General features: G+C 43.4%; 38 protein-coding genes. 22 read left to right on the forward strand and 16 right to left on the reverse strand.

The genetic code is table 11. From position 1 onward, the window contains the following. Nucleotides 1–1690 (reverse strand): DUF6600 domain-containing protein (locus FHS10_RS23755; RefSeq protein ID WP_259095895.1); only part of this gene is annotated, 1690 nt, incomplete at its 3' end. A gap of 195 nt (nt 1691–1885) precedes the next feature. Here FHS10_RS23755 and FHS10_RS23760 point away from each other — a divergent pair. Further along, nucleotides 1886–2848 (forward strand): isopenicillin N synthase family dioxygenase, encoded by a 963-nt coding sequence (locus FHS10_RS23760; RefSeq protein WP_259095896.1) that lies wholly within the window; start codon nt 1886–1888, stop codon nt 2846–2848. Nucleotides 2849–3009: 161 nt separating this feature from the next. Here FHS10_RS23760 and FHS10_RS23765 read toward each other — a convergent pair whose 3' ends face one another. After that, on the reverse strand, nt 3010–4257 hold the full coding sequence (locus FHS10_RS23765; RefSeq protein WP_259095899.1) for an MFS transporter: 1248 nt from the start codon (nt 4255–4257) through the stop codon (nt 3010–3012). 142 nt (nt 4258–4399) lie between these two features. On the opposite strand from FHS10_RS23765, the gene FHS10_RS23770 reads away from it, so the two are divergent. Beyond that, on the forward strand, nt 4400–5278 hold the full coding sequence (locus FHS10_RS23770; protein ID WP_259095900.1) for a LysR substrate-binding domain-containing protein: 879 nt from the start codon (nt 4400–4402) through the stop codon (nt 5276–5278). 164 nt (nt 5279–5442) lie between these two features. Next, on the forward strand, nt 5443–6132 hold the full coding sequence (locus tag FHS10_RS23775; RefSeq protein WP_259095901.1) for a CPBP family intramembrane glutamic endopeptidase: 690 nt from the start codon (nt 5443–5445) through the stop codon (nt 6130–6132). Between the two features lie 61 nt (nt 6133–6193). Here FHS10_RS23775 and FHS10_RS23780 read toward each other — a convergent pair whose 3' ends face one another. Beyond that, nucleotides 6194–6676 carry a hypothetical protein gene (locus FHS10_RS23780; RefSeq protein ID WP_259095903.1) on the reverse strand — a complete coding sequence of 161 codons (483 nt, stop codon included), beginning with the start codon at nt 6674–6676 and terminating at the stop codon, nt 6194–6196. Continuing rightward, nucleotides 6673–8010, reverse strand: a complete 1338-nt coding sequence (gene tilS, locus FHS10_RS23785; RefSeq protein ID WP_259095905.1) for a tRNA lysidine(34) synthetase TilS — start codon at nt 8008–8010, stop codon at nt 6673–6675. Before tilS ends, FHS10_RS23780 begins: the two co-directional genes overlap by 4 nt. A gap of 51 nt (nt 8011–8061) precedes the next feature. Between tilS and FHS10_RS23790 the strand changes: the two genes are divergently transcribed. Next, nucleotides 8062–10623, forward strand: a complete 2562-nt coding sequence (locus FHS10_RS23790) for an OstA-like protein (protein ID WP_259095907.1) — start codon at nt 8062–8064, stop codon at nt 10621–10623. Between the two features lie 237 nt (nt 10624–10860). Here FHS10_RS23790 and FHS10_RS23795 read toward each other — a convergent pair whose 3' ends face one another. Further along, a complete protein-coding gene (locus FHS10_RS23795; RefSeq protein WP_259095909.1) occupies nt 10861–12021 on the reverse strand; it encodes a hypothetical protein in 1161 nt (386 codons plus the stop codon). Then, entirely contained in the window at nt 12022–13305 is a 1284-nt protein-coding gene (locus FHS10_RS23800) for a tetratricopeptide repeat protein (protein ID WP_259095911.1), read from the reverse strand. A gap of 135 nt (nt 13306–13440) precedes the next feature. On the opposite strand from FHS10_RS23800, the gene FHS10_RS23805 reads away from it, so the two are divergent. Continuing rightward, nucleotides 13441–13821: a hypothetical protein gene (locus FHS10_RS23805; protein WP_259095913.1), complete on the forward strand. Its 381-nt coding sequence runs from the start codon at nt 13441–13443 to the stop codon at nt 13819–13821. A 6-nt stretch (nt 13822–13827) separates the two neighbouring features. On the opposite strand, the gene FHS10_RS23810 is transcribed toward FHS10_RS23805, so the two are convergent. The 3 genes from FHS10_RS23810 to FHS10_RS23820 all read right to left on the reverse strand — a co-directional run bounded on the left by FHS10_RS23810 (nt 13828) and on the right by FHS10_RS23820 (nt 16980). After that, nucleotides 13828–14310, reverse strand: a complete 483-nt coding sequence (locus tag FHS10_RS23810) for a gliding motility lipoprotein GldH (protein WP_259095915.1) — start codon at nt 14308–14310, stop codon at nt 13828–13830. Nucleotide 14311: 1 nt separating this feature from the next. Next, the gene (locus tag FHS10_RS23815) at nt 14312–15709 is read right to left on the reverse strand and encodes a PSP1 domain-containing protein (RefSeq protein WP_374759835.1); all 1398 of its coding nucleotides are present in this window, start codon (nt 15707–15709) and stop codon (nt 14312–14314) included. Nucleotides 15710–15834: 125 nt separating this feature from the next. Continuing rightward, nucleotides 15835–16980: a DNA polymerase III subunit gene (locus FHS10_RS23820; protein ID WP_259095919.1), complete on the reverse strand. Its 1146-nt coding sequence runs from the start codon at nt 16978–16980 to the stop codon at nt 15835–15837. 122 nt (nt 16981–17102) lie between these two features. Between FHS10_RS23820 and ruvX the strand changes: the two genes are divergently transcribed. Continuing rightward, entirely contained in the window at nt 17103–17519 is a 417-nt protein-coding gene (gene ruvX, locus FHS10_RS23825; RefSeq protein WP_259095921.1) for a Holliday junction resolvase RuvX, read from the forward strand. A gap of 331 nt (nt 17520–17850) precedes the next feature. Further along, nucleotides 17851–18270 carry a response regulator gene (locus FHS10_RS23830; protein WP_259095923.1) on the forward strand — a complete coding sequence of 140 codons (420 nt, stop codon included), beginning with the start codon at nt 17851–17853 and terminating at the stop codon, nt 18268–18270. On the opposite strand, the gene FHS10_RS23835 is transcribed toward FHS10_RS23830, so the two are convergent. Then, a complete protein-coding gene (locus FHS10_RS23835) occupies nt 18267–19043 on the reverse strand; it encodes an MBL fold metallo-hydrolase (protein WP_259095925.1) in 777 nt (258 codons plus the stop codon). The genes FHS10_RS23830 and FHS10_RS23835 overlap by 4 nt on opposite strands. 85 nt (nt 19044–19128) lie before the next feature. Between FHS10_RS23835 and recJ the strand changes: the two genes are divergently transcribed. From recJ to FHS10_RS23860, 5 genes are all read left to right on the forward strand, one after another. Continuing rightward, the gene (gene recJ, locus FHS10_RS23840) at nt 19129–20856 is read left to right on the forward strand and encodes a single-stranded-DNA-specific exonuclease RecJ (protein WP_259095927.1); all 1728 of its coding nucleotides are present in this window, start codon (nt 19129–19131) and stop codon (nt 20854–20856) included. A 104-nt stretch (nt 20857–20960) separates the two neighbouring features. Further along, nucleotides 20961–21701 (forward strand): LPS export ABC transporter ATP-binding protein, encoded by a 741-nt coding sequence (gene lptB, locus FHS10_RS23845; protein ID WP_259095929.1) that lies wholly within the window; start codon nt 20961–20963, stop codon nt 21699–21701. Between the two features lie 6 nt (nt 21702–21707). After that, on the forward strand, nt 21708–23228 hold the full coding sequence (locus FHS10_RS23850) for a GH3 auxin-responsive promoter family protein (RefSeq protein ID WP_259095931.1): 1521 nt from the start codon (nt 21708–21710) through the stop codon (nt 23226–23228). Nucleotides 23229–23295: 67 nt separating this feature from the next. Then, nucleotides 23296–23730, forward strand: coding sequence for a hypothetical protein (locus FHS10_RS23855; protein WP_259095932.1), 435 nt, complete (start codon nt 23296–23298; stop codon nt 23728–23730). 128 nt (nt 23731–23858) lie between these two features. Beyond that, a complete protein-coding gene (locus FHS10_RS23860; protein ID WP_259095934.1) occupies nt 23859–24074 on the forward strand; it encodes a hypothetical protein in 216 nt (71 codons plus the stop codon). Here the strand turns inward: FHS10_RS23860 and FHS10_RS23865 are convergent. Continuing rightward, nucleotides 24054–24545 (reverse strand): GNAT family N-acetyltransferase, encoded by a 492-nt coding sequence (locus tag FHS10_RS23865; RefSeq protein WP_259095936.1) that lies wholly within the window; start codon nt 24543–24545, stop codon nt 24054–24056. The two genes, FHS10_RS23860 and FHS10_RS23865, sit on opposite strands and share 21 nt — an antisense overlap. Before the next feature lies 1 nt (nt 24546). Further along, on the reverse strand, nt 24547–25398 hold the full coding sequence (folP, locus tag FHS10_RS23870) for a dihydropteroate synthase (RefSeq protein ID WP_259095937.1): 852 nt from the start codon (nt 25396–25398) through the stop codon (nt 24547–24549). A 218-nt stretch (nt 25399–25616) separates the two neighbouring features. Between folP and FHS10_RS23875 the strand changes: the two genes are divergently transcribed. The 6 genes from FHS10_RS23875 to FHS10_RS23900 all read left to right on the forward strand — a co-directional run bounded on the left by FHS10_RS23875 (nt 25617) and on the right by FHS10_RS23900 (nt 31547). Then, nucleotides 25617–26096: a DUF1599 domain-containing protein gene (locus FHS10_RS23875; protein WP_259095939.1), complete on the forward strand. Its 480-nt coding sequence runs from the start codon at nt 25617–25619 to the stop codon at nt 26094–26096. Nucleotide 26097: 1 nt separating this feature from the next. Then, nucleotides 26098–27249: a BT_3928 family protein gene (locus FHS10_RS23880; protein ID WP_259095941.1), complete on the forward strand. Its 1152-nt coding sequence runs from the start codon at nt 26098–26100 to the stop codon at nt 27247–27249. Between the two features lie 18 nt (nt 27250–27267). After that, on the forward strand, nt 27268–28902 hold the full coding sequence (locus tag FHS10_RS23885) for an AAA family ATPase (RefSeq protein WP_259095943.1): 1635 nt from the start codon (nt 27268–27270) through the stop codon (nt 28900–28902). Next, nucleotides 28899–29957 (forward strand): ABC transporter permease, encoded by a 1059-nt coding sequence (locus FHS10_RS23890; RefSeq protein WP_259095945.1) that lies wholly within the window; start codon nt 28899–28901, stop codon nt 29955–29957. The genes FHS10_RS23885 and FHS10_RS23890 overlap by 4 nt, the downstream gene beginning before the upstream one ends. A gap of 121 nt (nt 29958–30078) precedes the next feature. Beyond that, nucleotides 30079–30585: a shikimate kinase gene (locus tag FHS10_RS23895; protein ID WP_259095947.1), complete on the forward strand. Its 507-nt coding sequence runs from the start codon at nt 30079–30081 to the stop codon at nt 30583–30585. A 131-nt stretch (nt 30586–30716) separates the two neighbouring features. Then, nucleotides 30717–31547 (forward strand): maleylpyruvate isomerase N-terminal domain-containing protein, encoded by an 831-nt coding sequence (locus FHS10_RS23900; RefSeq protein ID WP_259095948.1) that lies wholly within the window; start codon nt 30717–30719, stop codon nt 31545–31547. Here FHS10_RS23900 and FHS10_RS23905 read toward each other — a convergent pair. Beyond that, a complete protein-coding gene (locus tag FHS10_RS23905; RefSeq protein ID WP_259095950.1) occupies nt 31544–31729 on the reverse strand; it encodes a hypothetical protein in 186 nt (61 codons plus the stop codon). The two genes, FHS10_RS23900 and FHS10_RS23905, sit on opposite strands and share 4 nt — an antisense overlap. Before the next feature lie 91 nt (nt 31730–31820). Here FHS10_RS23905 and FHS10_RS23910 point away from each other — a divergent pair, with 91 nt between their 5' ends. Together FHS10_RS23910 and FHS10_RS23915 are read left to right on the forward strand one after the other, a co-directional pair. Then, nucleotides 31821–32759, forward strand: a complete 939-nt coding sequence (locus tag FHS10_RS23910) for an SPFH domain-containing protein (protein WP_259095952.1) — start codon at nt 31821–31823, stop codon at nt 32757–32759. A 19-nt stretch (nt 32760–32778) separates the two neighbouring features. Beyond that, a complete protein-coding gene (locus FHS10_RS23915; RefSeq protein ID WP_259095953.1) occupies nt 32779–33330 on the forward strand; it encodes a DUF922 domain-containing protein in 552 nt (183 codons plus the stop codon). Between the two features lie 383 nt (nt 33331–33713). Here the strand turns inward: FHS10_RS23915 and FHS10_RS23920 are convergent, their stop codons facing one another. The 3 genes from FHS10_RS23920 to FHS10_RS23930 form a co-directional block, all read right to left on the reverse strand. After that, nucleotides 33714–35753, reverse strand: a complete 2040-nt coding sequence (locus FHS10_RS23920; RefSeq protein WP_259095955.1) for a M13 family metallopeptidase — start codon at nt 35751–35753, stop codon at nt 33714–33716. A 372-nt stretch (nt 35754–36125) separates the two neighbouring features. Continuing rightward, on the reverse strand, nt 36126–38174 hold the full coding sequence (locus FHS10_RS23925; protein WP_259095957.1) for a M13 family metallopeptidase: 2049 nt from the start codon (nt 38172–38174) through the stop codon (nt 36126–36128). Between the two features lie 87 nt (nt 38175–38261). After that, a complete protein-coding gene (locus FHS10_RS23930) occupies nt 38262–38504 on the reverse strand; it encodes a helix-turn-helix domain-containing protein (RefSeq protein WP_259095959.1) in 243 nt (80 codons plus the stop codon). A 401-nt stretch (nt 38505–38905) separates the two neighbouring features. Here FHS10_RS23930 and FHS10_RS23935 point away from each other — a divergent pair, with 401 nt between their 5' ends. Together FHS10_RS23935 and FHS10_RS23940 are read left to right on the forward strand one after the other, a co-directional pair. Continuing rightward, entirely contained in the window at nt 38906–40045 is a 1140-nt protein-coding gene (locus tag FHS10_RS23935) for an acyl-CoA dehydrogenase (protein WP_259095961.1), read from the forward strand. Nucleotides 40046–40104: 59 nt separating this feature from the next. Next, entirely contained in the window at nt 40105–41358 is a 1254-nt protein-coding gene (locus tag FHS10_RS23940) for a peroxiredoxin family protein (RefSeq protein ID WP_259095963.1), read from the forward strand. The last annotated feature ends 230 nt before the right edge of the window (nt 41359–41588 follow it).

The following is a 41588-nucleotide window of genomic DNA, read 5'->3' on the forward strand; positions in this document are numbered from 1 at the left end:
GCTGAGCCTGTTGCTGCTGCTGACGTTGAGCTTGCTGGGCCTGCTGTTGCTGCTGACGTTGCGCTTGCTGCTGAGCCTGTTGCTGCTGCTGACGTTGAGCTTGCTGGGCCTGCTGTTGCTGCTGACGTTGCGCTTGCTGCTGAGCCTGTTGCTGCTGCTGACGTTGCGCCTGCTGGGCCTGCTGTTGCTGCTGACGTTGCGCTTGCTGCTGAGCCTGTTGCTGCTGCTGTCTTTGTGCCTGCTGCTGAACCTGTTGTTGCTGCTGACGTTGAGCTTGCTGGGCCTGCTGTTGTTGTTGACGTTGCGCTTGCTGCTGCTGTTGCTTTTGCGCTTCCTGCTGTTGCTGGCGTTGTTGTTGGACTTGTTGTTGCTGTTGTTGTTTAGCCTGCTCCTGTTGTTGCTGGCGTTGTGGTACAGCCTGGTTTTGCTGCTGTTTAGCTTGCTGCTGATCGCGCTGCTGTTTAGCCTGCTCCTGTTGTTGCTGGCGTTGTTGTACAGCCTGATTTTGCTGCTGCTGTTTAGCTTGCTGCTGATCGCGCTGCTGTTTAGCCTGCTCCTGTTGTTGCTGGCGTTGTGGTACAGCCTGGTTTTGCTGCTGGTGTTTAGCTTGATCTGCCTGGTTGTTTGGGCGCACGTTTGGTTGCCCGGCCCTACTATTTGGCTGTTGTTGTTGTTGTTGTTGTTGTGTTGATGCCGGACGACCGTTTGGCTGCTGGCCTGGCCTGTTATTAGGCTGCTGCTGTTGTGCAGGTGTAGTGACAGGCCTGTTATTGTTAACCCTTACAAATTTGGCATCATTACTTTTTGCCATTTGAGCCAATCGTGCAGCATTATTCTTGTTCACGGTAGCCTGTCCGCCCGCGCGGTTGGCAATACCCTGATTGGGGTTGGCTTTGCGATACTCGGCCGCGTTAACAACTCTTGCGGGTCTTGCATCGGGTGCCTTTTTAATTTGTGGGCGATAAATGTTTACGGTGTTGTTTACAACCCTGCCACCGCCATTAGGTCGGTTTACATTATTAACCTTATAAACCTGGATGTTGTTATTACGGCTAACACGCCTAACCTCGGCAATCCTTGGGCCGGTTACGTAAGTGCGGTTGTTGTAAACATAGGTATTGTTGATTATGGTTGTTTGGTGAATAATGTTCACAACCCTGGTATGCGGCACATAGTAGTTATAAATATTAGGGCTTGCTATGTAAGCCTGTGGCGCACATGTCCAATAATAATCTGGTACGCGATAACCGCTGCCAATAGAAATACTGATGCTGATACCCGGTGTTAAAGGCGCCCAGCCATAATAACCGCCACCATGGCGCCAGTTAACCCATGCCGGTGCCCATTCATGACCCGGAATCCATTCCCAGCCATAATAGTCGTCATAACGCCACCTGCCATAGTGAAAAGGCGCCCAACCCCATTCGTAATCAGATACCCAGGTGTTGCCATAATCGGTAACCACCCAGTGACCACGGGTTGCGTATGGCCTAAAGCCATCCTCGGCATCGGGTACCCAAACGTTGCCGTATTGCGAATCGCTCACCCAGGTACCATAGGGCGAAAGCTCATCATAAAATTCCTGGTCGGATACGTAGCCCCCTTCCTGGGCTTTGCTTATGTTTGGCGCGACAAGCATCATCATAAATGCTATTAAGCTTATGCCGCAAACTTTATTTATATATTTCATTTTCATTAGGTTTTAAATGGTTGCCTGTTACAACTATGACGGAACAAAGTATAAAACGTTTAAATCAAAAATTGTTTTGTTAGGTTGCTTAATGTTTAGCTGCGATTTTAAAGCAGCAATAATACCATTTATTAACACTTTGTACTGCTCTGTTAATTTTTTAATAATTTTACTTTTTATAAAGCACTTACAGCTATGAGTACAGTAAATATCCCAAGGCTTAACCTTAATGACTATATAAACGGCAGCGCTGCCGATAGAAAACAGTTTTCTGACAAAATTGGCGAAGCCTTTAACCAAACCGGTTTTGTAACCATCACCAATCATGGCCTAAGCAAACAGCTGATAGATGAGCTGTACAGCCAGGTTAAAGCCCTGTTTGCCTTGCCCGATGATATAAAACAAAAATATGAGATCCCGGGCCTGGCCGGTCAGCGTGGTTATACCGGCAAGGGGAAAGAAACCGCCAAAGGTTTTAAAACCCCTGATTTAAAGGAGTTTTGGCAGATAGGCCAAACGGTAACAGATGGTTCGGCTATTAAAGAACTATACCCGGATAATGTGGTGGTTGATGAATTACCATCATTTAATACAACCACCCTTGAAGTTTATAAAAAGTTAGAAGACGCAGGCAAACACCTGCTACAGGCTATCTCTGTATATTTAAACCTGCCGGAAAACTATTTTGACGATAAGGTACATAACGGCAATTCTATATTGCGTACGCTACATTACTTCCCGATAACCGATCCGGATTCGGTACCTGATGATGCCGTACGTGCCGGCGCACACGAGGATATTAACCTCATCACCCTGCTTATTGGCGCCAGTGCCGATGGACTTGAGCTGCTAACCCGCGAAGGTACCTGGTTCCCGGTTAAGGCCCATGGTGAAGACCTGGTAGTAAACGTAGGTGATATGTTACAGCGCCTAACCAACAATAAACTAAAATCAACAACCCATCGCGTGGTTAATCCGCCGCGCGAACTGATGAAATACTCCCGTTTTTCGGTACCGTTTTTCCTGCACCCAAAATCGGGCATGGATTTAACAAGTCTGGATTCATGTATTGATGAGGAACATCCTAAATTGTATACCGACATCACCGCAGGAGAGTACCTGGATGAGCGGTTAAGGGAAATTGGATTGAAGATGTAGGTGAGGCAGGTTGCCGCATGGTTTCGCTCCCCATAACAAGTTGTAGATCCCAGACTTACGAAGTTTTTAAAACTTCGTAAGTCTTTCGTCGCTTCGTCATTTCTCATGCAGAGTCCACGGATTTCACAACTCTTAATGACGACTTTTTTTTAACTTCCCAATTAATTCACCCTCCCTGCCAATGCCGTTTTCCGCATCATCACCGTTTCGGTATGTTGCCTTTTCTTATACAAAATGAATACCCCGGTTGCCACCAAACCTATTGCTCCTTCAATACCAACAGCCATTCTGGGACCAAGCTCATTGGCCAACCAGCCTACCATTAGGCTACCAACCGGAATCATACCCTGGTAGGCCATTACATAATAACTGATAGCCCTTGCCCGCATGGCCGGGATAGCGTGGGTTTGGATATAGGTATTAATGGCCGATGTTTGTGCCATCATGCCCAGCCCGGTAAAGCTCATAAATACCAGGGCAAACGGTAACCTGCCTGCATAAGCAACCATTAACACACTCGCACCAAAAACAATACCGGCTGCTATAATGATCTTCACCAGGTTTTTACTGGTTTTTAAATTGGCCAGGTAAACAGCGCTAATCACCGAGCCAACACCCGCGGCACTTTCAAACCAACTGAAGGTTTTGGCATCGCCATTGAAAATGTCTTTGGCAAAAATGGGCATCAGCGTATTAAAGGGAATAACAAACAAACTGCTTACGGTAAGCATTAGGATAAGGCTGCTCAGGTCGCGGTCGCCCGATACATATTTAAACCCGTCTTGTAATTCAGTCCAGATGCCTTTTTGTGGTTTGCCAATTACGGTAGTATTCAGTTTCATCATAAACAAACAGGCCAGCACGGGCACATAGCTCAAAAAGTTGCCGAAGAAACAAAAGTCTTCACCAAATGTGCTCAGGATAATACCTGCAACGGCCGGGCCCGCTATACGGGCAAAATTGGTCATGGTGGAGTTAAGGGCGATAGCATTGGGCAAATCGGCTTTATCATCAATCATTTCAACCATAATTGATTGCCTGCAGGTAACATCAAAGGCGTTGATAATGCCCTGCACCAGGCTTAAGCCTATAATTGCCGGGATGTTATAAAACTTAAATAGTATTAAAAAAGCCAGCGCGCCGGCTTGCAGCATAGATACCACCTGCGTAATCACCAAGATGCGGTAGCGGTTATGCCGGTCGACAATACTGCCCGCATACGGAGCCAGTATTAACGAAGGGATCAAGCTAACAAAGCTAACTATCCCTAATAAAACGGCCGAGCCGGTAAGCCTGTAAACCAGCCAGCTTACTGCTGTTTTCTGCATCCAGGTGCCAATGAGTGAGATGGACTGACCGTAAAAAAACAGCTTGAAATTACGGTATTTTAAAGAGCGGAAAATATTCATTTATGCATTCATATACTAAGCAAATTCAGGGGAGATCTTAATGTAAGACTATTGAAATTGTTTATGGTACAAATATCGGGAACGATGATATATTTGTAAAATAGATTGTTTTAATGATATTGATAGGTAAAAACGATTAATTATGGAGTTCAGACAACTGCAGTATTTTGTTAAAGCGGCCGAAACAATGAATTTCACCGAAGCCGCTGCCGCTGTATTTATTACCCAAAGTACGCTATCGCAGCAAATTAAACAGCTGGAAGAAGAATTGGGGATGCTATTGTTTGATAGGGTGGGCAAACACGTGCGCATCACCGAAGCCGGGCACATATTTTTAGTACATGCCCGCAAAATATTAGCGGCGGTACAAAAAAGTAAACAAGCCATTACCGAATTGAACAATGCCGCAACCGGCGAACTGAACCTGGGGGTTTCCTATGCCTTTACCTCTTTACTGCTCCCCGCGCTTGCACCGTTTTCTACTAAATATCCGGGCATCAAAATTTTTATCACCTATGGTAACCCCGAAGATCTGGAAAAAAAACTGCGGCTGTCTGAACTGGATATGATGCTGGCTTTTCACAACGAATCTGACGACGAGGACCTGGAGATGCAATGGCTTTTTAGTTCGAGCATTGTAATGGTGGTTGATAAAAACAACCCGCTTGCCAAACTTGATAAGATAAGTCTGAAGGATTTAGCCCAACAGGACCTGGTATTACCCGGTAAAGGGTTTAGCTCTCGCGAATTCATTAATGAGTTGTTTTACAAAAACAAAATTGTACCCAACATCAAAATCGAACTTAATGATGTACACTCCCTGCTCTCATTGGTACAAAGCGGGCACTGGGCAACCATACTTAACGAAAAGGCGCTTATTGGCTGGGCCAATGTAATTGCCGTGCCCATTATAGCCAAAGGCATTAAAAGACAATCATACATCTTATGGCAAAAGGGCGTTTATCGTAAAAAAGCCGCTATTTTGTTTATCGAGGAATTGATGGCCGTTATGGGGCAGTAATAAAGCCCCCTCTAAATAGCGCAGCTTTCATGAACACCTTAAAAAATTATACCGTGAATAATCTCTCCCTGTAGGGGAGACTTTAACTTCGGTTTGTATAAATTCGAAACAGCAAAACCATCGCAACAGCGTTGAACACAAGTAATAGTTAAAATCTGAACCCTATGATCACTATTTTAAAAGAAAAGGAACATGATACTGTATTAAAAGGACTTATTTTAACCGCAGTGCTGCTGGTTTGCTTTTCGGTAGGCGCAAAGCTTTTTTCTGTTAATACTGCTTCCAGCCTTTCAATTGATACCCGTTTTTTTGTTTCACGGATGTTTTTCTGGGCTTATTTCGCGGCCATTTATTTGTATGTAAAAATCAGGGAAAAACAAGCCTTACTACTATGGCCCGAGGTTGGCTATTCTGTTTGGTTTTATATCCTATCGGTCATCGTTATCCTGCTGGTCATTATTGTTTTTGCCGGAGTAGCCACTGTTATTTTAAGATCATTAGGTATGCTTAAACTAAGCAAAGCTATGGCGCTGTTGCTTCATATGAATGTGCCGGTAAAGCTATTGGGGATATTTACTGCAGGTTTTTTGGAGGAATTTATTTTTAGGGGATATATGATCCCGCGCCTGCAGTTGTTTTTTAAAAATCAACATCTGCCCATAATTATCTCGTCGATAATATTTGGTTTGTTGCACCTGGGTTATGGCACCCTGGTAAATGTAGTTGTTCCTGTTATTATCGGTTTGGTTTTCGGCTATCATTACCATAAATACCGAAATATTAAAATACTGATCATTTGCCACCTGCTCATAGATCTGAATGCTTTATTTACCCCCATGCTGATCAAGCATTAACTGAAAAATTGGGGGCTTTAATAATTCGTGTAATTCGAAAAAATCCGTGACAATTAGTGTGTCACTTTTTCATCTCGTCATTTATCGCCCGTAAAAACTCATTGGCATGCTGCGACCCTATGATGTACACCATACCATCCCTATCTGTTAAATGGATGGCATCATTACCCGCGGCATAAAAACGGATAGTGCCCTTAGTATGTAAATTATATACGGGGTTGTTAAACAGGTAGCGGCTGTACGAGGCTTTTTCGACTTTAATGATGCCGTTCAGGTCTATTTTAACAATGCGGGTTGTCCACAAACCGGCAAGGCGGATACTCTTATTTTCCACCCGGGTGCTAAAGTGCAGCAAAAAACCCATGATGATAGATATAATGATGATGGCAAACCCCACCAGCACCAGTAAATTGCCGTTATGCTCGCTCTCGTCAGTAAAAAAGTAAGCGGCAAAACAAAACATGGCCAAAACAAGGCGTATGGTTATGGGGATAAATTCCCTGCCCAGGTACTGTTTTTCTACAAATACGGTCTTCTCGCTCATGATAGTTTGTACATTTCGAAGATAGTAACTTTTTTAGTGTTATTGTTTACTTTATACCGTTCATCGGCACGGTAACCGGCCACCCAAATTATATCGCCATTGCCATTCACCAGTAAAGGGATCTCCTCTTTGTGATGTAACGCTATTTTCTGATTGATAAAATAATCGCTCAGTTTTTTGTGACCCTTCATCCCCAACGGGCAAAAATAATCGCCCTCCTGCCAGGCCCTCACCGTTAAGGGATATATCAGCAAAGCCGCGTCAACCGATGTTGCCATGGGGTTATCTTTTATAATCAGCGGACTATCGTCATGTAGTAAATTGAGCTTATAACTGCCATAATAAACCTCATGATCCTGTTCGGCTATCGTCACCTCTTGCCGCTCACCCGTTTTTCTTGGTTTGATGACCAGCTTATCCCTATCAAGCACCAGCACATACCCGCCCGATTTAAAAACACGCCCCGAATGCTTATCCAAAACCGATAGCACATCATCAACGGATGTTTCGTTAAAACCGTATGGCTGTAATAACTTAAACAGCAACAGGCGGCCAGGGTTTAATTTTTTAACGTCGGCTATCAGCAAAAAGGTTTCATCGCCTTGTTGGTTAAGCATATCTTTTTTAAGCCGGATAACCTCATTTTCCAATAAGAGTTCCAGATCGCGAAAATGTTTCAGGTTGTTTTCAAATGTTTTTTCGAGCGATGGGTTAAGCTCCTTTAATTTGGGCACCACCTCCAGCCTGATCTTATTGCGGGCATACTTTGCCGATGCATTTGAGCTGTCTTCCACAAAATCGAGTTTGTTGGAGGTAATAATCGCGGTAATTTCGTCGCGGTTTAAAAACAATAAAGGCCGTACCAGCATCCCGTTTCGCGGCAATATGCCGTGCAAACCGGCTATGCCCGTGCCCCGGGTAAGGTTTAACAATATAGTTTCGATAGTATCGTTTTGGTGGTGTGCAAGCGCAATGGCCTGGCTGTCAGTTTGACGACTTAGGGTATCAAACCACTGGTAGCGCAGTTCGCGGGCAGCCATCTGGATAGAAATTTTGTTGTTTGCGGCATAAGCTGTGGTATCAAAATTGATGGTATGAAAGGGTACCCGCAGTTTGGTGGCCAGGTTATTGCAAAACTCCTGGTCGCGCAGGGCTTCATCGCCCCGTAACTGAAAATTGCAGTGGGCAATGCTAAAATCAATGCTCGTGGCCTTTAACAGGTGTACCATTAAAACAGAATCCATGCCGCCGCTTACAGCAGCTAAAACCTTGCTGCCGGGCGTAAACAAGGCATTTTGTTCAATAAAATTAACAAACCGGGTAACTGGCAGCATTCATCAAAATTATTAATTTAATAACCCCAACAAAAAACTAATTTTGCCCCAGTGAGAAAATATGTTTTAAGCCTCCTGTTATTGATGATTGCGGCCACAGCTATGGGCCAAAAAAAATCAATTGTAAACCTGATACAATCGGAGGTGAGCACGGTTACCAAAATTAACGGGCGCGATGTTATTAAAGTTTACAAGGGGGTTTTTAAGCAGGATTATTCCATCCTGCGATCAGACAGCGCTTACTTTTACCCGCAGGATAATGCCTTTGATGCCTTTAGCAACGTAAATATTAACCAGGGCGATACGCTTAACATTTATTCGGACAAATTAAATTATAACGGCAATACCAAAATTGCCATCCTTACCAATAACGTAAGGATGATTGATAGGGACGCCATCCTCACCACCGATTATTTAACGTACAATACCGCCACCCGCATTGGTACTTATACAGGCGGTGGTAAACTGGTAAATAAAGACAATGTACTCACCAGTAAAAACGGCTATTATTTTGCCTTCTCGCGCGACTCATACTTTAGGTATGATGTGGTTTTAACTACAGTTGATGCCATTATTAAAACCGATACCATGAAGTACAATACGGGCACCCGTATAGCCTACTTTTTTGGCCCCACCAATATTTATGGCAAAAAAGATAAAGACACCTTGTATACCGAAAACGGGCTTTACAATACCGTTACCGAGCAGGCTTTCTTCGGTAAAAAAAATCATTATAAACAAGGTACCAAATCTTTAAAGGGCGATAGCTTGTTTTATGATAAGCTTAAAGGATATGGCCGCGCGGTTAAAAACATCACCTTTACCGATAGGGAACAAAAGATAACCATGAAAGGCGATCTGGCCACGTATTTTAAGGCCGATGAGCGTACCGTAGTTACCCAAAATGCCTATATGGTACTGGTTACCGAGCAAAAGGATACCACCAAAACAGATTCGGTACCGCCAACGCCTTTACCCACTACCGCTAAGGCTAAAGGCAAAGTAATGCAGGCGCCACCCAATACCATGAAGATAACCAACATGGGTAACCTGGCCGGCCAGATAAAACCGAACGGCATAGTAAGCAAAAAGGATTCCACCCGGCTCGATTCAGCGGTGAGGAAATTGGCTGCAACTGATAGGGCTATTACCCCCGATAAAATTAAAAACGTAACCGACCTGGTAAATATAGCAGGGCTGATAAAACCTAATTTGAGCAAGAAGGATTCTGTAAAAGCAGATTCTGCAATTAAAACAATATCCAAACAAGCCAAAAACATAAAACCTGCCGATGTAAAAAGCAAGGTAGGCAACCTGGCCCAGTTAGCGACCGCGATTAAGCCGGGCAAAACCGCAGATAACATTAAAGCCCCGGTGGATACTACCAAACCCGGGAAAATAAAACGCGATTCTGTTTTTATGACGGCCGATACTTTGGAAACCTGGATAACTACATATAAGGACCAAAAGATATACCAGGAAAAACAACGCCAGGCTTACGCCTACGTTAGGGATACATCGGCAGCAGCCCGCAAACAGGTTATTGAAAATAAAAAGAATGAAAAAAAGCTGATAGCCCGCAGCCTTACCATCCCCCGGGACACTTCTTACAAGCACACTTTGTTTTTTGGTCCGCCTAAAAAAGCGCCGGTAGATTCAGCACAGATCAAAAAAGATAAGCTCTCGGCCATACGAAAGGCCAAACAGGATAGTGTGCGGGCCGAAGAATATAAGCGCGACCCGGTATTTGCCCAGCGGGAGATAAACCTGAAAGATACGGCCCGTGTAAGGATAGTGTTAGCGCATCACCATGCCAAAATATTCAAGTCGGATTTGCAGGGAAAGGCCGATTCCATCTTTTACAGTAACAGCGATTCCACCATCCGGTGCTACGTAAAACCCATGTTTTGGACACAGGGTTCGCAGCTATCCGGCGATACCATTTACGTACAGATGAAGAACAAAAAAATGGATAACATGGAACTGTTCCCTTCGGCCTTTGTGGTAAATATTGAAAAAGAAGATTCGGTACATTTTAACCAGATGGGGGGCAAAAAAATGCGCGGGTTCTTTAAAAATGATAAGCTTGACAGGCTGTTTACCGTAGGCAATGCCGAAAGTATCTACTTTAAGCGGGACAGCGCCACCAACAGGGTTGAGGGCATGCAGCGATCGCTCAGCAGCCGGATGGTGGTATCTTTTAAAGAGAGCAAACTGATTAAAATCCGCTTTTTAACCAAGCCCGAGAACCGTTATCTGCCGATGAAAAAGTTGGTTGAGGATGATAAGATCCTTAAAGGCTTTATCTGGAAACCAAAGGATCGGCCAATATCCAAAGAGTCTATTATTCCATCGCATAAAAAAACGGTGCCGGTAAAAACGCCGTTTGTTAAACCACCTGTAACCGGTAAGCCGGGTGCCATTAAAGGTGCCGTACCTGATAGTCTTAGCAAAAAGCTATCGTTAAAACAAGGTAAGGATAGTACACTGAAAGTTGATACCACAAAAAACCTGGGGATTAAAGCAGTTAAAGATACCATTGCAAAACAACCAACACCTGTAAAAGCAGTTAAGGATACTACCAAACAGGCAGTTAAAAAGCCAGCTATTTAACCTTCCTTTATTATCTCATAACGCGGTTAGTTTGCAGTTAATTTATAGCCTGTTTAAAAATAAAAAGATCGTCATCGCGAGGAGGTACGACGAAGCAATCCCCCAATTACAGGGCGGGCTTGCACAGCGACTCTGTAAGTCGGGGATTGCTTCGTACCTCGCAATGACGGGTGTATACGTGCTCAATGGAGCGTATAAAAATATTTTTGAAAGAAATTTAAACAGGCTTTTATACCACTATTGTGAAATATTATACCAGGGGATGTTGAATAAGCCTTTTTTTAGATGAACAGTAACCGCCGAACCTATTGGCTGGCCATTATAAAAGCTCATAGAAACCTGTATATCCTTTACCTTGGTTTGCGGTCCCCAGGTATCAATTCTTAAATAAGGATGAGTTCCCTTATTATGGTTGATATAATGATCAATAACGTTTGCGTGATAAATTTTTTCGGGCGATTTATCAAACAGGCAATTGATTTGTAAAAGGCACCCGTAGCCGTACAAAAGGCTAACCAGTATCAGCACAGCAATGCCTCCTTTTGGCTCAGATGCCGTATTAACTTTGTTGGGGCTGGCAAGTTTCATTAGTCCTGCAAAGGCGATGGCAATAATGACAAAATACCAAATATTGTGATAATCTAATATTTCATAATTGGTAAACGATATCACCAAAAGAAATAGCGTACTCATGTATACCCCCAAAAATACATGATAATACGGGCTTGTTTTCTTTGAAAAAAAACGAATAAGGCCATTACTCCGGTACATGATTACCGCGCCTAAAAGCGGATATAACAATACCAGGACACTTACCGCTATATTTGTTGCAATCTCATGTAATAGCGCGCCCCCAATCAAAATGATGACACCGCCAAGGGAATAGGCTATAGAAATATTTCGGGCAGTTGCTAATTTGCTTTTTCGTTCGTCTTCTGTTAACCCAAGGCTGCTATCTGCCAATATCTCATTAAGGCCCTCCTGGTATTCAATGCTATTTAAATCAACAAAATTATCCCGCAACCATTTTTTAAAATCATCTATATCTGCAAAATCGCTGTACCGCGCTATGGAAAATTTTGAATCATGAGGTGTGATCCGCTCAAGCCGGATAGTCTTTTGATCTATCCTGAACCCTTTAATATCGGCAAATAAAATCTCTTTGGTTTGCATGAAATTTACCCGGATAATACTGTTATCGGTAACAATAATTCGCCCCCTGAGTACGCTTACTAAAATCAGGATTGCAAATGCTATGAACACGGTTTGTGCAATAAGTAAACCCGTATTGTGCCTGGGCGTTAAGCCAAGTATGAACGCTCCAAATACAAAAATGGCAGCTGCTGCAATCAAATAAAAAATTTTGTATCCTATAGATACCTTATACTCCTGGTTCATTTATTTACAATATTTAGCAATGTTATCGGGTGCCAGCTTATTACCTAATTCGGCGGCCTTTTTAAAATCGGCACAGGCACCGGTATCGTCATTTAATAAATGTTTGGCATAGCCGCGGTTGTTGTATGCATCATCATATTTAGGATCAAGGGCTATCGCTTTGGTATAATCTTCAATAGCCCCTTTATAATCCTCCAGCTTTCTTTTGGCTAAGGCACGGTTGTAATAAGCATCGGTATATTTGGCGTCAATAGCCAGAGTTTGGGTATAATCTGCAATTGCGCTCTTATAATCCTCCAGGTCCAACTTGCTGTTTCCCCGCTTAAAATAGCCATCGGCATCTTTGGGATTAAGCTGAATGTAGGTGCTGTAATCATCCACGGCTTCGCTAAAATCGTTTATCTTGTCATTAACCAAACCGCGGTTATAATAAGCCGGTGAATATTTAGGGTCAAGAGCTATTGCTTTGTTGTTATCTTCCTTGGCACCCATCAAGTCGTCCATATCCAGTTTGGCCAGCCCACGGCCGTTGTACCCGTCAGGATCCTTGGGCGATAGGTTGATATAATGTGTATAATCATCAATGGCACCCCGGTAATCCTCTAATTTTCTTTTGAGGCCCGCCCGGCTATACCAGCCATCTGCATGTTTAGGCTCAAGAACGATGTTCTGGTCAAAGTCGGCCATGGCACCTTTGCTATCCTTCAAAATATTTTTGGCAAGGCCCCTGTTGTAGTATGGGTTTGCATCTTTAGGATCAATGGCGATGGCCTGGGTATAATCTTCAATAGCACCTTTATAATCTTCCAGGTGTTTTTTGCAAATGCCGCGCTCGTTAAAGGCATCGGCATCTTTAGGATCAAGCGCTATGGCCTGATTATAGTCAATCAGTGCTGCCTTATAATCTTCCAGATGGCGTTTGGTCAGGCCCCGGTCGTAATAGGCAACAGCACTTTTAGGGTTTAAAGAAATGGCAACGGTGTAATCGGCCAGTGAGCTTTTATAATTCTCCAGGTTATCGTAAATACGACCACGATCAATAAAATAATCTTCGTTTTTAGGGTTTATGGATATGCTTTGGTTCAAATCGGCCAGGGCAGCTTTATAATCCTGTAAGTCAAACTGCGCCATGCCTCTTTTATAGTAATAACTGGCATCTTTAGGGTTTTGCGCGATAGCCTTGTTGTAATATTTAATGGTGCTTACACTTTTAACACTATCGGCGTTAATTTGAGCATGCGCAAGCACAGGAAAAAGCAGGGTGATAAGGGTTAGTTTTTTCATTAATTAAACAGGGTAATATTTTACCTAATGTAAAAAATATTATTCTGAATTATACAGTGAGTTCAACAACTATTATAAATTGAAAAAAATGTTTGCAGTAGAATATGTGTATATTTAATGACGCAATATAGCCATATGAAGAAAATAGCCGGGACAGCATTGATCCTCATCAGCATATTAACCTTATCGTGTTCAAAAAAGAACGACGCGCAGCAGCAGTCACACACCATAAAAATTACAGCAAGCAGCAGCAACGAATTTACCGCGGTACTTACTACACAAATAACTACAGCCACAAGCCCCGTTACTACAGATTCAAAAACAATAGCAAAAGGATCGGCCTATGCCTATACCGGAACTTTTAATGAGGGCGATCAGTTATCATTTGATCTTAAATCAGATGTTACCAACAGTATTACTTACGCCATTTACGACAACGAAACCATAGTTGCCCAGGCATCTGATAAAGAGGTGGCAACACATACTACCATTACTGTGGGGTACGATATACCGTAAGTAGCGTTAATTGGCCTTCTCCACCCTTAAACCCACATCACTAACTTCGTGCAAAGGGTTATCCCGCATGTTCTGTTCAATCTCGAAATGGTAGTTACCCGTGGCCGGGAATTTAACAACGGTTTGAAAAGGCAGTTGGTAGCTGTATAAATTGCCAGATCCCTTGCCCAGCCATTCACCATCTTTACTGGCCAGTTTTACTTCGTAACGGGTAACTTTCTTTTGCCCCCCAGGCGATGTTTGATAAATGAGCACAAACAGGTTGGAGTACTTATATTTATCGGTAACCCTTAAGTTAAAGTAAACATTATAGGCTGCCTTATCGTCGTCAATTTTACAATCAAACTTTATCCGGTTGATGTATGACCAGTTATGATCTACAATTTGCGTGTTGGTATCTATAACCGCTTTAGGATCGGTGCAGCTACTCAACAGCATGCCTGTCATTAAGCATGCTGCCGGGTAAAAGATCATTATAAACCGTTTCATTTTATTGTGGTGGGGTATCCTTTGGTGGATTGTTATTATTGCGGTTTTGATTATTAGGGCGGTTTGGCCTGTTGCGCCTGTTATTGTTGCCACCACCACCTTCCTGTGGCGGTTTAGCGCCCTCCTGCGGCGGTCGGTTACCCTGTTGCTGGGGTTTTGGCCCTTGCTGCTGTGGTGGCCTTGGCCCCTGTTGTTGCGGCGGACGGTTACCACCATTTTGCGGTTTTTGTCCTTGCTGCTGCGGGGTACGATTGCCCTGCTGCTGCGGCGGGCGGTTGCCTTGTTGCGTACGGTTGCCATCGCCGGCACCTGCCGGTTTTTCTGCTACAGAAGCATCACCCTGACGTGGCTGATTGGCCTGCCTTGCTTCGGGGCTGCCACCTTTACCGCGGTTTTTATTGTTGTTTTTCTTTTGGTTCCTGTTACGACTACGGTCGTCTAAACGGGTAAGGCTATCCTGGCCAACTACGTTTTCGTAGTCAAGCGCTTTTACAACTTCTTTTTCCTCTATCTCCAATTCGCCTAAATCGGCAGGGATAATCCCTTCGCGGTTAAGTTGTTGGATTTCCTTTACTTTGGCTATTGGCATAGGCACCCATGCTTCCTCGCGGGGGTAGCTAAACCACATGATCTTTTTAAAGATGTCGGTTTTTTGCAGGCGTGCGTCGCCTTTTTCGGTCTTCAGATAATTTACATTATCCGGGATGTGTTTTAGGGCATCCATGTAAGTATCCAGTTCATAATTTAAACAGCATTTGAGCTTGCCGCATTGGCCGGCCAGCTTTAACGTGTTTAAAGAAAGATTTTGATAGCGTGCCGCCGAAGTTGATACCGTTTTAAAATCGGTAAGCCAGGTTGAGCAACAAAGCTCGCGACCGCATGAGCCAATACCACCTAAGCGGCTTGCTTCCTGCCTCATACCTATCTGGCGCATCTCGATACGGATGCGGAAGGTTTCGGCCATTTTTTTAATCAGTTCCCTAAAATCTACCCTACCTTCGGCAGTGTAATAAAAGGTAGCTTTGGTTTTATCACCCTGGTAATCCACATCGCTCAGTTTCATGCTCAGGTTAAGCTCCAATGCCAGCTTGCGCGATTTGTGCATGGTTTCCCACTCCATATCTTTGGCGGCTTTCCATTTATCTACATCGGCAACAGTAGCTTTGCGATAGATCTTTTTAACCACATCAGCTTCCTTTACATGGCGTTTGGTCATTTGCATGCGCACCAGTTCGCCGGTGATGGATACGTGACCAATATCGTACCCGCCTGTAGTAGCCTCAACGGCTACCAGTTCGCCTGCTTCCAGATAAATATTATCGTTATTGAGGTAAAACTCTTTGCGTGAGCCTTTAAATTTTACTTCGATAATAGGAAAAGGCTTATAATTTGTCGGCATATCCATGTGGGATAGCCAATCGTAAACATCTAATTTGCTGCAACCGTTAGTAAGGCATGAGCCATTACTTTTGCAGCCCGCAGGTGAACATCCGCCCCCTGTTGAGCAACTTCCACATCCCATAATTAATTCGGTATATATTGACTCCCCGCAGGGATGGTTTTTAAATTTAGTATTTTTATAATCTGTAAAGATACATCTAAAAATAAAATTTTAGGGTTTGCATTTCTCTCTACATGGTAATGCGCTTTTTCAAGCTCGGTACTTATATATTGAGCCTTGGATAAATCCAAAACGTTGGTCATTTTTTGAGCGGTTTCCAGCTCCTTTGCCGGCAGGTGCACCAGGTTGCCGGCCCCGGCCATCAGCAAACAGCACTCGCGGATAAAGCTAATGCCGTAGCGTAAAAAGTTCTTCTGGTTTTCGCGCCCCATTTTGGCAAAACTATCTACAAATGATAAAACCTCCAGCCCTTTATTGCTAAAGCACAGGCGCAGCCATTGCACAAACAGCTCGTGATAGCTTTTGGTATCCAGCTGCAGCATGGTTAAAGCCTCGGTTAAGTTACCGTTTGTAAGGTACGCAATTTCTGATGCGGCATCTTCCGTTTGGTTATGCTCGGCAATCAAATATTGCTTCACCTCCTGCGAATGCAGGCAAGGCACTTTGACAAGCTGTGTACGCGAAAGTATGGTATTCAGGATCTGGTCCTGGTTTTGGGCCACGAGGATGAAGAGAGTATTGGGTTGTGGCTCTTCAATGATCTTAAGCAGGGCATTCCCTTCTTTATCCAAATATTCGGGCAGCCAAAGGATCAGAATTTTATACGCCGATTCAAATGGCTTAAAGCTGAGTTTTTTGATAATCTGGTGGCATTCGGCAATGTTGATGTTGGCCTGTTTATTTTCGGCATCCAAATATCCGCGCCAGGTATCCAGGTTCATGTATGGATTGCCAAGGAAGGCCTCACGCCACTGTTCAATAAAAGTTAGCGCGGTATCATCTTTATGTTTGGCAAAAAAGGGGTATGAAAAATGCAGATCGGGGTGCATCAGCTTATTGTACTTGCGGCACGACGAGCATACACCACAGGAGTCGTCCGGCTGCTTATCCTCGCACGATAGGTATTGCGCGTAGGCCACAGCCAAAGCCAGGCTACCAGATCCCTCGGGGCCTAAAAATAACTGGGCATGACTAACCCTGTTCTCTGTCACCGAGTTAAGTAACCTTTGCTTTATGCCCGCTTGTCCAACTATTTCCTTAAACTGCATTTGGTGCAAAATAGTGATTTTAGTTTTAAGTAGTGAGTTTTGAGTTAACGTTTTAAATTAATGTGATAAACTCAATGATACTTTTACTTTTGTAACTCATAACTCAGCACTCAAAAACTACCATGTCGCGAATAATGGCTTTCGATTACGGTACCAAGCGCATTGGTATAGCAGTTACCGATCCTTTGCAGATCATAGCAACCGGGTTGGATACCGTACACCCCATGTACATTGTTGATTACCTGAAAACTTATTTAAAAACCGAGCAGGTGGAGCGTTTCATTGTAGGCGAACCCAAGCAAATGGATAATACGCCGTCCCAATCGGCCATCCACGTAAAAGGTTTTGTAGGCCTGCTCAAAAAAACTTTTCCTGAAGTCCCCATCGAAATGCTTGACGAGCGCTTTACCTCCAAAATGGCATCAGCAACCATTGCCCAAAGTGGCATGAATAAAAAGGGCAGACAAAATAAGGAGCTGGTAGATACCATATCGGCAGTAATATTGCTGCAAAGCTGGATGGACCGCAAGGTGTTTTGACGGCTTGGATGCATTTTTTTTGAGTCCGTTGGGTCTATATTAAAATACTGCGGGGCAATAAATTATTCTTAATGCTTATAAATTGTTTTCACATCCGGCAAATGTCATTTTGTTCATCACGTGTAACAATCGGGCATGTTTATCCGTCTTCAGTGAACTGTCTTCTATCTTAAAAAAAATGTTTTAATTGGCCTTTTTTAGGGCTAACAGCCACATTAAAGTCTGTTATAACAATTAACTGCAGGTAAAAACTTTCTTTAAAATACAACTTTTAGGAGTATAACCTTTTGAATTAGGCTTGCGTATAAAGTATATCGATTTTAAACGAATTATGACAATTAACACCAAATCCGTTAGTGTATTATTGGTTGATGATGATGAGATCAATAATTTTATCTCCATTAAATTAATAAAGAAAGCTTTATTAAATACCGAGATCATGGCCTGTTTGAACGGGAAATTTGCGATTGAACAATTATCAGAAATTCAACGTAAAGACCCTGCTAAGCTGCCCGACTATATTTTACTGGATATCAACATGCCTATCATGAACGGCTGGGAGTTTTTGGATGAATACAAACGTTTAAACCTTGATCCGCTTGGTAAAAGCAAAATCTTTATTATTTCATCATCTGTTTTTAGTAACGATATCAACAAAGCGCGTTCATACCCGCTGGTAAAAGATTTTATCAGTAAACCACTTAACGTAGAAAAAATAAAAGAGCTTTTTGAAGTTCAGCCAACGACTTAAGCAGGCGATACCGTAAAATGTTCGCCTTCGTCATCGCTGCTTACTTTGCCAATGGCAAATGATTTGGAGTGATAAAATAAACAAGTCCAACCTTCTTGTGATGCTAATTTTCCATACTCCTGGCGTAGCTGCATGGCTTTACGTCCGTCCATATCATATTTGGCAATAAATTTTCTGATCAGTTGCTCGGGCTCCGGTAATTCGTCGCCACCAAAAAGCACCTTGGTGCCTTCTATGTCTATCCAAAAAACCTGGTGGTTGGGGCAATGACCGCCAGATAACTCGTAACGGATGCCGGGAATAAGCTCCCCGCTGCCTTCCACAAAAGTGATATCAATCGTGTTTTGCAGCGCCTCGAAAATTTCTTTGTGGTACGATGATGATTTGCCGGTAATACCAAATTCCCACTCGCCCTTTTGGATCACGTGCCTGGCCTGCGGAAAGCTGGGCTCCAGTTTACCGTTACGCTCAACTACCAGCCCGCCCGAATGATCGTAATGCAGGTGCGACATTAGCACCAGCGTAACTTCATCCGGATCAAAACCAGCGTTACGGATATTTTGGTGAATGATCAGTTCGTCGCGGGTGTCTTTAAAACCAAGGCCGGTATCTAACACAATAAGATCATGGTCGGTTTTAATAAGGAAAGGATTTACGTGGATGAACAATGAACCCGGGCGCTCCCTGAAATTGTCAGTTTCGGGGTTAAACGGAATAAATTTTTTAGTAGAATCAACTGAATATGAGCCCTCTCCCAGCGCGAAAATTTCCATAGTTTCGATGTGTCAGATTTTGAATGTAATTTTGCCTTTTAAAACTACCAGTAATTATATTTACTGTTTATAAAGCTACAAAGATATGAATAAACGTTGGGCGGTAAGGGAAAATGCTGATGAGGGATTGGTAAGCAAATTAGCCGCCGAACTGAATATTGATACCGTTTTGAGCAGCCTGCTGGTGCACAGGGGGATAAGTAATTTTGAGGAAGCCAAATACTTTTTTCGCCCCGATCAGCGGCACCTGCACGATCCCTTTTTGATGAGGGATATGGAAGAAGCCATTGTACGTATTGAAACTGCCATTGCTGCCGGCGAAAAGATCATGATCTACGGCGATTATGATGTGGACGGTACCACCGCTGTGGCTACTGTGTACAGCTTTTTTAGCAAGCAGTATAAAAAAATGGAGTATTACATTCCCGATAGGTACAAAGAAGGCTACGGCATTTCAACCCAGGGGATTGACTACGCTGCCCAACACGGCTTTTCACTCATTATAGCGTTGGATTGTGGGATTAAGTCAATTGATAAAATTGATTATGCCAATACCTTGGGCATCGATTTTATTATTTGCGATCACCACTTACCGGGAGCAGAACTACCTGCCGCCGTTGCCATACTTGATCCTAAACGTGCCGATTGCGAATATCCATATAAAGAACTCTCGGGTGCTGGTATTGGCTTTAAGCTGATCCAGGCCTATGCCGAAAAAAACGGGATACAGTTTGAGGCCGTAGCCCAGTACCTCGATTTGGTTTGCATTAGTATAGCCTGCGATATTGTGCACATTACCGGGGAAAACCGGGTGCTTGCCCATTATGGGCTGCAAAAAATCAATACCGATCCTTGCATCGGCGTAAAAACTTTGATGGAAGTGGCCGGCCGCAAAGGGCCGTATACCATATCAGATGTGGTGTTTTTGATCGGTCCGCGTATTAATGCTGCCGGTCGTATAGATGATGCCAAACATGCGGTTGAGTTACTACTGGCCTGCGACGATAACGTAGCCAAAGCGAAAGGCCTGATGATCAACAGCCGCAACAGCGAGCGTAAGGAGCACGACCTGAGCATTACCGATGAAGCCCTGGGCATGATAGATAATGACGAGGTGCTGATAGGCAAAAAATCGACGGTAGTTTATAATGAGTACTGGCACAAAGGGGTAATTGGTATAGTTGCATCGCGCCTTACCGAAAAGTATTACAGGCCCACTATAGTGCTTACCAAATCAAACGGGCATGTAGCTGGGTCGGCACGATCCGTACTGGGCTATGACCTTTACGAGGCGCTTTGCGAGTGTAAAGACCTGCTCATCCAGTTTGGCGGGCATAAGTACGCCGCCGGCCTTACTATGCACCCCGAGAACGTGGAAGCGTTTAAAGACAGGTTTGAAGAAGTGGTGAGTGCTACCATAACACCACAACAATTAATACAGCAGATACAAATTGACGCCGAATTACGTTTAAGCCAGATAGAACCCAAATTTTTCAGGATCTTGAATCAGTTTGCACCTTTCGGCCCCGAAAATATGGCCCCGGTTTTCATAAGTAAAAATGTGTATGTTAGCGGTAATGCAGCGCTGGTTGGCGCCACACATATAAAAATGGCGGTGATGCAGGAAGGATCGGCAGCGTTTGATTGCATAGCCTTTAACCACGGCGAATACCTGCCGCAATTAAAGCCCGGTGTACCGTTTGATATTTGCTACAACATTGAAGAAAACGTATGGCGCGAGAAAAGGACTATTCAGTTGAATATAAAGGGGATTAGGAGCCCCACCCAACCCTCCCCGGAAGGGAGGGCTTAAAAAAGCATTTCGTCAGATATTAATATTATTGGGGAATTCCCGGAACGACAATTAAAAAGAATCAAAAAGTCTCCCCTTCCGGGGGGAGATTTAGAGGGGGCTAAATGATACTACGAGCAGAAAATTTAGTAAAAAAATACAAGCAGCGCACCGTTGTTAACGATGTAACGTTTAACGTGGCGCAGGGCGAAATTGTGGGTTTGTTAGGGCCGAATGGCGCAGGCAAAACCACATCGTTTTACATGATTGTGGGGTTAATAAAACCTAACGAAGGCACTATTTTTCTGGATGATAAGGATATTACGCAGGATGCCATGTACCGCCGCGCGCAAAAAGGTATAGGTTACCTGGCACAGGAAGCGTCGGTTTTCCGTAAGCTTTCGGTAGAGGATAACATCAAGGCGGTGCTGGAAATGGGTAAAATGCCAAAAGACTGGCAAAAAGATAAGTTAGAGGAACTGATAGACGAGTTTAGCTTACATAAAGTGCGCAGAAACCGTGGCGACCTGCTATCGGGTGGTGAACGCCGCCGTACCGAAATTGCCCGTGCCCTTGCTGCCGAGCCTAACTTCATTTTACTGGATGAACCCTTTGCCGGGGTCGACCCCATAGCGGTAGAAGAGATCCAGGCAATGGTGGCCAAACTGCGGACACGCAACATCGGCATCCTGATCACCGATCACAACGTACAGGAAACATTATCTATTACCGATAGGGCTTACCTGCTATTTGAGGGCAAGATCCTGGAATCGGGCGTGCCGGAGGTACTGGCCGAGAATGAGATGGTGCGTAAAGTGTACCTGGGTGCCAACTTTGTATTAAAACGTAAAGTATTCCCTCAATAAGCTGCTATGACTATTTTCAACTCTGTATTTACCTGGTTTATGAAAAAGCGCATCCACCAGATTGAGCTTTTTATGAAATATCCCAACGAAGTACAGGAAGAATGGTTTGAACAGCTCATATCAATGGCCGAGAGCACCGAATGGGGCCGAAAATACCAGTATAAAAGCATTGATAACCTTACCCAGTTTAAAGAGCGGGTACCCATTCAAAATTATGATACCTTAAAGCCTTACATTGAGCGGATGCTTAAAGGCGAAAAAAATGTGCTTTGGCCTACCGAGATCCGCTGGTTTGCCAAATCATCGGGCACTACCAATGATCGCAGCAAATTTATCCCGGTAAGTGAAGAGGCCCTGGAAGAATGCCACTTTAAAGGTGGCAAAGATGTATTAACCATCTATTTTAATAACCAGCCCAATGCCCGCATGTTTACGGGTAAGGTGCTTACATTGGGCGGTAGTCACCAGGTAAGCCAGTTTAATACGGACACTTCTTTTGGCGATCTATCGGCGGTGATCATGAAAAACCTACCCCTTTGGGCCGAGTTTCACCGTACCCCGCAGCTTGACATTGCCCTGTTAGATAATTTTGAAGAAAAGATAGAAAAGATAGCCATGGCTACCAAGGATGTGAACGTAACCAGCATTGGCGGCGTACCCACCTGGAACCTGGTACTGTTTAAACGCATCCTGGAGATTACCGGTAAAAAAAACATGCTGGAAGTTTGGCCCAACCTTGAAATGTATTTTCATGGCGCGGTTAACTTTGGCCCTTACCGTGAGCAGTTCAAAGCGCTCATCCCCAGCGATGATATGTATTACCTGGAAAACTACAATGCATCTGAAGGCTTCTTTGGCATACAGGATACCAAAGAGCCGGGCGATATGCTGTTGATGCTTGACTATGGTATTTTTTACGAATTTTTACCCTTAGAGAACCTGCACCAGGAAAACCCACAGACACTCACCCTTGACGAGGTGGAGCTGGATAAAAATTATGCTTTGATCATTAGCACTAACGCCGGGTTGTGGCGGTATATGATTGGCGATACCATTAAATTTTCGTCGTTGTTACCTTACCGCATCAGGGTTACCGGCCGTACCAAACATTTTATTAATGCATTTGGCGAAGAGCTGATTATTGATAACGCCGAGCAGGCATTGGCCGAAGCCTGCCACCAAACGGGTGCCATCATCAGGGAGTACACCGCAGCCCCGGTTTATTTTAGCGGTAACGAGTGCGGTGCCCACGAATGGATCATTGAGTTTGAAAAGAAACCCGCCGAGTTTGAGCGCTTTGTTGACCTGTTAGATGAAACCCTGCGCCGCATCAATTCTGATTATGATGCCAAACGCTTTAAGGATATGGCCCTGCGCCGCCCGATAGTACGCCGCGCACCAGACGGCACTTTTTTCAACTGGATGAAAGAAAAAGGCAAACTTGGCGGTCAACATAAAGTACCCCGTTTAGCAAATAACAGGGAATATGTGGATAGCATTTTGAAGGTGATGGAGTTGGTGGGGTAGAAGAAGAGTCAAGAAATTAGAATCAAGAGTTAAGACAAAAAATACAATCGCTGTTTTTAATTTCAATATGAAAAGGCTATTCTTAATTGCTTTCATTGGTATTCAGCTAATTGTCAATAATGCGGATGCCCAAGTGACAACTCAGTCGATATTGAGCTCTTCGGGAATTTCTAAAACAGATATTGTGGGAGTATGGCAGTTTACCGCTATGATAGGTGATAATCTACTGGAGTATTTCCAGTTTTTTAAAGACGGTACTTTTGTTTACCACTATAATGGTGAAGACGATACCCGAAATATAATATCTATGAAAGGGCGGTATTTTCTAAACAAAAATCAATTAAGCTTTATTGTGAGATCCAAAGTTGAACGCACGGCAAAGGGAATTGAGACTGGCGCAATGGGTACCGACGAGTATATTTTTGTTTTGAATAACGATTCAACGAAAGTGGTTTTGGAAAAAAACCCAAAAAACTTAATCCCGTATTTATCTCGAAGGTAAAAAAGAGCACGAAGTATTTTAAAATCGATATAAATAACCGTACCTATTATAAACTTTCTGCCGATCCAAATAAATTTTCTGATGATTGAAAGAGCTTATTACCTATATTGCATTATAAATTCTCAACCGTGATAAAAAATAAGAAAGCGATATTGGGTTCGCAAACACCGGTGTTTTTGTTTATGATGTACCTGGGCGTTAAAGGCCTCATTAAGGGGATTGATGCTCATAATACCCTTCGCATAGCAATGTCTTCTGCCGGATTGGTGATATTTATAACGATGTATATATTGCTGATTATTGCGATAATGCGCAAGGCATCATCAACAGATCAGCGCCTTTAAAAGGTTTACATCGTCCCAAACTATCCAATGTTCATTTAAATACCTACCGCTATATTTTAGATAAAAGGCACGGTAGGGGTTGGCCGGTAAGATGCCTACGCACAGGCTTTGCACATGATTAGCAATGGTCCAGTTAACAGCACTCTTCAAAAGTCGACAACCCACACCTTTACGTTGATATTCTTTCAGCACAAAAAATGATTGGATCTCTGCATCCATATCAAAACGAGTGGTAAGCTGAATGGCCAGGTAGCCGATGATCTTGCTATTGTCAACAACTTTAAACATGATCCTTTCTGGCCTTGCACTAACCGGCGATTGCCCGGCAAACCAGGTTTCCCATCTATACGCCCTTGTATCAAAATTAATATCACAGGCTTCCACCAGTTGAGGAAAAGATTGCAGTTTACTATCGATCTCAACACGGGTGATCTCGTCGATATCGGCAGTAGTTGCAATCCTAATTTTCATATTACCTGCAGGCCTCCCATATTTTTACAGCCTCAACGGCTTCTTTCACATCGTGTACCCGTAAAATATTCGCCCCTTTATTTAAGGCGATGGTATTTAAAACGGTAGTTCCATTCAGCGCGTCGGCAGCAGTTCCCCCTAAAAGTCCGTAAATCATTCTTTTGCGGGAGATTCCGGTTAATAACGGCAGGCCCAGTATGTCAAACTCCTGCATGCGGCGCATGAGCGTATAATTTTGCTGCTGATTTTTGGCAAAGCCAAAACCGGGATCGATGATCACATCGTGTACGCCCAGTTGCTTTAACTGTTGACAAGCGGACCCAAAAAAGTCAAGCACCTCGTTAAATACATCATCGTATTGTGCCATTTGCGTCATATTTTGAGGGGTGCCTTTCATGTGCATCAAAATATAAGGCACCTGTAAGCGGGCAACAACGCCAAACATCCCGGCATCTAAGGTGCCGCCCGAGATATCATTGATGATATGCGCTCCCGCCTTAATAGCCGCATCAGCAACAGGTGAGCGAAAAGTATCTATAGATAAAATAGCATCCGGCAATGTTGCTGCAATAGCCTCAACTACAGGCAAAAGTCGGTCGGTTTCCTCCTGTATGCTAATATCGGTAGCGCCTGGGCGGGACGAGTACGCGCCAAGATCTAAAAATGTGGCACCATCGTCCAACATCTTTTGGGCCAGCTGCAGGGCTTCTTCTACACCCGGTTTACGGTTGCCGGCATAAAAAGAATCAGGCGTAATGTTGATAATGCCCATCACCTTTGGGGTTGACAGATCTATCAATTTACCCCCGGCGTTAAGGGTAACTTTTTTATGAAAAACAGTATCTTTAACCATTTAGTTGTAATGCTGAAAGGTTTTAATATTGTAAAGTTACTTAACTTTGGAGCGATGGTTGTAATGTTGGAAGGTTTTAATGTTGTAAAGTTAATTCTCGAAAACACTCCAACTTTAGAACATTCCGACATTACAACGTTTCAACTTTACAACAGAAAACATTGAGCAATACATCAGCAGAATACGACGCCGTAATTAATAACTGTAAGGGCCTTTTTATGAAAAAGACCCGCGACTATGGTACCGCCTGGCGCATCCTTAGGCCGCAATCCATCACCGACCAGATTTTTATTAAAGCGCAACGCATCCGCACGCTCGAAGAAAAAAAGGTATCTAAAGTTGGCGACGATGTTACCGGCGAATATGTTGGTATAGTGAATTATTGCGTTATAGCCATGATGCAGCTGGATAGCACCGCCGATACGCCTACCGAGCTTGCCGTTAATCACGTTGAAAAAATGTTTGACGAAAAGGTATTGGAAACCAAGGAACTGATGTTTGCCAAAAATCATGATTACGGCGAGGCCTGGCGCGATATGCGGGTAAGCTCGTTAACAGACCTGATACTGATGAAGCTGTTGCGTGTAAAACAAATTGAAGATAACAAAGGCTTAACCGAAGCATCAGAAGGGGTAAAAGCCAACTACCAGGACATGCTCAATTACTCGGTATTTGCACTTATAAAATTAGGATACTAATATGAAAAACGGCCTCATTTGGTTTTGCAGAATAGCGGTAGGCTTGTTATTTATATTTTCGGGCCTAATAAAAGCCAACGACCCGCTGGGCTTCTCTTATAAACTGGAAGAATACTTCGAGGTTTTTCATATTACATTTTTAAACAACCTGGCACTTACGTCGGCCATTTTACTTTGCGCGCTTGAAATGTTGCTGGGTTTTGCCCTGCTTATTGGCGTGCGCGCTGTAAAAGTTGCGTGGGGCCTGCTGCTGCTTATTATATTTTTTGGCTTTTTAACTTTTTACTCAGCCTTTTTCAAAGTGGTGCAAACCTGTGGTTGTTTTGGCGATGCAATTCCGCTTACGCCATGGCAATCATTTAGTAAGGATATGGTACTGCTGGTTTTAGTGGCCGTATTGTTTGTAAACCGCAAAGCTATTAAACCATTATTCAGTGCCAAAACAGGTGATAAATGGCTGATTGGTGCCGCCGTATTTTCGGTAGGGTTTGGGTTATTTACCTATAACTTTATGCCTTTTGTTGATTTTTTACCTTACAAGATAGGGGCCAATATTGCCGAAGAAATGAAAACGCCGCCGGGCGCGCCACAGGATGTTTTCGAACTTACCTATCATCTTAAAAATAAAAAAACAGGTGCTACCAAGGTAATGAACGATAAGGATTACCTGAGCACTAATATTTGGAAGGATACCAATTGGGAAGTAGTTGGCGACCCGGAAAATAAGCTGATCAAAAAAGGCTTTGAACCCAAAATTCGCGACCTGGCCATCCAGGATGCGCAGCGGAACGATTATACCAAGGAACTGCTTTCAAGCCCGTATTACAGCCTTATCATTGTAGCTTACGATCTGGATAAAACCAACGATGACGCTATAAACCGATTAAATGCATTGGCCATAAACGCTACGCAAAATTTTAATATCCGTACCATATTGCTTACTTCAAATGCTGCCCCAAGTGCCGAGGCATTTGCCAAAGCGCATAAACTGGTAAGCGAAATTTTTTATGCCGATGGCGTACCCCTTAAAACCATGATCCGCTCAAACCCGGGACTGATACTGTTAAGGAATGGTGTTATCATAAATAAATGGCATTACCACTCGGCACCTAAGTACGATGACCTGGTTAAAAAATATTTTCAGCAGCAATAAATTGCTTAATTTTAATTTATGAAGATCACCCGGCTGGAATTAAAAAATTTTAAGCGTTTTGACGATTTAACCATCGATATGACGTCATTGGCGCAACCAGCTAAATTGGTGTTGCTGATTGGTACAAATGGGTCTGGGAAATCTTCGGTGTTTGATGCATTGGAAGCAATTAATAAACATTCAAAGCATACTACTATTAGTAGAACTGAATTGAGTTATTATAAAAAAGATATAAATAAAAACTATGAGATTGAGTTTACTAACTCATTAAATAAGGTTTACTCACTTGTATCTGGTAATTACGATGGCGTTAATTTAGGTAACTCATTTTATGGTAGAACAAGTATTAGACAGGTTCCAAAATTAACGAGAACTTCTTTAGGGCAGAGTCAGTTCTCGTTTGAGAATGACTCTGATAGACCTAAGTCATTCATTGATCGTGATAATCGCTTTGAAAATGACATAGAAAAGGTAACATCTTCAATTTTAACAGATGTATTCAAGGGCAATAGTTCTACTGAAGAAATAAAAGAAAGTTACATATCTCCTATTAATAAAGCTCTTGAAAATATCTTTGTTTTAGATGAAACTATTGGAATTAAATTAGTCTCAATTAAACCTCCGTTAGATGGGAATATATCGGAAATCCTATTTAAAAAAGGGACGTCGGAAATTCCATATGATTATCTGAGCAGCGGTGAAAAGGAAATCTTTAATATTCTGCTTAACCTTCTTGTTCGTAAAGAATATTTCCAAGATACTATATACTTTTTAGACGAGATAGACCTGCATCTAAATACCCAGCTTCAAAAAAATCTGCTTAAAGAAATCACGGAAAACTGGATTCCTGATAGTTGTCAACTTTGGACAGCCAGTCATTCGTTAGGTTTTATTGAATATGCCAATGAAGCTGAACACGCCTCCATTATTGACCTGGATAATTTGAACTTTGATTTACCGCAGGTTATCCATCCATCACCCAAAAAGAATTTCGATATTTTTGAGATAGCCGTAAGCAAGGAGTTTTTGGCCAACCTCTTTCAAGGTAAACGCATAATTTTCTCCGAAAATACAGATACGCCTTTGTATAATAATCTAAGTGTCGAAAACACGATATTTTTTAATGCGGTAGATAAGTTAGACGTTTTTTATAAAACAAAAAATAATCCATCATATGATGGATTAGCTGATAGGGATTACTTGTCAGATGAGGAACGGACAGAGATCATGGGGCTTTATCCTAATTTTTATCTACTTCACTATTATTCCATAGAAAACTATCTTTTTCATCCAGACAACCTTGATGGATATTACAAAGCGCTAAATAAAGCTTTTAATAAAGAAAGTTACAAGGCCTCAATTAAAGCCGAAGGGTTGGCTGTTAGGGATAAAATTATACTTGGTTTGGCCGGCGCAAGAGGCGGTTACCCTTTTTATAAAGAGAATGCTTATGCCCCAAAACTGAAAGCTTTTAGAGCTAACTCAGAAGCCGTATTGGCAATGTTTGACAGCAATGATTTTGATACCTTTTACAAGGTTTTTCCCGCTAAAGATTATGGTACCGAAATAAAAGAACGTCAAAACTTAAATCCAGCAGATTTGGCTCAAACGCAATGGTTTAAAGCGAAAATCAAAGAGGTATTGGTAAAATGATCAGCTACCTCATCCGCAAGTTATTTTACGGCTTAGCAGTTATGCTGGGCGTGGTGTTGGTGGTTTTTTTTCTGTTTAATATTTTACCAGTCGATCCCGCCCGGATGACGCAGGGGCAACGCGCCGATGTACAATCGTTACAGGCAGTGCGTAAAGAGTTTGGGTTGGATAAACCCGTAACTACTCAGTTTGCTTATTACCTCAATGATCTTTCGCCCATAGGCATCCACCTGAATACAGCCGAAGAACGGCAACGGTATAATTATGCAAAACTATTCGCGGTTAGTGATGCCAAGGTTATCGCTATAAAGTGGCCTTACCTGCGTCGCTCCTATCAAACCCGTAAGGATGTGGCCAGCCTGCTGTTGGAGGTGATTCCTAATACATTGGTGTTAGCCACAACGGCCATGATCTTTGCCATTGTTATCGGTGTGTTTTTGGGCGTGGTAAGTGCTGTAAATAAAGATACCTGGATTGATAAACTGGCTATCGGCTTTTCTACACTGGGTATTTCGGCTCCCTCATTTTTCGCAGGCATCATTATCGCCTGGATCTTTGGTTTTGAGCTGAGTAAATACACCGGCCTCAATATGTCTGGCAGTTTATACAGTTACGATCCTTTTAAAGGTGAGGTCATCGATATCAAAAACCTCATCTTGCCCATGATTACCCTTGGCTTGCGCCCGTTGGCCATTATTGTGCAGCTTACCCGCAATGCCATGTTGGATGTGTTGGGGCAGGATTATATCCGTACCGCTAAAGCCAAGGGATTAAGTAATAGTGCCATCATCTATCGCCATGCGCTTAAGAATGCCTTGAACCCGGTAATTACCGCTATTGCCAACTGGTTTGCCTCGCTGCTTGCCGGATCATTCTTTGTAGAGTACATTTTTGGCTACAACGGCCTGGGCAAAGCCACGGTTGATGCGCTGGAAATGTCTGACTTCCCGGTGGTGATGGGCTCCATACTTTTCATCGCGTTTATTTTTGTGGTGATCAGTATTTTGGTGGATATTATTTATGTTTGGATAGATCCAAGAGTGAAGTTGAGTTAATTGAGGAGCAAGGATTTTTGGACAAAGGAGCAAGGACTTTTGGAGGTGGCGGACTATTAGACTTGTGGACAAAGGACGAAAACAATTAAAAGCCTAAAGCTTTTTGCTTAATAAAAATGTTATGAAGTACTTTTTAGTCGGGTTTATGGGCTGTGGTAAAACCACGTGGAGCCGTAAGCTGGCTGCCAAATTAGGCTATGAATTTATTGATCTTGACCACGCACTTGAAGAGCAGATGGGCATGAGCATTGCCGAATATTTTTCGAGTTTTGGCGAGGATGCCTTTCGCAAACTGGAATCGGATGTGTTGAAACAAACTAAATATCCCGAAAACGTGGTGGTATCCACAGGCGGTGGTTTACCCTGTTTTTTCGACCATATGGAATGGATGAACAGCAACGGTAAAACGCTTTACATTAAACTATCGCCAAAAACACTGGCCGATAGGCTGGAGAACAGCAAAACCATACGCCCTGTATTGCAAGGCAAAAAAGGCGATGAGCTTGTTGAGTTTATCACCGGTAAACTGGCCGAGCGTGAAAGCTTTTACCTGCAGGCTCATCACCATGTTGATGGCATCGATATGTCGGTGGAGAAGCTGGAGGGGGCAATTAACAGTGCAGGGTAGAATAAGCGTAATTTATTTTTCAACGTAGAGACGCCCGATTTGCAAGCAGGAGCAGGAACCGCATGTAATGCGCCTCTACATAAAAAACTTTAAAAAAGGTATACTGAATTTTATAAACCTGATCGTTTACCATGCACCGCATCGAAGTAAAACATCTTTTTAAACCTTTGGATGATGAGCTGATAGCATTGCTTGAATCCCTGACGCCCGAAGATTGGGATAAACAAACCGTTGCCAAAGCCTGGAAAGTTAAAGATGTAGTTGCGCACTTGTTAGATGGCAACATCCGCCTGCTCTCCCTTCAGCGCGACAGGTATTTTGGTGAACAACTACCCGCCATTAATGCCTATCAGGATCTTGTGGACTGGCTTAATAAACTTAATGGAGACTGGGTTGCGGCTGCAAAAAGGATTAGTCCGGGTGTGTTGATCTTGTTATTAAAAGCAACTGCCGATCTTTGTACTGCTTATTATGAAGCATTAAACCCGGATGATACAGCCATCTTCGCGGTTAGCTGGGCTGGCGAAGAGGAAAGCCTGAACTGGATGCACCTTGCCCGCGAATACACCGAAAGGTGGCATCACCAACAACAGATCAGGGAAGCAACCGGCCGGGATGGCGTCATGACAAGGGAATATTATTACCCTGTTATCGATACGTTTTTCAGGGCCCTGCCTTTTACTTTTAAAAATGTGGAAGCCGCAACGGGTACAATCATCAAAATTACTATTACTACCGATATTGGAGGTAACTGGTATCTGCAAAAACAAAGCGATGGCTGGCAGCTGGTATCTAAGACACCTACATATCAGTTTGATGCTACTGTAAGCATCCCGCCGCAAATTTCATGGAAACTGTTTTCAAAAAGCATCCGCCCGGATGAGATCATTAGCCAGGTAATAATAACCGGTGATACAAACCTGGCCGGGCAGGTGCTTCATATGGTTTCGGTGATGGCTTAGGCCTCGTCTTTGGTGTTGCGTACGAGGCTAATTCCCGTAAAGAAAAACAATAATGATATAATACCAACTACAACTAAGGTAGTGGTTTGGCCGTGGTGATTGATGATATCAACCCCTGTGTAAATTAAGCCAATGATACCCAACACGGTAAGTATGGCTCCGAAAGTGCGTTTTAAGTTCATGATAACGGTTGCTGTTTTATAAAGCATTTGTATAAAAACAAATAACACTCCAAATATTTGTCTACATTTATTTAAATAAACAAATCACCTTATGACCGGACAAATCATCACTTTTATTATTGTATTTATTTTATTGGTAATTGTCTTTTCCTCGTTTGTGTCTGTAAAACAGGGCACAATAGTGGTAATTACCGTATTTGGCAAGTACCGCCGCATTCTTACACCGGGGCTTAACTTTAAGCTGCCATTTATTGAAAACATCTATTCTAAAATATCCATCCAGAACCGCTCTGTCGAACTGGAGTTTCAGGCCGTAACGTTTGACCAGGCCAATGTATATTTTAAAGCCATGCTGCTGTACTCGGTATTGGATCAGCAGGAAGAAACCATTAAAAACGTAGCCTTTAAGTTTGTGGACGAGCGTAACCTGATGCAGGCCCTGATCCGTACGGTTGAAGGTTCTATTCGCGCGTTTGTTGCTACCAAGCGCCAAAGCGAGGTATTGATTTTACGCCGCGATATTGTAGAGCACGTAAAAGAGCAATTGGATGTGATACTGGAAGGCTGGGGTTACCACCTGCAGGACCTGCAATTGAATGATATCACTTTTGACGATGTGATCATGAAATCAATGAGCCAGGTTGTGGCATCAAACAACCTGAAAGCCGCCGCCGAAAACGAGGGCCAGGCTTTATTGATCACCAAAACCAAAGCGGCCGAGGCCGAAGGTAATGCCATCAAAATTTCGGCCCAGGCCGAGCGTGAAGCTGCACAGTTACGTGGCCAGGGTATTGCTTTGTTCCGCGAGGAAGTTGCACGTGGTATGACAGTGGCTGCCAAAGAAATGGCCGGTGCCAATATGGATACCTCGGTAATCCTGTTTACCATGTGGACAGAATCTATCAAACACTTCTCTGAAAACTCAAAAGGGAACGTGATTTTCCTTGATGGGTCAACCGATCAGATGCAACACACGTTAAAAGAAATGATGGCTTTAAACCTTTTACATACCGACAACGTCAAAAAGTAAAATGTTTAACCCCTGATTAATGGAAATAAAATTGCTGAAGTGGATTGGCGTAACAGCCTTGTGTTTAATAACCTTTGGCGCGAAAGCGCAGCAATACCAGCAGTATCACCAACTAACTGCTAATGATTTTTGGGGCACGCCGCGGGCAAATGCCGGCGGCGTTGTTGCCTATACCAATTGCACTATCGATTTTAAATACCAGGCCAGTAACCGAAACGGCTATTACCTTATTAATGCCACGGTAAACCTGTTATTAAATAACAACAAATCATGGCTGGATAGAAGCCGTGTAACCTCACAGGCCCAGCTTGCCGAGATCCTGAAGCACGAGCAAGGCCATTACCTGATAGCTTACCTGGAGCAACAGGAACTTTTACGCCAGATAAGTAAAACCCGCTTTAGCTACAACTACAAATACGAGGCGATGGAACTGTTTAACCGCATCGACGCCAAATACAAACAACTCAACAGCGATTACGACGAGGATACCCAACACATGACCAACCGCCAGCAACAACGCAGTTGGGATCTTTATTTTAAGAAAAGACTGGAGTTTGAGCCCGAGGGGTAGGCAGCCTCACCTAAACAGCGAAGCTTTCATGGGGGCCAAAAGAGCAAATTAGAATACAATTAAAGTCCTCTCCAAAAGGGCTACCGTGTGTACACATCTTTTTTATTAAAGAAAAATGTCATTTCGATAGAGCAGTGGGGCAAAAAGCGAGGGGCGAAAGAGAAATCTTCGACGCCCTGCATGGCCGAATGTCCGCTTTTACAAGATTTCTCCTTACCTCCTGAGCGCAATCCCCCGCAGGTTCGTTCGAAATGACAACGTTTTTGTTTAGTGATAAGATTCTAAAAGATGTGTACACACAGTAGTCCCAAAGGAGAGTACTTTAATTTGCGTGTGGCTTTTATTTCATTCAAAAAACTCCCTTTAGGGACTGGGGGCTTCACCTACCAGATCTTTACCCTTTTATCGGGTGCCAGCCACATTCTATCGCCCTTTTTAATATGGAAGGCTTCATAAAACTCGGGCACATCGCTAAACGGGCCGTTTACCCGTAAAAAGCCGGGAGCGTGTACGTCGGTTAAAATTTGATTGGCCAACGCTTCATCACGTTCCTGGCCAAGCCAGCCTATGGCGTAGCCTAAAAAGAAACGCTGCATTGGGGTTAAGCCATTGATAGGTTTACCATCTTTGTATTGTTTGGTCTTTTTAAAAGCGTCGATCCCTAAAACTATACCACCTAAATCGGCAATGTTTTCGCCTAAGGTAGCTTTGCCGTTTACATGCAGGCTATCTAATACCACATAGCTGCTAAACTGATCGGCAAGCATATTGGCACGTTTTGTAAATTTAACCGAGTCCGTTGGTGTCCACCAGGTTTTGAGGTTGCCTTTGGCATCAAACAGGCGACCTTCGTCGTCAAACCCGTGAGTAATTTCGTGGCCGATGGTTGACGCGGCTACATAACCATAAGCTACGGCATCGTCTATCTCGCTATCCTTAACACCCGGTATGGTAAACTGTGCAGCCGGTAAAGTGATCTCATTATTTGACGGGCTGTAGCTGGCGTTATAGGTTTGCGGTGTCATTCCCCATTCGGTATGGTCAACCGGTTTACCCAGTTTATTGATATTAACCATGTAAGCCCAATGCCTTGCCCGCATTACGTTACCAGCATATGATTCGCGATCCATGAGCAGGGTCGAAAAATCTTTCCATTTATCAGGATAGCCAACTTTAGGGTGGATGCCATTCAACTTCACCAAAGCTTTTTGCTTCGTTTCGGGGCTCATCCAGTCCAGTTTGGCAATATGCTCGCGGTAAGCCTGGCGAATAGCTTCCACCATATCGGTGTAGCGTTGTTTAGCTGTAACCGGGAAGTATTCTTTCACAAATAAAAAGCCCAGGGCCTCACCCATTAAACCGTTCTCAGTATCCAATACCCTTTTCCAGCGTGGCAACTGTTCTTTACGGCCCGAGATCACTTTGCCGCTAAAGCGGAAGCTTTCGGCATCGGCAGCATTATTTAAATACGATGCATATGATGATATCAGCTTCCAACGCAAGTAGGCTTTCCAATCGCTGGCCGGGAAGGTTTTTAACGCGGTATTTAAAGCCCTGTAATATTCTGGCTGACCTACAATTACCGAATCAACCGACTTTAATTCCAGTGATCTGAAAACCGTGTTCCAGTTAATATCAGGCGTAAGCGCGTTCAATTGCGCTATGGTCATTTTATGGTAGTTGGCATACGGGTCGCGCAGCTTTTCCAGCTTGCGGCTGCTATCGGCCAAAAACTTCTCTATTTTATAAACGCTTTCGGCACCGGCCTTTGCCTGGTCATCGTTATAGCCCGAAATTTTGAGCATAGCGGGCAGGTGATTGGTGGTATAATCTGTACGGATTTTGGTAGTGCGGGCATCCGTTTTAAAATAATAGTCGCGGTTGGGTAAGCCTAAACCGGCCTGGCCTAACTGCAGCATCATTTTTGAACTGTTTTTGGCATCCTGCCCTACACGGCTGCCAATCATATTACGGGTGCCGGTGGTTGTTAAAACAGCGGCGGCATTCAGCACGCCGTTAATATCGTTTGCCTCGTCTATCAAAGCCAATTGTTCTTTTAAAGGATCGATGCCACGCTTTTCGATATTCACAGTATCCAATCCGGTAAAATAAAAATCGCCTATTTTTTGCGTTATAGTACCTTTAGACGCATTGGCCGCCAAGGCATCCTCATTGATCTTTTTGAGCCTGTCGCGCAGTTCTTCAGATACCACATTACCAATACCCCAGCTTGAATAGGCTGCCGGGATAGGGTTCCGTTTTAGCCAGCCGCCATTGGCGTACTTGAAAAAATCAGTCCCCGGGCTTACTGATGTATCCAGGTTATTAAAAACCGGATCGTTAGGTACGGCTATATATGCGTTTAATGCCACAGCGGTTAAAGCAAGGCCGCCTAAAATAAATTTCTGGTAATGTTTTATCATAATAACTCGTTTGCATCAAATTTAATTAAAAAACAAACGCCTTATTAAAAGGCGTTTGTAACATAGGGGATAGGAAGTAAGCTGCGGGAACGTAAAAAGCACCATTGCGAGTATTTAAATCCAGGGACTCTGAAAGTGGGTATGACGTAAAAGTTTGTCATCCTGAGGAACGAAGGATCTTCTTCGCCCTGCTAATTGCAGACTTTTCTAACGAAGAAGATCCTTCACTACGTTCAGGATGACAAACGTTTTTTACAAAACGCCACAGGCAGGCACGAAGCAATCCCCAACTTTGCAGAACGGCTCTGTAGAAGGGGGATTGCTTCGTCGTTCCTCCTCGCAATGACACAAGTTTTATTGCACTGACTGGCTTTACCAAATCTTCACCCTCTTATCCGGGTCAAGCCACATCTTATCTCCCTTTTTAATATGAAAAGCTTCGTAAAACTCCGGCACATCGGTAAATGGGCCGTTTACGCGCATGAAGCCGGGAGCGTGTTCATTGGTCAGGATCTGGCTTGACAGGGCCTCCTGCCTGTCCTGCCCAAGCCAGCCTAAGGCATAGCCCAAAAAGTAACGTTGCAATGGGGTAAAGCCATTAATTGATTTGCCTTCTTTGTATTGATCTGTCTTTTTAAAAGCATCCAGGCCAATCACTATCCCGCCCAAATCGGCTATATTCTCGCCCTGGGTGGCTTTGCCATTTACATGCAGGCCGTAAATGGTATAACCGTTAAACTGATCTATCAGCATTTTGGCACGCTGGCCAAACTTAACCGAATCCTGTGGCTGCCACCAGGCTTTCAGATTTCCTTTGGCATCAAACTGGCGACCTTCATCATCAAAGCCATGGGTCATTTCGTGGCCGATGGTTGACGCAGCTGCATAGCCATATATTACGGCGTCATCAATATCCTCGTCCTTAAAACCAGGGATGGTGAAAATACCCGCGGGTAGTACAATTTCATTATTTGATGGATTGTAGTAAGCGTTATAGGTTTGCGGTGTCATTCCCCATTCTGTACGGTCAACAGGTTTGCCTAATTTAGATGCGTTGAATTTATGCCACCAGTTGTTGGCGCGCATCACGTTTAAAGCATACGGCCCGCGGTCAATCTCCAGTGTCGAAAAATCTTTCCATTTATCCGGATACCCAACTTTAGGCATTACCTTGCTTAGTTTATAAAAAGCCTTCTCTTTAGTTTGCTGACTCATCCAGTCCAGTTTTTCAATATGCTCTTTAAAGGTCTCGCGCATGGTTTCTACCAGTTTCACGTAGCGTTCCTTTGTTTTCTCGGGAAAGTATTCTTTTACAAATATTTGCCCCAGCACCTCGCCCATTAAACCGTTTTCAGTATCCAATACCCGTTTCCAACGGGGCAGTTGTTCTTTATTACCTTCCAACACGGTGCCATAAAAACGGAATAGCTCCTGGTCGAATGGTTTGCTCAGGTACGATCCGAATGACGACACCAGGTTTTTACGCAGGTAATTTTTCCAATCATCAATACTATAAACATGCAAGGCTTTATTGAGGGCACGGTAATATTCCGGCTGGCCAACAATAACCGTGTCCGCGTTTTTATAATCCATTTTTTCAAATGTTGCTTTCCAGTCAACATCGGGTGCCAGTTTACTTAAGCCGGCAATGGTCATTTTATTGTAGTTATGATATGGGTCGCGCAGGTCTTCCAGTTTACGGCTACTATCGGCCAAAAACACCTCCAGGGCATAAACTTTTTTAGCAGCGGCATTGGCAGCATCAGATGGCAGTCCTCCTAACTTAAAAATAGCGGGTAAGTGTTTTTGCTGATAATCTGTACGGATGGCTACACTATGCGCGTCGGTATTAAAATAATAATCGCGGTTGGGCAGCCCAATGCCCGATTGCCCCAACTGCAGCAATTGCTTATCACTGTTTTTGGCATCCTGCCCAACGTAAGTACCTAATGGCGTGGTTACGCCAATACCATCCAGGTGTGTAAAGGCCTCAACCAGGCTTTTAATATCTTTAATATCATCTATCCTTTTTAGCTCATCCTTTAAAGGTGCCAGGCCTTGTTTTTCTATATCCACGGTATCCATGCCGCTGTAATAAAAATCGCCTATCTTTTGGGTGTTGCTGCCTTTGGGTGCATCGGCCTTAAGCGCGTCCTCATTGATCTTTTTCATTTTGTCGCGTAGCTCTTCCTGCACTACGTTGCCTATTCCCCAGGCGGAGTAGGCCGCCGGTATCGGATTTTTTTTGAGCCAGGTGCCGTTGGCATATTTAAAGAAGTCGTCGCCAGGTTTTACGCTGGTATCTATGTTTTTAATTACCGGGTCGTTATCGGCATAAAGTCTTGTGTTGTCTTTACAGGATGTAACTAAAGTGATCCCTAATGCAGCGGTCAATGCCAGCGACGAAAGTTTTTTAATCATAAAATTATTTTAGTGTCTTTTAAAAAATACATCGATTGTATGGAATAATAGATTTTAGGACAGTAGATTATTTAAAATGGACAGCTTTTAATAGATACCCTGAAAAAAACCAGCCAGCGAAACATCAAAATAATAACAAACTTTTCGGAGTGTATCTAAGCGGATATCAATTTTTCCAGACTCCAGCCGGGCAATATTGATGTTGGTTTCGCAAAAAAACTTCTCCTGTGTAACCTGGTTCTGGCGGCGCAAATTTTTTATCTGTAAGGCAATTTTCTTTTTAAAGGCCTCGTCAGAATTGCTAAGATATTCAAAATCAGTAAGTAGCATAGTTCAATAAGATTAATTTTTACATTGATCTTTGATAGGGGCTTCAAAAACAATTAGCAATCCGGATTTAAATTTCGTTAAAAAATATGGGTAATAACAATGTGTAATTAAACTATTTTAATTGTCAAAAGTTTATTGTCCATCAATTGTTGGCAGCAAATTTGTTTAAACATACTCGCCCTGCATACGATCTGTGAAAAAAATTAAAATCACCTACCTGTGAAAAACTTTTTTTGAATTCTCAGACGCCCAAGTTGAGATTTTTTGTTCTTTGTTTTGGGTTTAATCAATAGTTTAAATTAATTAGGGGAAAGGGAGCTTCCAAAAAGGCTCTCTTTTTTTGTTTACATTTTTTTGCTATGCATGCATAGCTTTTTGTACATTTAGGCTTTTATCATACTATGCAATTTGAATTTACAGAAGAGCAGCTGATGATTAAACAGGCTGCCCGTGATTTTGCCCAAACAGAATTAAAGCCCGGTGTAATTGAACGCGATGAGCACCAGAAATTCCCGGCCGAACAGATCAAAAAATTAGGAGAACTTGGCTTTTTGGGGATGATGGTAGCCCCCCAATATGGCGGCAGCGGTATGGATGCCATATCATACGTATTGGCTATTGAAGAGATTGCCAAGGTAGATGCCTCGGCAGCGGTTATCTTATCGGTAAACAATTCCTTGATCTGTAATGGGCTCGAAAAATTTGGCACTGACGCACAGAAAGAAAAATACCTGGTTCCCTTAGCCAAAGGTGAACACATCGGCGCGTTTTGCCTGTCGGAACCCGAAGCCGGCTCCGATGCCACATCGCAGCATACCACAGCCATTGATATGGGCGATCATTACCTGCTTAATGGCACCAAAAACTGGATCACTAATGGCGGCACAGCATCTACCTACATTGTAATGGCTCAAACCGATACCGCCAAAAAACACGATGGTATCAATGCCCTCATTATTGAAAAAGGGATGGAAGGTTTTACCATTGGCGCCAAAGAAAATAAAATGGGTGTACGCGGTTCAGATACACACTCCATTATGTTCAGCGATGTTAAGGTACCCAAAGAAAACCGGATAGGCGATGAGGGTTTCGGGTTTAAGTTTGCCATGAAATTGCTGGAAGGCGGCCGCATTGGCATTGCCGCCCAGGCTTTGGGCATTGCATCCGGCGCGTATGAGCTTGCCCTGCAATACTCCAAAGAGCGTAAAGCCTTTGGCAAAACCCTGGCCGATTTGCAGGCCATTCAGTTTAAACTGGCCGATATGGCTACCGAAATTGAAGCCGCGCGGTTAATGTGCCTTAAAGCGGCCTGGTTAAAAGATCATGGGCAACCCTACGCCCAGGCCAGCTCCATGGCTAAACTCTTTGCATCTGATGTGGCTATGCGGGTTACGGTGGAAGCGGTGCAGATACATGGCGGCTACGGCTATGTGAAGGAATACCATGTGGAACGCCTGATGCGCGACGCCAAAATAACCCAGATCTATGAGGGTACGTCAGAAATTCAGCGGATTGTCATTTCGCGCGAAGTGTTGAAATAACGACCTGATTTTTATACTTTTGAAAGTATATTAAATTAGTAGACTATTTTTCATTCAACATGAATTTCAAATCCATCATAACCACTATTTCGTGCGCTGTTTTTTTGCAGGCAGCATCGGCACAAACCAAACTTAAAACGGGCACCTGGCGGGGGGCTTTAACAACCAAATCGGGCACCGAAATCCCTTTTAACTTTGATGTAAAGGATACAGCCGGCAAACAGCAGCTTGCCATTATTAATGGTGCCGAGCGTTTTAAGGTTACAGATATTACCACTCAGGGCGATTCGGTTTTCATTCATATGCCGCTTTTTAATTCGGAATTTAAACTGAAACTTACCGGCGATAAATTAGCAGGAGCATGGGTAAAGCATTTGGCTAACCAGGATGTGTTAACCCCTTTTACCGCCGAACCTAATATCGCCTGGCGTTTTTTTAAAAACCCCGAAAAAGCTACTTTTAATGTAAGGGGCAGATGGTCGGCCATTATTGGCGAAGGCGCGGGGGCCGACACCACTGTTGGCGAATTTAAACAGGTTAGTGCAAAACTTACGGGTACCTTTTTAACCACCACCGGCGATTACCGCTATCTTGAAGGTATTGTTACCGGCGATAAACTCTATTTATCCTGCTTTGATGGTGGCCATGCCTATACTTTTACCGCTACAGTTAAAGATGGTAAAACCATTACCGATGGTAAGTTTTATGCAGGTTATTCAAGCATGCAATCATGGACTGCCGTAAAAGACGCAAACGCCAAATTGCCCGATGCTTATTCATTAACGGCCTTGAAACCCGGCTTTAAAAAGATAGATTTTTCTTTTAAAGATATCAATGGCAATACGGTGTCCCTACAGGATGCCCGGTATAAAAACAAGGTAGTTATTGTACAGATCCTTGGCTCGTGGTGCCCTAACTGTATGGATGAAACTGCCTATATGGTAAATTACTATAAAAAATACCAGGCCAAAGGTGTTGAGGTTGTTGGTTTGGCTTACGAACGTACCAACGATTTCGCCAAATCTCAAAAAGCATTATTACAGGTTAAAAACCGCTTTAATGTGCCCTACCCGTTGCTGATAACCGGTTACACCAGCGATAAAGCCGAAACCAGCAAAAGCCTGCCCATGCTTTCAAAAGTAGTGGGTTTCCCTACCACCATCATTATTGACAAAAGCGGCGATGTACGCAAAATTCACACCGGCTTTAGCGGACCAGGTACCGGTGAGTATTACACCGAGTTTACCAACGAGTTTGAAAAGTTGACGGATGATTTGCTGGCTGAAAAGCCGGAGGTTGTGAAGGGGAAATAAAAGGAAATACTCTCAAATAAACTGCTTCATTACATCGGGCCTACCCCTGACGTTTTCGAAAAAATGTTTGTCATCCTGAGGAACGAAGGATCTTCTTCGCCCTGCTCATCGCAAACTTTTATAGTGAAGAAGATTCTTCGTTCCTGCCAATGACACATATCTTAATGTATTGATTTTAAACCAATTGCATATTGTGTTTTTTAGCTAACCTTTTTAACGAAGCCAGTTCC

The sequence above is a fragment of the Mucilaginibacter dorajii genome (assembly GCF_024808255.1).
Taxonomy (GTDB): domain Bacteria; phylum Bacteroidota; class Bacteroidia; order Sphingobacteriales; family Sphingobacteriaceae; genus Mucilaginibacter; species Mucilaginibacter dorajii.

What these genes read in the sequence shown, in the direction of transcription:
- FHS10_RS23760 (WP_259095896.1), top strand. Translation starts at nt 1,886, where the DNA reads ATGAGTACAGTAAATATCCCAAGGCTTAACCTTAATGACTATATAAAC.
- lptB (WP_259095929.1), top strand. Translation starts at nt 20,961, where the DNA reads ATGATACTACGAGCAGAAAATTTAGTAAAAAAATACAAGCAGCGCACC.
- FHS10_RS23810 (WP_259095915.1), bottom strand. Translation starts at nt 14,310, where the DNA reads ATGAAACGGTTTATAATGATCTTTTACCCGGCAGCATGCTTAATGACA.
- FHS10_RS23830 (WP_259095923.1), top strand. Translation starts at nt 17,851, where the DNA reads ATGACAATTAACACCAAATCCGTTAGTGTATTATTGGTTGATGATGAT.
- FHS10_RS23770 (WP_259095900.1), top strand. Translation starts at nt 4,400, where the DNA reads ATGGAGTTCAGACAACTGCAGTATTTTGTTAAAGCGGCCGAAACAATG.
- FHS10_RS23920 (WP_259095955.1), bottom strand. Translation starts at nt 35,753, where the DNA reads ATGATAAAACATTACCAGAAATTTATTTTAGGCGGCCTTGCTTTAACC.
- FHS10_RS23800 (WP_259095911.1), bottom strand. Translation starts at nt 13,305, where the DNA reads ATGAAAAAACTAACCCTTATCACCCTGCTTTTTCCTGTGCTTGCGCAT.
- FHS10_RS23925 (WP_259095957.1), bottom strand. Translation starts at nt 38,174, where the DNA reads ATGATTAAAAAACTTTCGTCGCTGGCATTGACCGCTGCATTAGGGATC.
- folP (WP_259095937.1), bottom strand. Translation starts at nt 25,398, where the DNA reads ATGGTTAAAGATACTGTTTTTCATAAAAAAGTTACCCTTAACGCCGGG.
- FHS10_RS23835 (WP_259095925.1), bottom strand. Translation starts at nt 19,043, where the DNA reads ATGGAAATTTTCGCGCTGGGAGAGGGCTCATATTCAGTTGATTCTACT.
- FHS10_RS23930 (WP_259095959.1), bottom strand. Translation starts at nt 38,504, where the DNA reads ATGCTACTTACTGATTTTGAATATCTTAGCAATTCTGACGAGGCCTTT.
- FHS10_RS23915 (WP_259095953.1), top strand. Translation starts at nt 32,779, where the DNA reads ATGGAAATAAAATTGCTGAAGTGGATTGGCGTAACAGCCTTGTGTTTA.
- FHS10_RS23795 (WP_259095909.1), bottom strand. Translation starts at nt 12,021, where the DNA reads ATGAACCAGGAGTATAAGGTATCTATAGGATACAAAATTTTTTATTTG.
- FHS10_RS23875 (WP_259095939.1), top strand. Translation starts at nt 25,617, where the DNA reads ATGAAAAAGACCCGCGACTATGGTACCGCCTGGCGCATCCTTAGGCCG.
- FHS10_RS23940 (WP_259095963.1), top strand. Translation starts at nt 40,105, where the DNA reads ATGAATTTCAAATCCATCATAACCACTATTTCGTGCGCTGTTTTTTTG.
- ruvX (WP_259095921.1), top strand. Translation starts at nt 17,103, where the DNA reads ATGTCGCGAATAATGGCTTTCGATTACGGTACCAAGCGCATTGGTATA.
- FHS10_RS23890 (WP_259095945.1), top strand. Translation starts at nt 28,899, where the DNA reads ATGATCAGCTACCTCATCCGCAAGTTATTTTACGGCTTAGCAGTTATG.
- FHS10_RS23815 (WP_374759835.1), bottom strand. Translation starts at nt 15,709, where the DNA reads ATGCCGACAAATTATAAGCCTTTTCCTATTATCGAAGTAAAATTTAAA.
- FHS10_RS23780 (WP_259095903.1), bottom strand. Translation starts at nt 6,676, where the DNA reads ATGAGCGAGAAGACCGTATTTGTAGAAAAACAGTACCTGGGCAGGGAA.
- FHS10_RS23885 (WP_259095943.1), top strand. Translation starts at nt 27,268, where the DNA reads ATGAAGATCACCCGGCTGGAATTAAAAAATTTTAAGCGTTTTGACGAT.
- FHS10_RS23855 (WP_259095932.1), top strand. Translation starts at nt 23,296, where the DNA reads ATGAAAAGGCTATTCTTAATTGCTTTCATTGGTATTCAGCTAATTGTC.
- FHS10_RS23935 (WP_259095961.1), top strand. Translation starts at nt 38,906, where the DNA reads ATGCAATTTGAATTTACAGAAGAGCAGCTGATGATTAAACAGGCTGCC.
- FHS10_RS23765 (WP_259095899.1), bottom strand. Translation starts at nt 4,257, where the DNA reads ATGAATATTTTCCGCTCTTTAAAATACCGTAATTTCAAGCTGTTTTTT.
- FHS10_RS23850 (WP_259095931.1), top strand. Translation starts at nt 21,708, where the DNA reads ATGACTATTTTCAACTCTGTATTTACCTGGTTTATGAAAAAGCGCATC.
- FHS10_RS23910 (WP_259095952.1), top strand. Translation starts at nt 31,821, where the DNA reads ATGACCGGACAAATCATCACTTTTATTATTGTATTTATTTTATTGGTA.
- FHS10_RS23775 (WP_259095901.1), top strand. Translation starts at nt 5,443, where the DNA reads ATGATCACTATTTTAAAAGAAAAGGAACATGATACTGTATTAAAAGGA.
- FHS10_RS23895 (WP_259095947.1), top strand. Translation starts at nt 30,079, where the DNA reads ATGAAGTACTTTTTAGTCGGGTTTATGGGCTGTGGTAAAACCACGTGG.
- FHS10_RS23820 (WP_259095919.1), bottom strand. Translation starts at nt 16,980, where the DNA reads ATGCAGTTTAAGGAAATAGTTGGACAAGCGGGCATAAAGCAAAGGTTA.
- FHS10_RS23900 (WP_259095948.1), top strand. Translation starts at nt 30,717, where the DNA reads ATGCACCGCATCGAAGTAAAACATCTTTTTAAACCTTTGGATGATGAG.
- tilS (WP_259095905.1), bottom strand. Translation starts at nt 8,010, where the DNA reads ATGCTGCCAGTTACCCGGTTTGTTAATTTTATTGAACAAAATGCCTTG.
- FHS10_RS23865 (WP_259095936.1), bottom strand. Translation starts at nt 24,545, where the DNA reads ATGAAAATTAGGATTGCAACTACTGCCGATATCGACGAGATCACCCGT.
- recJ (WP_259095927.1), top strand. Translation starts at nt 19,129, where the DNA reads ATGAATAAACGTTGGGCGGTAAGGGAAAATGCTGATGAGGGATTGGTA.
- FHS10_RS23905 (WP_259095950.1), bottom strand. Translation starts at nt 31,729, where the DNA reads ATGAACTTAAAACGCACTTTCGGAGCCATACTTACCGTGTTGGGTATC.
- FHS10_RS23805 (WP_259095913.1), top strand. Translation starts at nt 13,441, where the DNA reads ATGAAGAAAATAGCCGGGACAGCATTGATCCTCATCAGCATATTAACC.
- FHS10_RS23880 (WP_259095941.1), top strand. Translation starts at nt 26,098, where the DNA reads ATGAAAAACGGCCTCATTTGGTTTTGCAGAATAGCGGTAGGCTTGTTA.